At 38.5% G+C, this 57,671-nt stretch carries 43 protein-coding genes, 1 pseudogene, 2 CRISPR repeat arrays and 1 riboswitch (1 of these 47 running past the window's edge); of the genes and pseudogenes, 7 read left to right on the top strand and 37 right to left on the bottom strand.

The annotated features are described in order from the left end of the window. Nucleotides 1–307: 307 nt before the first annotated feature. Genes meaB through HMPREF0874_RS04870 form a run of 3 tightly spaced genes read right to left on the bottom strand, consistent with a single transcriptional unit; the run spans nt 308 to nt 5,910 of the window. A complete protein-coding gene (gene meaB / locus HMPREF0874_RS04880) occupies nt 308–1,561 on the bottom strand; it encodes a methylmalonyl Co-A mutase-associated GTPase MeaB (RefSeq protein WP_004694551.1) in 1,254 nt (417 codons plus the stop codon). Continuing rightward, nucleotides 1,554–3,743: a methylmalonyl-CoA mutase gene (gene scpA, locus HMPREF0874_RS04875; protein ID WP_004694550.1), complete on the bottom strand. Its 2,190-nt coding sequence runs from the start codon at nt 3,741–3,743 to the stop codon at nt 1,554–1,556. Before scpA ends, meaB begins: the two co-directional genes overlap by 8 nt. A 4-nt stretch (nt 3,744–3,747) precedes the next feature. Continuing rightward, nucleotides 3,748–5,910 carry a methylmalonyl-CoA mutase family protein gene (locus HMPREF0874_RS04870; RefSeq protein ID WP_008602042.1) on the bottom strand — a complete coding sequence of 721 codons (2,163 nt, stop codon included), beginning with the start codon at nt 5,908–5,910 and terminating at the stop codon, nt 3,748–3,750. Between the two features lie 289 nt (nt 5,911–6,199). Continuing rightward, nucleotides 6,200–6,376: riboswitch (cobalamin riboswitch) on the bottom strand. A gap of 267 nt (nt 6,377–6,643) precedes the next feature. Here HMPREF0874_RS04870 and rarD point away from each other — a divergent pair. Then, nucleotides 6,644–7,540, top strand: a complete 897-nt coding sequence (rarD, locus tag HMPREF0874_RS04865; protein WP_008602040.1) for an EamA family transporter RarD — start codon at nt 6,644–6,646, stop codon at nt 7,538–7,540. A gap of 93 nt (nt 7,541–7,633) precedes the next feature. On the opposite strand, the gene HMPREF0874_RS04860 is transcribed toward rarD, so the two are convergent. Next, on the bottom strand, nt 7,634–8,533 hold the full coding sequence (locus HMPREF0874_RS04860) for a DUF3829 domain-containing protein (protein WP_008602038.1): 900 nt from the start codon (nt 8,531–8,533) through the stop codon (nt 7,634–7,636). A 280-nt stretch (nt 8,534–8,813) separates the two neighbouring features. Between HMPREF0874_RS04860 and HMPREF0874_RS04855 the strand changes: the two genes are divergently transcribed. Beyond that, nucleotides 8,814–9,191 (top strand): type II toxin-antitoxin system HicB family antitoxin, encoded by a 378-nt coding sequence (locus HMPREF0874_RS04855; RefSeq protein ID WP_008714666.1) that lies wholly within the window; start codon nt 8,814–8,816, stop codon nt 9,189–9,191. A gap of 425 nt (nt 9,192–9,616) precedes the next feature. On the opposite strand, the gene HMPREF0874_RS04845 is transcribed toward HMPREF0874_RS04855, so the two are convergent. Continuing rightward, nucleotides 9,617–10,258 carry a tetratricopeptide repeat protein gene (locus tag HMPREF0874_RS04845; protein ID WP_039965192.1) on the bottom strand — a complete coding sequence of 214 codons (642 nt, stop codon included), beginning with the start codon at nt 10,256–10,258 and terminating at the stop codon, nt 9,617–9,619. Between the two features lie 85 nt (nt 10,259–10,343). Here HMPREF0874_RS04845 and HMPREF0874_RS10025 point away from each other — a divergent pair, with 85 nt between their 5' ends. Then, entirely contained in the window at nt 10,344–10,451 is a 108-nt protein-coding gene (locus HMPREF0874_RS10025) for a type I toxin-antitoxin system Fst family toxin (RefSeq protein ID WP_227037232.1), read from the top strand. Between the two features lie 285 nt (nt 10,452–10,736). Here the strand turns inward: HMPREF0874_RS10025 and HMPREF0874_RS04840 are convergent, their stop codons facing one another. The 11 genes from HMPREF0874_RS04840 to HMPREF0874_RS04790 form a co-directional block, all read right to left on the bottom strand. Continuing rightward, nucleotides 10,737–13,559: an FAD-binding and (Fe-S)-binding domain-containing protein gene (locus tag HMPREF0874_RS04840; RefSeq protein WP_008602033.1), complete on the bottom strand. Its 2,823-nt coding sequence runs from the start codon at nt 13,557–13,559 to the stop codon at nt 10,737–10,739. 498 nt (nt 13,560–14,057) lie between these two features. Further along, nucleotides 14,058–14,852 (bottom strand): sulfite exporter TauE/SafE family protein, encoded by a 795-nt coding sequence (locus tag HMPREF0874_RS04835; RefSeq protein ID WP_008602031.1) that lies wholly within the window; start codon nt 14,850–14,852, stop codon nt 14,058–14,060. A 25-nt stretch (nt 14,853–14,877) separates the two neighbouring features. Then, a complete protein-coding gene (locus HMPREF0874_RS04830) occupies nt 14,878–15,327 on the bottom strand; it encodes a GNAT family N-acetyltransferase (RefSeq protein ID WP_008602029.1) in 450 nt (149 codons plus the stop codon). Nucleotides 15,328–15,379: 52 nt separating this feature from the next. Further along, the gene (locus HMPREF0874_RS04825; protein WP_008602026.1) at nt 15,380–16,924 is read right to left on the bottom strand and encodes a ClC family H(+)/Cl(-) exchange transporter; all 1,545 of its coding nucleotides are present in this window, start codon (nt 16,922–16,924) and stop codon (nt 15,380–15,382) included. Between the two features lie 344 nt (nt 16,925–17,268). Next, nucleotides 17,269–18,420: a lactaldehyde reductase gene (gene fucO / locus HMPREF0874_RS04820; RefSeq protein ID WP_008602024.1), complete on the bottom strand. Its 1,152-nt coding sequence runs from the start codon at nt 18,418–18,420 to the stop codon at nt 17,269–17,271. Between the two features lie 126 nt (nt 18,421–18,546). Further along, nucleotides 18,547–19,695 (bottom strand): glycoside hydrolase family 3 protein, encoded by a 1,149-nt coding sequence (locus HMPREF0874_RS04815; RefSeq protein ID WP_008602023.1) that lies wholly within the window; start codon nt 19,693–19,695, stop codon nt 18,547–18,549. Nucleotides 19,696–19,951: 256 nt separating this feature from the next. Continuing rightward, nucleotides 19,952–20,185, bottom strand: coding sequence for a (2Fe-2S)-binding protein (locus HMPREF0874_RS04810; RefSeq protein ID WP_004694527.1), 234 nt, complete (start codon nt 20,183–20,185; stop codon nt 19,952–19,954). A 352-nt stretch (nt 20,186–20,537) separates the two neighbouring features. Beyond that, complete coding sequence (locus HMPREF0874_RS04805) at nt 20,538–21,170, bottom strand: site-2 protease family protein (protein WP_004694525.1); 633 nt, start codon at nt 21,168–21,170, stop codon at nt 20,538–20,540. A gap of 9 nt (nt 21,171–21,179) precedes the next feature. After that, nucleotides 21,180–21,950 (bottom strand): carboxymuconolactone decarboxylase family protein, encoded by a 771-nt coding sequence (locus tag HMPREF0874_RS04800; protein ID WP_008602020.1) that lies wholly within the window; start codon nt 21,948–21,950, stop codon nt 21,180–21,182. An 89-nt stretch (nt 21,951–22,039) separates the two neighbouring features. Then, nucleotides 22,040–22,438 (bottom strand): hypothetical protein, encoded by a 399-nt coding sequence (locus HMPREF0874_RS04795; protein ID WP_038125650.1) that lies wholly within the window; start codon nt 22,436–22,438, stop codon nt 22,040–22,042. A gap of 154 nt (nt 22,439–22,592) precedes the next feature. Continuing rightward, complete coding sequence (locus HMPREF0874_RS04790) at nt 22,593–23,111, bottom strand: MarR family winged helix-turn-helix transcriptional regulator (protein ID WP_008602017.1); 519 nt, start codon at nt 23,109–23,111, stop codon at nt 22,593–22,595. 256 nt (nt 23,112–23,367) lie between these two features. Between HMPREF0874_RS04790 and HMPREF0874_RS04785 the strand changes: the two genes are divergently transcribed. Next, nucleotides 23,368–23,958: a nitroreductase gene (locus HMPREF0874_RS04785; protein WP_008602015.1), complete on the top strand. Its 591-nt coding sequence runs from the start codon at nt 23,368–23,370 to the stop codon at nt 23,956–23,958. A 92-nt stretch (nt 23,959–24,050) separates the two neighbouring features. Here the strand turns inward: HMPREF0874_RS04785 and HMPREF0874_RS04780 are convergent, their stop codons facing one another. Next, nucleotides 24,051–25,088, bottom strand: coding sequence for a cation-translocating P-type ATPase (locus HMPREF0874_RS04780; RefSeq protein ID WP_008602013.1), 1,038 nt, complete (start codon nt 25,086–25,088; stop codon nt 24,051–24,053). Between the two features lie 313 nt (nt 25,089–25,401). On the opposite strand from HMPREF0874_RS04780, the gene pgtP reads away from it, so the two are divergent. Further along, the gene (pgtP, locus tag HMPREF0874_RS04775; protein WP_004694513.1) at nt 25,402–26,724 is read left to right on the top strand and encodes a phosphoglycerate transporter protein PgtP; all 1,323 of its coding nucleotides are present in this window, start codon (nt 25,402–25,404) and stop codon (nt 26,722–26,724) included. 108 nt (nt 26,725–26,832) lie between these two features. On the opposite strand, the gene HMPREF0874_RS04770 is transcribed toward pgtP, so the two are convergent. From HMPREF0874_RS04770 to HMPREF0874_RS04735, 8 genes are all read right to left on the bottom strand, one after another. After that, nucleotides 26,833–27,606, bottom strand: a complete 774-nt coding sequence (locus HMPREF0874_RS04770; RefSeq protein WP_008602011.1) for a hypothetical protein — start codon at nt 27,604–27,606, stop codon at nt 26,833–26,835. A gap of 498 nt (nt 27,607–28,104) precedes the next feature. After that, nucleotides 28,105–28,458 (bottom strand): Spx/MgsR family RNA polymerase-binding regulatory protein, encoded by a 354-nt coding sequence (locus HMPREF0874_RS04765; protein WP_005384960.1) that lies wholly within the window; start codon nt 28,456–28,458, stop codon nt 28,105–28,107. 86 nt (nt 28,459–28,544) lie between these two features. Then, complete coding sequence (locus tag HMPREF0874_RS04760; RefSeq protein ID WP_008602005.1) at nt 28,545–28,865, bottom strand: HigA family addiction module antitoxin; 321 nt, start codon at nt 28,863–28,865, stop codon at nt 28,545–28,547. A gap of 402 nt (nt 28,866–29,267) precedes the next feature. Next, nucleotides 29,268–29,984, bottom strand: a complete 717-nt coding sequence (locus HMPREF0874_RS04755) for a DUF554 domain-containing protein (protein WP_008602003.1) — start codon at nt 29,982–29,984, stop codon at nt 29,268–29,270. Nucleotides 29,985–30,435: 451 nt separating this feature from the next. Beyond that, the gene (locus HMPREF0874_RS04750; protein ID WP_039965185.1) at nt 30,436–31,041 is read right to left on the bottom strand and encodes a DNA-3-methyladenine glycosylase I; all 606 of its coding nucleotides are present in this window, start codon (nt 31,039–31,041) and stop codon (nt 30,436–30,438) included. Further along, the gene (locus HMPREF0874_RS04745) at nt 31,041–31,484 is read right to left on the bottom strand and encodes a hypothetical protein (protein ID WP_039965184.1); all 444 of its coding nucleotides are present in this window, start codon (nt 31,482–31,484) and stop codon (nt 31,041–31,043) included. The genes HMPREF0874_RS04750 and HMPREF0874_RS04745 overlap by 1 nt, the downstream gene beginning before the upstream one ends. 38 nt (nt 31,485–31,522) lie before the next feature. Continuing rightward, nucleotides 31,523–32,245: a hypothetical protein gene (locus HMPREF0874_RS04740; RefSeq protein ID WP_008601998.1), complete on the bottom strand. Its 723-nt coding sequence runs from the start codon at nt 32,243–32,245 to the stop codon at nt 31,523–31,525. 53 nt (nt 32,246–32,298) lie between these two features. Then, nucleotides 32,299–32,877, bottom strand: coding sequence for a hypothetical protein (locus HMPREF0874_RS04735; RefSeq protein ID WP_008601995.1), 579 nt, complete (start codon nt 32,875–32,877; stop codon nt 32,299–32,301). Nucleotides 32,878–33,134: 257 nt separating this feature from the next. Between HMPREF0874_RS04735 and HMPREF0874_RS04730 the strand changes: the two genes are divergently transcribed. Beyond that, a complete protein-coding gene (locus HMPREF0874_RS04730; protein WP_008601994.1) occupies nt 33,135–34,469 on the top strand; it encodes a hypothetical protein in 1,335 nt (444 codons plus the stop codon). Between the two features lie 205 nt (nt 34,470–34,674). On the opposite strand, the gene HMPREF0874_RS04725 is transcribed toward HMPREF0874_RS04730, so the two are convergent. The 10 genes and pseudogenes from HMPREF0874_RS04725 to HMPREF0874_RS04675 all read right to left on the bottom strand — a co-directional run bounded on the left by HMPREF0874_RS04725 (nt 34,675) and on the right by HMPREF0874_RS04675 (nt 48,820). Continuing rightward, on the bottom strand, nt 34,675–35,211 hold the full coding sequence (locus HMPREF0874_RS04725) for a flavin reductase (RefSeq protein ID WP_008601993.1): 537 nt from the start codon (nt 35,209–35,211) through the stop codon (nt 34,675–34,677). A gap of 459 nt (nt 35,212–35,670) precedes the next feature. After that, nucleotides 35,671–36,930, bottom strand: coding sequence for a hypothetical protein (locus HMPREF0874_RS04720; RefSeq protein ID WP_008601992.1), 1,260 nt, complete (start codon nt 36,928–36,930; stop codon nt 35,671–35,673). A gap of 566 nt (nt 36,931–37,496) precedes the next feature. Further along, a CRISPR array of direct repeats spans nt 37,497–38,192; the repeat unit is 36 nt; unit sequence GTTTTAGAGGTTTACAGAATTACACTACTCTCAAAC. 64 nt (nt 38,193–38,256) lie between these two features. Further along, complete coding sequence (gene csn2 / locus HMPREF0874_RS04715) at nt 38,257–38,904, bottom strand: type II-A CRISPR-associated protein Csn2 (protein ID WP_232197514.1); 648 nt, start codon at nt 38,902–38,904, stop codon at nt 38,257–38,259. A 23-nt stretch (nt 38,905–38,927) separates the two neighbouring features. Beyond that, nucleotides 38,928–39,233, bottom strand: a complete 306-nt coding sequence (gene cas2, locus HMPREF0874_RS04710) for a CRISPR-associated endonuclease Cas2 (RefSeq protein ID WP_008601990.1) — start codon at nt 39,231–39,233, stop codon at nt 38,928–38,930. A 4-nt stretch (nt 39,234–39,237) separates the two neighbouring features. Further along, nucleotides 39,238–40,113, bottom strand: a pseudogene (gene cas1, locus HMPREF0874_RS04705) (type II CRISPR-associated endonuclease Cas1). A 28-nt stretch (nt 40,114–40,141) separates the two neighbouring features. Next, nucleotides 40,142–44,329 carry a type II CRISPR RNA-guided endonuclease Cas9 gene (cas9, locus tag HMPREF0874_RS04700; RefSeq protein ID WP_008601988.1) on the bottom strand — a complete coding sequence of 1,396 codons (4,188 nt, stop codon included), beginning with the start codon at nt 44,327–44,329 and terminating at the stop codon, nt 40,142–40,144. Between the two features lie 419 nt (nt 44,330–44,748). Further along, a complete protein-coding gene (locus HMPREF0874_RS04695) occupies nt 44,749–45,324 on the bottom strand; it encodes a hypothetical protein (RefSeq protein WP_004694483.1) in 576 nt (191 codons plus the stop codon). A 35-nt stretch (nt 45,325–45,359) separates the two neighbouring features. Further along, nucleotides 45,360–46,580 carry a hypothetical protein gene (locus HMPREF0874_RS04690; protein WP_039965183.1) on the bottom strand — a complete coding sequence of 407 codons (1,221 nt, stop codon included), beginning with the start codon at nt 46,578–46,580 and terminating at the stop codon, nt 45,360–45,362. A 1,089-nt stretch (nt 46,581–47,669) separates the two neighbouring features. After that, entirely contained in the window at nt 47,670–48,239 is a 570-nt protein-coding gene (locus HMPREF0874_RS04680) for a hypothetical protein (protein WP_004698206.1), read from the bottom strand. A gap of 8 nt (nt 48,240–48,247) precedes the next feature. Further along, nucleotides 48,248–48,820: a hypothetical protein gene (locus HMPREF0874_RS04675; protein ID WP_004698313.1), complete on the bottom strand. Its 573-nt coding sequence runs from the start codon at nt 48,818–48,820 to the stop codon at nt 48,248–48,250. A gap of 273 nt (nt 48,821–49,093) precedes the next feature. Here HMPREF0874_RS04675 and HMPREF0874_RS04670 point away from each other — a divergent pair, with 273 nt between their 5' ends. Next, nucleotides 49,094–50,512, top strand: coding sequence for a sodium:solute symporter (locus tag HMPREF0874_RS04670; RefSeq protein ID WP_004698119.1), 1,419 nt, complete (start codon nt 49,094–49,096; stop codon nt 50,510–50,512). Between the two features lie 569 nt (nt 50,513–51,081). On the opposite strand, the gene purB is transcribed toward HMPREF0874_RS04670, so the two are convergent. Continuing rightward, a complete protein-coding gene (purB, locus tag HMPREF0874_RS04665) occupies nt 51,082–52,425 on the bottom strand; it encodes an adenylosuccinate lyase (RefSeq protein WP_008601976.1) in 1,344 nt (447 codons plus the stop codon). 1,572 nt (nt 52,426–53,997) lie between these two features. Then, nucleotides 53,998–55,123: a CRISPR direct-repeat array (repeat unit 35 nt; unit sequence GTTTCAATACCGTAAACGGTAAGTACTGTTGCAAC). A 434-nt stretch (nt 55,124–55,557) separates the two neighbouring features. After that, nucleotides 55,558–57,671: the 3' portion of a hypothetical protein gene (locus tag HMPREF0874_RS04660; RefSeq protein WP_008601973.1), read on the bottom strand. The gene runs 142 nt beyond the window's last position; the window shows 2,114 of its 2,256 coding nt (coding positions 143–2,256); the start codon falls outside the window, past its right edge — the gene reads right to left on this strand; the stop codon is at nt 55,558–55,560.

Genomic DNA, 57,671 nt, shown 5'->3' with positions numbered 1-57,671 from the left:
TACACTGATTTTTGCATTTTAAAAAGATGAACTTATATATTAATCATCTTTTATTAGACAATTAATAGCAAATAATTAGTCGCAATTAGTTATTATGACATAGAAAAAGGCATAGTATGCAACTACTATTGGTCCAAATCCAACAGTGAACATTGATACTATGCCTTTTACAAATACATCTGTAGTTATATCGAAATGCATACGATTGCTAGTGGAGTGCGTATTAAGATAAGTTATGCCGGCTTATCTAATATATATTTAGCAATACGATTATATTTAATAATACAATATGTATTTACCGATCTACTTATTGTAAAGACTTATCGAAAACGCCAATAAGTTCTTCAACGGCTTGAGATTCGCTCATTTCACCGTCTAAGACAGCGGCTTCGACTTCGCCCATGCGACCTTGAATGACTACATTGTTAAAGAATAGGTTGTGCAAGTGTTCGTCAATCATATCGCGTACCCAACGGAGGGATTGTTCTTGACGACGTTTTAAGAAGACCCCATTTTCTTTGCCTTGTTCAGTAAACTCTTGGATAACATCCCACAATTCATCGAGGCCATCCTTTGTAACAGCTGAACATGTATAGGCTTGAGTCTTCCATTTTTCCGTAGCTGGACGGATATAATGTAACATCCGATCGTAATCACTACGAGCAATGAGTGCTCGTTTGAGATTATCTCCATCAGCCTTGTTGACCACAATAGCATCAGCAAGTTCCATAACGCCTTTTTTGATGCCTTGCAATTCATCGCCTGCCCCCGTTAAAACGATGAGCATAAAGAAGTCTACCATGGAACGCACGGTAACTTCGCTTTGCCCAACCCCAACGGTTTCAACGAGAATAATATCGTACCCAGCAGCCTCACAAAGTAGCATAGTTTCTCTACTTTTACGAGCCACACCGCCTAGTGTACCACCAGCTGGCGATGGACGAATATAAGCCTCTGGGTGTTTCGTCAACGTTTCCATCCGCGTTTTATCACCCAAGATACTGCCTTTTGTGACTTGGCTCGTAGGGTCTACAGCCAGTACGGCAACCTTGTAACCCGCTTCAATGAGCATGTTACCGAAGGCTTCAATAAACGTACTTTTACCAGCCCCAGGCACACCAGTAATACCGATGCGCAATGCCTTGCCCGTGCGAGGCAATACGGCTTGCAACACCTGTTGAGCTAGTTTGAAATGGTCCTTATTATTACTTTCTACTAATGTGATAGCCCGTGAAAGTATAACGCGGTCCCCCTGCTCGATACCGCGTACATAATCAGCGACAGTTAATTTCTTTCGCCGCTGTACGGGACGTACCGCTGGAGCCAGATGAGCAGAGCTAGATAAGAGGCCGTCATGCATTTCCTTGACGCCTTTCATTACGTGACACGCGTAAGTGTCATCTTTCTTCGCTTCTTCTGGCACCCAGTCGGGACGATAGGTACTACCCTCGGTGCTTGCGTTTTTTACACCTAATTCAGGGGCTTTGCCTTCACCAGTGGTGAAAGTTGCGTCCTGTGTATTGCGCAATTCATCCGGAGTAGGCCGTTTGTTATCAGTCATGAGACTCGTCTTGAACGTGACTAGTCAATGTTTCTAGTAATTTTTTCGCCGCTACTGGCAAAACTGTACCAGGGCCAAAGATAGCCACTGCGCCATGTTCGCGTAGGAATTCATAGTCCTGAGCAGGGATTACGCCGCCGATGGCAACTAAAATATCTCCACGGCCCCGCTTGTTGAGTTCCTCTACAAGTTGAGGCAATAATGTCTTATGCCCCGCCGCAAGAGAACTAAATCCGACAATATGAACGTCATTATCCACCGCATCTTGTGCTGTTTCTTCTGGAGTTTGGAACAAAGGTCCGATATCCACGTCAAAGCCCATATCCGCGAAGGATGTAGCGATAACTTTGGCACCACGGTCATGACCGTCTTGGCCCATCTTCGCAATCATGATACGAGGACGACGACCTTCGAGTTCTTCAAAGTTATCTGCCATTTGGCGTACTTCTTTGATTACATCGTCATCTTCAAATTCGCTGGAGTATACACCGGAAATAGAGCGAATAACCGCTTTATGACGACCGCATACCTTTTCAACAGCAAAGGAAATTTCACCCAAGGATGCACGAGCACGAGCCGCTTCAAGTGCAAGAGCAAGTAAGTTGCCTTCACCCGATTCTGTAGCCTTTGTGATCGCTTCAAGACAGGATTGAACCTTTTCTTCATCCCGGTTAGCACGCAATTGTTCGAGACGACGAATTTGCGCTTCCCGTACAGCTGTGTTATCTACGTCGAGGATATCCAATGGATCTTCTTTATCTAGACGATATTTATTGATACCAATAATCGCTTCACGACCAGAGTCGATACGAGCTTGGCGACGTGCAGCAGCTTCTTCAATACGCATCTTAGGAAGCCCTGTATCGATAGCTTTCGCCATACCGCCAAGGGATTCGATTTCTTGGATATGACCCCAAGCGCGACGAATCAATTCGTCTGTCAACGCTTCTACATAGTAGGAACCGCCCCATGGATCGATAACCTTACATACCTTAGTTTCATCTTGGATGTAAAGCTGAGTATTACGCGCAATACGTGCAGAGAAGTCCGTAGGCAACGCAATGGCTTCGTCAAGCGCATTGGTATGTAGAGATTGCGTATGACCTAACGCAGCACCCATCGCTTCCATACATGTACGAGCCACGTTGTTGAATGGATCTTGTTCTGTAAGAGACCAACCAGATGTTTGGCTATGTGTACGGAGTGCCATGGATTTAGGATTTTCAGAGCCGAAGCTATTGATAATCTTAGCCCACAACATACGAGCCGCACGCATTTTTGCCACTTCCATGAAGTAGTTTTTACCGATTGCCCAGAAGAAGGACAACCGTGGTGCGAACTGGTCAACGTGAAGGCCTGCATTAACACCGGTACGGATATATTCGAGACCATCGGCCAATGTGTAACCTAATTCGATATCTGCAGTAGCGCCCGCTTCTTGCATATGGTAACCAGAAATGGAAATACTGTTGAATTTAGGCATGTACTGGGATGTATACGCAAAGATATCACCGATAATACGCATAGATGTAGCTGGAGGGTAAATATAGGTATTACGTACCATGAACTCTTTCAAGATATCATTTTGGATTGTACCAGCCATAACCTTTTTATCTACGCCTTGTTCTTCACCAGCCAAGATGTAGAACGCCATTACTGGCAATACGGCGCCGTTCATTGTCATGGATACGGACATTTGATCAAGAGGGATACCAGAGAATAGAATTTCCATGTCGAGGATGGAGTCTACCGCAACACCCGCTTTACCAACATCACCTACTACACGAGGATGATCGGAATCATAACCACGGTGAGTAGCAAGGTCAAAGGCGATAGACAAGCCTTTTTGGCCCGCTGCCAAGTTACGACGATAGAACGCATTGGATTCTTCCGCTGTGGAGAAACCAGCGTACTGACGTACTGTCCAAGGACGAGTAACATACATTGTGGAATAAGGTCCACGCAAGAATGGAGGTACACCAGCCATATAGTCAAGGTGTGTCATCCCTTCATAATCCATCTCTGTATAGAGAGGCTTTAGTTGGATTTGCTCCATTGTTGTATTATATAAATCTTCAAAGCTTTTTCCTGTTTCTTTTTGAAGTTCAGCAAGCCATGCATCGCGAGATGTTGCTGTCTGAGATCCCAAGCCAAGAGAGGAGAAGTCTGGATTTTTAAACATGAGCTCACATCCCTTTCTTATCTTGTAACGTATTCAAGATTTCGTAACAATTTGCACGAACAGAAATGAAGTCGTCTACGCCAGCTTCACGGTATACAGGTTCTAAGTCCTTAGGAGGTGCCCCTGCTAAAATAACCGTTACATGCGGCATAGTTTCTTTCAATTCCTTAGCGAGTGGTGGTACCAATTCTGGATAGGTATCATCTGTAGAACAGATAACAACTACATCAGCACCACTTTCACGAGCAGCCTTCGCCGCATCAGCCGTTGTTTCATGGCCATCATTTTTGATAACTTCAAAAGCCCCTACTTCGAAGAAGCCTGTGGAGAAGTCCGCACGAGGTTTATGTTGAGGGATTGGCCCCATGTTAGCCAAGAATACCTTCACATTATCTTTCGTACGTTGTTTATAATTCTCAGTGCGCATGCGAAGTGCTTCAAACTGTTCAGTCCAGCGATGAGCTGCAATGGATTCAATCGTTTCGGAAGCAATATCGCCAGCATCTAAAGCCTTGCGGATTTGACGTATTGTTAATTTTTGTAATGCACCGAGTTCAATAAGGCCAATCAAAGCGCCTGGCTCTGTCGTACCTGCTTCTAGGGTAGCCTGTGCTTTCACAACCGCATCTGGCTCCGCACTCGCCAAGTACTCTTCGATTTGAGCAACCCGTTTTTGACGCAATGTTTCTTGATTTTCTGGTTTTGGATCAAGCAATTCTTCAGTCATATTCGCATACATGTTGTTACCTACAGCCACATCTTTGCGGAATGCAAGGTTTTTGAAGCGTTCATCAAGAACTGCTTTAACTTGAGCTTGTGGATAGCCTTCTTTCAAGGCTGCTATTATACCACCTTTAGCCTCAATAGTTTGGAATTCAGCCCAAATTTTTTCGCATAATTCAGCTGCCAATGTTTCCACATACCAAGAGCCACCTACAGGGTCCACTGGTTGACGCAACTCGAATTCAGTTTGCAACATAACTTGAATATTACGGGCAATACGGCGAGAGAAATCGTCAGCTTTGCGAATTGGTTGGTCAAATGGGGATACTTCAAGGCTATTCAAACCGCCTACAACGCCAGAGAATGCTTGTGTTGTATTGCGCAACAAGTTTACATATGGGTCGTATACAGTTTTTGTGAAAGCCGATGTTCTGCCGTGTACATGAACAGCACGGTCAGCTTCTTCGGCACCGAACGCTTCCATGATGCGCGCCCAAAGCACACGTAATGCACGTAATTTAGCAATTTCCATGAAGAAGTTTGCACCCAAGGAGAATGTAAACATCATGCTGTTAGCAATAGTGTGAATATCGATGTTACGTTGTGCTAATTGACGCACATAGCAAACTGCTGTTGCCAATGCATACGCAACCTCTTGTACATCGTTCGCGCCACCATTAGCGTATACATCACCAGATACGAGTACAGTTTTAAGCTCTGGAGCTTGCTCTTTAGCCCATACAACAGTATGTGCCATTTCATCAAAGGCTGTATCTAAAGACATATGCAATGTACCATCTTTAGCCCAAACACCAATAGGGTCTGCACCAACGAGACCTTTCAAGTCAGAGGTTTGTTTTTTAGATCCTTTCACCGTAGCGGCTAACATACCGAGCAAGATAGCTGCAGAAGCACCTGTTTCAATATATAAAGGATTTTCCTTTAAATTAAAGCGCTCAATCAATTGTCTACAATCATCCATAGTAGACAGAGATGTACCGCCGATACCAACAGCTGCGCCTACTTGCACATCTTGATCATGGCGTGTTGCTTCATCAAGGCGAATATTGTGAATGGTGCCGCCTTTTACAATTTCGTATAAACTTGCATGATTAGCATCCTTAGGAAAGGATTCGTCTACATATTGGGATACGCCCCAAGAGTCTTTAATATAACCACTTGCCTTTGTGCCACGTAGGAACTCACCTGCTCCAGGATATACACCCTTTGGAATTTTTTCTCCATGCAATGCAGGCGTGTAAATTGGTTGTAACGTAATTCCCTCATAGGTTTTAGTGAACATCTTCTTGTGGAAGTCGCCACCTTTTAACGCTTTTTCAACCTCGGCCTGCCATTGTTCATACGTAGGTTTCTTAAACTCATCAAAGGATACAGGTGCTAATAAATCACGTTCAGCATCCTTTGAAGTCTTTTTGTCAGACATATATGTGCCTCCTTTTCAACTCGAAACCATACCGAGAAACAGCGCACCGTACCTGCGAATTGTTAGATATATGAATCACTCGAGCTTTATCTTATTGGACCACATCAACCTCAAAATGTGTCCATCTGTTTAATATCTATAAAACCTGATTCCTATACTCAACATCCACTCTAAGGGCAATAAAAAACGTGCCACCTAAAGTGACACGTAAGGTTTCTTATTGAAAGGTACACTAAAAAATACTGTAGCCAGCATACCCCAATCCCCTTCCTATCGCTCGTAGGTACATAACGGTGATTATCAAATAGGCAGTTCTCCTGGCTCGGGATCATCACCTCGCTTTCGCCTTCCCAGATTACTCCAGTGACATGTATGAAAGCAGGCTCATCCTTACAGTGGCGGGACCGCATCGGCTTATACCGATTTCTCTATTAAGTCTTGCGACACCTATTCTCTATATTCGTTGTTCTAAGTCCAATATAGTGTAACAATATGCACAAAGTCAATGAACATAACATTTAATCATAAGTGCCAAAATCAAAGTTATAACTGAAAATCATATGCAATAACTAAAATGCATAAATTAAAATTCAAGATATCTCTATCATAAGACATCAACCAAAAACTCCCTCAAATTAGCTATAAACACAAGTAAGCTCATAGGGTGTAAACACTATTATCCCCTCAAAGACTGGAAACAGTGATATAATAAGTACTATCACGAGGAGGCATTATGGAGCATACAAGTAAAAAAGGGTTAATCACAGCCCTTAGTTGTTATATAATTTGGGGCTTACTCCCTCTATATTGGGCATTATTAAACCATGTTTCACCGTATAATATACTGGCACAGCGCATTATCTGGTCAGGTGTTTGCATGGCTATCGTTGTATTTGGCTTACACTTTAAACAATTCAAAAAGGACTTTCAATTACTAAAAGAACAACGTTCACAACTATTCCTACTGTTAATTGCGGCAGTCATCATCAGTGTAAACTGGTTCACCTACATTTGGGCCATCGCCAATAATCAAGTTATGAATACGAGCCTTGGCTATTACATCAACCCACTCTTCAATGTAGTATTAGGTGTCATCCTATTTAAAGAGGTTCTATCCATACCGAAAAAGCTGAGTGTCCTCATCGCTACCATCGGCATCGCCTTACTCACCTATCAAGTGGGATCCTTGCCATTAGTGTCGATGATTCTCGCCATTTCCTTCGGCCTCTATGGAGCCGTAAAAAAGAAACTACTCATCTCTCCCTTTACGAGCATCGCCTTTGAGGCCTGGCTATTAACACCGCTAGCCTTACTATATACGACCATGGTCGATAATACCGTGTGGTCCTATTTCGGCACAAACTGGTATACAACCATGTTGCTCATAGCCTGCGGTCTAACTACATCTGTCCCATTGGTTCTATTCTCCTATGGTGCACAGCTATTGCCGCTTAACCTACTAGGCTTCTTGCAATATGTATCCCCTACCATTGCCTTATTGCTAGCCATCTTCTACTTTGGTGAAAGCTTTGGCACACCACAGATGATCGCCTTCGGTTGTATCTGGATAGCCTTAGTATTATTCTCCTTATCGAGCCAAATTACAACACGCATTAGCCTAAAAAAGTAAGGTATATCCTATATATCAACTAAAAAGCTGTATCAAATGATACTCTCATTTGATACAGCTTTCTTTTATATAGACGTATTAATCTAACTTATTTTAATCTAACTCATTCATATTGGTCGTATTCAGATTAGAAATGTAATGGTTATAGGCCTCAATCATACGATTATAGTCATTATCTTGTTTCGAACCCATATAGGTACGGATTGCACCAATCGTAGAGTTTACAGAGGTCTTAACAGAATCATACTTAGGACTAGTAATACCATTTGATACATCACCAATAGATTGCAACTCTTGATTGATAGCATTTACATCTAGTTGTTTTTCACTATCGATCTTTTCTAGGACCGCAGTAAGTCGCAAATGAACCTCTTGTGCTGCAGCGGCATTTTTCTTGCCTGCATCACGCAATTGTTGCAACCGTTGTTGCAAGCGGTCTGTATTAATTTTATGCATAACATTATCAAAGTCAGCATAAATAGGAACAAATTGTTCATATAATTGAACATATTTAGGGCCTAATTGTTGCTCCTTAGCATAGTTGTCTGTGGTATACCCTTTAGATTTATAATATGCATCGAGCTCTTCCGCTACCGGTGTAATTTCGTTCAATTTTGAAAGCAGCTTATCTAAAGGCTCCTTCATTTCATCATACGGAATACCTGCTTGCTTAGCCTCTTCTAATTCTTTTTGTAACTGCTTAAAGTTCGGTGCACTAAATACAGTTAAATGCTGCCCCGCTTTTAACTCATTAAGAGTTGGCGTATTCGCATAATCAAACATGACAGCCATGCGATTGTATCGGCTTACAGCTTTCACATATTGATTAAATAACTGCACCTGATCCTGCTCAGACCGCTGCGCAATTTCCTTGCGGCTCTGTTCAGTACCCTGCCATAGCTCTGACATACTACAACCGCTCAAAAAAAATGGGGATACCAATGTCGCCGCACACAATACAGCCATTGCTACCCTTTTACCGAATAGTTTCATGATGAATCCTCTCCTTCCATCAATACACAACCTAATTTATATATATTAATTATATACTGATATAATTTTTATGAATAGGATTAATATATGAAGGTCATTTATCAATTTTGTCAAGTGACTAATAGAATCAGGGGTGACCAATGATCACCCCTATTTTCCTTTATATACTGCTAGACTATAAATAAGAATGTATAACTCCTAATAATTGTTTTGTACGTATACACGTGTTATCATGAAAGGAGAGAATATGAAGGATAAGGATTTACTATTAGGAGGACCTATGAAGTTTATATACCCTGCTATAATCCATGATGATGCCGATGGTTTCTGGGCCGAATTTCCAGATCTCGAATACACTAGTAGCACCGGCTCAACGCTAACAGAATTAATAACCAATGCACAAGAGGCTATGGAACTCTATATATTAGGCGCTTTAGAAGATGGACAAACTCTACCTACCCCCACATCTATTCGCAGCTTACCATGTACCGACACAACATATCCTACATTAGTTCAAACAGATATTGATTTAGCTAAAAATAGTAAGTCCGTAAAGAAAACCTTAACCATTCCTGCATGGCTTAACGACAGGGCATTGGCTAAAGGAATTAATTTTTCTCAACTTTTACAAGAAGCATTAGTAGAGAAAACAATGTAATTTACATCATCAATTGCTCAGTAAAATTAGAACTATTGTCCATGCAATAGATGCTAAGGTTAGTAATAGTATACAGATCATCCACAAGATTATTACAAAATAGAGCAGTAGCTTGAGTACATATAGTACATCAAACCATATACTATGTTGGTCCTCTAGACGATCCATATAGGCTCTAATACATCGCACCAAATAGGGCGGCTTAACATTAGGATTCAGTTTTTTCCAATAAAACACCAAATAAGGCATAACAATACACCCTACCACCACTATATAGCTAAGGAAAATTGGTGTTTCAATATTGTACCGAGTCATAAACCCTGACCAGTCTACGACCATTAGACTGCCAAGGTATAGAAAAATAAGCCAATATATAAATCCTATCACCTTTATAATAAGGCGAATCATCTGTTTCACATCCATGTCTATAATTCTACCAATGTTTTAAATCGCCTATTATTGTGAAAGCGTTCAAAATGGTCTTGTTCGGCTGCAACAGCTTTTACAGAAGGATCAATTTTTATAGCTTTTTCTAACCAATCAAGGGCCTTAGTATCTTCTCCTTGGTCTGCATAAATGGTAGCAATACCATACACAGACCAGGTGTTACTAGGGTCCTTTTCCAATACCTTTTCAAACCATTGTTTAGAATCGTTTAACTGACCTTGCAACTTATAGACCATGGCCATGTTATAGTAATTAGCCACATTGTTAGAGTCTAAATCATAAGCCTTTTTAGTATCTGTCAAACCTTTAGCCGCATCACCGTTTAATGCTGTTGCAAAGCCACGTACAGAATAGGCTTCTGCATTATTAGCATTATTCTTAATGGACGCTGTAGCTTCCTCTATGGCTTTCGCATACTCACCAGCGGATAAGGCTTGCTTTGCTGTAATTAGATGGTCATCTTGCTTGGTAGTCGCTTGGCTGTTTCCCGCAGCAGATGTAGAGGAACCAGCAGCAGAACTAGTTGCATTTGATTCTGTTTTATTACTATTCGTATTTTGATTCAATCCACATCCCGTAAGGGCTGTTATTAAAAGAAAGAAAAGCACAACCTTCTTCATTAGAAATTCTCCAATCATTAATTATATACAAGACTCCATAGCATGATGATATAATATAAAATACCTCCCGAAAGGAGGTGGTATATTGCAGGAGCTGTTTTATGCACTCTGGGGCACCTTGCTTGCCCCTATTATTGTTGCCTTAGTTGTAACTACCTACAGCTACTGGCTTAACAATAAAAACAAAAAATAAGCAAGAAAAAGGACGAGCTGCCACTCGTCCTTTTTTTTGGTTATATTGCAGGTAATTTCATACACTCTACTACCTACGTTTAGTATACCACATTTCTTAGAAAAATAAAGAATTAGCAATAAATCTCATAAAACTCCTAAAAAACTATTAGTAGTTTTAACATAATTTACGAGCAATATTAAAGCAACATTAATATAAACTACCAGTTACTTTAACCCAACCTACTAGTAACCTCAATGTAAACTACTAACAACGTTAACGTAAATAGCAATAGATATACAAGACTTATTTCTTAGCCTTAGAGCAACGATCCAATAGGAATGCAACACCAATGAATGGGATGCCGCCGTTTTCGCCAAGGCCGATTTCACAGGTAGAGCTGGAACTTACGCCTAGTGTTGCACCGTATTCAGCGATTTCGGCTGCAAGGTCTTTGGTAGCACATTTGTTGAGTTCTGGTGTGAAGAACCCTTTTTGACCGGCAAAGCCATCGCATGCAAAGGATTTAATGTTGAATACATGGTCTGTGCATAAACGAGCTAAATCTTCAATATATTGAGATTTATTCAAGGATTTGATTTTACATTGTTTATGTACGATGACCCTTTCATCACATTTTTCAATGTCGAGATGAGGCACAACGTATTTGCACAAGAATTCAGAAATATCGTTGATTTCTAAGTCTGGCATATGTTTGAAAGCATGATTAAAGCATGCACTATGGTCAATCACGATTGGGTATTTACCATTTTGAGATGCTTTCATCAACGCATCGTGTAAGTCTTTCACAGCACGCTCATGAACGTCATCGTAGTTTTCAAAACTCAAGCCACAGCAGAGGTTTTCGATATGTTCAGGGTAGATAATATCGATATGGGCCTTATTACATAAGCTTTCCACTACTTGTTGCAAGCTACGTTCATCGTCATAACCTTGATTAGGTTTGAAGGCGCGGTTCGCACAGGTACTGAAGTATACAACCTTTTCAAAATTAGTCGGTTTAATGCGGCTTCTCAATCTGTAGCGATTAGCCTTAGGAGTTGTTTTAGGTACATATGGTGTAACACCTGTTACGCCATGTAAGCCTTCAGTAATCTTAGAAATCGCTTTTTGTGTAATGATAGATCCTGCAATGCCTTCAAGACTTACACCAGCACGGCACATTTGAAGTGTTGTGGAGAAGTTATCATAGATTTTCTTAGCTAATTCTGGTGCAGGTGGATCGATGCGACGCATGGATAATGCAATTTGAGCCGTATCGATGCTGAGCGGGCAAAGACCTTTACACATGGAGCACGCAGCACAAGTATCTACACCAAAGTATTCATAACCTTTTTTAAGCTCTGCAGCCAATGTGAAATTGCCTTCGTTTTCAAGGCGTTTCGTTTCGCGCAACAATGCAATACGTTGACGTGGAGTCAATGTTAAATTGCGGCTTGGACAATGTTTTTCACAGAAACCGCATTCCATACAGATTGTGAAAGCATCATCGATAACGCATTGAGCTTTAAGGTTTTTCTTATACACATCTGGATCATCAGTAATGATAACATCAGGATTCAAGATGCGTTCAGGGTCAAAGATGGCTTTGATGCGACGGTTAATTTCGTACGCTTTACGGCCCCATTCCATTTCAATGAACGGTGCCACCATACGGCCTGTACCATGTTCAGCTTTCAAAGAACCACCGAAGCCAGAAACGCGTTCGGACATTTCTTTTACCAAATCGCCAAAGTTCTTAGTATCTTTAGGATCACTAAAATCAGGAGTAATGTTAAAATGAACGTTACCAGATAACGCATGGCCGAAGATTACGCCACCGTCTACGAAATCGTATTTGTGGAATAATTCGGTAAGCATTTCGATGCCCTTCGTGAAATCTTCGATTTGGAAGCATACGTCTTCTGTAATAACAGTGGTGCCTTTTCTACGTTGACCACCAACGATTGGCAAGATACCTTTACGAATTGCCCACCAGGAATCGTATTCTTTAGCATCTTGAGAGTAAAGACTTGGGATAGCCGTTGGAATATCTTTCAATTTGTCTTTAATAAAAGCTAAGTTTTTATCGACAGTTTCTTTAGAGTAGCTTTCAGTTTGGAACAAGATAGCACTTGTACCTTCTGGAACTTCACGAACAAAGTCAGGTACATTATCTAGAGATTGAACGGCCTTAAGGGATTGATAGTCCATCATTTCCGCAGCAACAACCTTGTCACGACCCATATTAGCCAAGGCTACAACAGCAAGAGATGCATCGTTCAATGTTTTAAAGAACATGAGACCGCAACCTTTATACGGTACGTCCTCAACAGTGTTATATACGATTTCAGACACGAAACCTAATGTACCTTCAGAACCGATGAACAAGTGGTTGATGATATCAATAATATCTTCAAAATCAACAAGGGAGTTCAAGCCGTAACCTGTGGTATTTTTGATTTTGTACTTATGGTGAATCAAGTGTGTCAATTCTTCATCGGCCAAAATATCCTTACGCAATTGTAAGATATCCTCTACCATTTGAGGTTTTTCTTTAAGGAATTGATCAATACTCTTTTGGTCAGACGTATCAAGGATGGAGCCATCTAATAATACAACGCGAATGGACCGAATTGTTTTATAAGAGTTTTGCGCCGTACCACAGCACATACCAGAGGAGTTATTATTCAAGATACCACCTACTAATGCTGTAGCAAGCGTTGCAGGATCTGGACCAATTTTACGATTGTACGGTTTCAATAAATCATTCGCATCGGAACCGATAACACCGCATTCACATTTCAAGGCTTTCCCATCATCAATAACTTCCATTTTCTTGAAGCCATCATTACATACGATGAGCACATCTTCACTGGAGCATTGACCAGACAAGGAGGAGCCGGCCGCACGGAATGTAAATGGTGTCCCACATTGTTGACACAAACGAATAAGTCGTCTTACTTCTCGTTCATCTTCAGCTTTAACAACTACCTTTGGTAAATAGCTATAGCAAGACGCATCAACGCCATATGCATAACGACGTAAATGATCGGTGTATACGCGACCTTTACAAATCTCATTTGCCTCCTTGGCAAAACGTTCATAATCTCTAATAAGTGTACTCACTTCTATTTCCTCCTATCCTTTCTTAAGGAATCTATTACTTTTAGTATACGCCGTTCTCATTCTCCTCACTATAATTATGCATAATTTATATCTCTTCTAATAAAAATCGATATGCATTACCCTTTTATTCCCTCAGTTGAAAGTACATCTCATTAGCATTATCATGTACCCATTTTTCCTCATATACAATCAAGAATCCTTATTTATTAAGCATGTATAGATATAGTCAGTAATTATATGCTAAAACCTCTCTAAATAACGATTCGTACTACCTATAATTCTATAGTAAATACATTACTAACATTATGCATAAAAATAGTATGATTTATATATTTTAAATTTTTCATTCTCATTTATAGTTCTCTATGACTTTTAGTTATACCCTTTTATAAAATGCTGAAAATACAGAAAGCCCTCTAATGATAAACGCTTACGAATCACCATTAGAGAGCTTTACTAAATTATGCTTATTAAAGATAGATTAATTATAAAACCATATTATCCCAAAATACCAGATTTAAGAATGAGGCGTACCGCCAATGCAAAGACAGCTATGCTCATGAGGGCGAGGATAGCTTTTGCTTTGAGACGTTTTGCAATACGAGCACCTACTTGAGCACCAAAGATAGCGCCAATACTAGTAGGGATAGCAATACTAAATATGATGTGGCTTTCAATTAAATGTGTAATAACCCCCACCGTTGTTGATACGGCGAGAATAGATTGACTTGTAGCCGTTGCCATATGGGTAGGAAAGCCCATGAGATAAATCAAAGCCGGCACATGGATGAGGCCACCACCGATACCAAAGATACTCGAAATAAAGCCAACAAAAAAGCTAATACTAATACCGATAGGTTTGCTATAGCTCAACTGCTCAAGAGTCAGAGACTCTTCCTTTCGTTCCCCTTTTCTAAAATTTTTAAAACCAATCAATACAGATGCACACAGCATAAAGCATCCAAAGGCAAACATAAATCCCTTACCGGAGAACCATCCAGACATTTGGGCCCCTAAAATAGCGCCTGGGAAGGTAGCTAAACTAAAGACAATAGCAGCGTTAATGTATACCTTTTTTTGTTTCAGATATGCTATAGATCCAGAAATAGCATTACACATAACAGAAAAGAGTGACGTCCCTACAATCATGGACGGAGACCACTCAGGGAACCAATACATAAAAAGAGGCACAAAAACAAGTCCTCCACCGGCACCGATGATGGTACCAATCATAGCTGCTAAAAAGCCAACTATGGTAAAGAATATATAGAATACCACTATATTATCAATCACATTAAGACCTCCCATGCCGTTTGAATTATTGTTTCTCCATATATACAAAAGATAATCCCGTTTCATCCTGTATTTCTCTAACGGCTTTATACCCCATTTTTGTATATAACTTTATATTGATCCAGCTTTTCGTACATGTATATAATACACGCCGGTCTTGACTGCATTGTTCATCTACGAAAACTAATAACTTCCGAGCCAACCCTTGTTGCCGATAGTTTGGATGCACCATCAAGCGACCGACCTCTACCACGCCATCGTCATATTGATAGCGAATACCTCCGATGATTCTTCCCCCATCATCTACTAGTTTATAGGTATGCCATTGGGTGAAAGTAGCGTTAAACTCCTCTTCCGACTCCATCAATGCAGGAACCATTCGACTTCCAATCATCTCCGCTTCGCTTTCAAATGTAAGCAATTGCAAACGGTACAGATCCAATACATCTGACTCAGTAGCTTTCACAATTTTCATAAACTACTCCTAATATATACCACGAATCAACGATTAGCTTTAGATATAATGACTAATTTGATTGGAAAAACTCCTTAGCCGCTTTCAATCGGCCACGCTCACAAGAGACTTGTAATTCATCCCCTGGTTCGAGTTTTACATCGCCTAATGGCACAATGTAGGTACCATTACGGCGAATACTTACGATCAATGTACCATCTGGCAATGCCAAGTCTTGTAGCTGTACATCCGTATAGTTTGCCACCACAGGCACCTTCGTTTGAAAGAAGGTTTGTACAGATTCTAGATTGCTTTGACCACTCATGGCTTGCAACAAGGAATCGTAAATCGGCGGTTCTTTTAAAAGCTCCGCCACAAGATAGGCCACGAGCGTAACGATACCGATAGCATAAATATTAGAGAAACTATCCGTCATTTCAAGAACGAGCAAAATCGCCAAAATTGGGGTCCGCATAGCGGCCGCTAACATACCTCCCATGGCACAGATAACGAACTGTGGTACAAAATCAGGAGAAATAAGTCCTAAGGTTGAAAGTAAGCTTTCACAAAAAGCACCTGTTGCAGCACCAATTACGAGCATGGGCAAAAATATGCCCCCTTGAGCACCACTGCCATAGCAGAAGGTGGTAAGTAAAATCTTGCCTAATACGATGCCACCTAAGAGCAATACGCCATGAGATTGAAAGGCAAGCTGACCCACAAGGTCATTGCCCCCACCCAAGAGGAGCTGCGAATCAAAGCCAATGGCTGCCACTGCCACAAAGGTAAGGGCTAATTTCAAGAATCGAGAACATTTGAGCCAGTCAAAGAACCTCTTGAAAGCAAAAATCATACGGCAAAATAACACACCACATAGCCCCATGATAACACCAACCATGAGTAGTATCGGGAAATATTCAAGAGGAACCCCTGAGGTCACCGTAAAGCCCAGCGCTGGTGTAAGTCCAAAGATACTAACTGTAATATAGTTAGAAATCAAAGTTGCCACGAAGGTTGGTACAACGAGATACGGATAAAAGCTTTTATGTACCTCTTCAAAGACGAACATCGCCCCCGATACGGGCGCACTAAAGGCAGCTGTTAAGCCTGCCCCAGCACCTGCGGATGTCAAAATACGCTGTTCTCGTAGTCCCGAATTCATCCAGTAGGACACAATCTTCCCAGCAGAGCCGCCAATCTGTACGGCTGGCCCTTCACGACCTACGGAAAATCCTGCAAAGCCGGTCAGTACGCCACCAATCATTTTAGATACTAGCGTCCGATAGGGCTTCATATCAAAGAGACCTAACATCTCCCCTTCAATTTGCGGGATACCAGAACCACCAGACAATGGGGCCCATGCGAGCAATCGATCTACAATAAACGCAAAAATGACCATTACCACAAGCCAACCTATGGCCCATTCCATAGTAATACCATCCATCAAATGCCACCTGATATGCTCTGATTCAAGTATCAAATAGCGATATGATGCCCCAAAAAAACCTGCAATCACCCCAACAAGAGCACCCTTTGCAATGAGCTCTGTTAAGAGCACTCGATTCATGGACATATCTGCCAAGGTAGAACTACGCTTATTAAATTTCCATAATTTCATAAAATTCTCCTTAGCATTACTATCTAACACCTATCTAAACATCATATGTAAGCATCTCAGCGATTTAACGAGTTGAACTAAGCACCTAGTCATTGAGTGCCATCTACCAAAATCGCTCAGCTCTCAGTCAAACTATCTATTCATATCCTTAGTATACTTATGTAAACCACCATTTTCAAGGCGCTATTAAAAGGAAAACTAGATAGCTGTTCATTACGTTAAGCTTCTCAAAAAACAAAACTAGACATCTCTGAAGCAAAAGAGATGTCTAGTCTTGTATAGAACGTATTTAGTTATATCGCCTTTACACATTCGGAGGCATTTGAAATATGTAAAGACGCTAATTAAAATATGGATTCATAGATAGCGATGATTTCTTCCTTAGATGCATCTCGTGGGTTGCCAGGTGTACATGCATCATTGAAAGCAGATTCGGCGAGGAATGGAATATCTTCCCGTTTTACACCTGCTTCGCTAAGGGATTTAGGAATGCCTACGTCATCAGCTAATTTTTGGATTACATCGATTGCAGCCTGACGATAGGTGCTTTCATCCATAGTATCTACATTCGGAACACCCATAACGCGCGCGATTTCACGATATTTTTCACCTGTAGCAGGGGCATTGAATTTCAATACCGCTGTTAACAGCATCGCACAAGCCTTGCCATGAGGGATATCGTACACGGCACTTAATGGATGCGCCATAGAGTGAACGATGCCGAGACCTACGTTAGAGAAGCCCATGCCCGCAATGTATTGACCTAAGGACATAGCTTCACGACCAGCGTAATCGCCAGCTACAGCACTGCGCAAGGAACGACCGATGATTTCAATAGCTTTCAAATGAAGCATATCAGTAAGTTCCCACGCACCTTTTGTGATATACCCTTCTACAGCATGTACGAGAGCATCCATGCCTGTTGCCGCACAAAGGCCTGTCGGCATAGACGCAGACATATCAGGATCCACGATGGCAACAATTGGGATGTCATGAGGATCAACACAAACGAATTTGCGGTTCTTTTCAACGTCTGTAATAACGTAGTTGATGGTAACCTCTGCAGCCGTACCAGATGTAGTAGTAACAGCGATGATTGGCAAGCAAGGATTCTTAGTAGGCGCTAAACCTTCAAGACTGCGCACATCGGCGAACTCAGGGTTCGTAATAATAGTAGCAATCGCCTTACTTGTATCGATTGGGCTACCACCACCAACAGCAACAATAACATCGGCGCTAGCTGCTTTACAAGCATCAACGCCAGCCGTTACGTTTTCGATCGTAGGATTTGGTTTAATGCCGTCATAGATTTCATAATCGATGCCTGCCGCATCAAGTAAATCTGTTACCTTAGTAGCCACTTTAAATTCAAATAAATCTGGCGTAGATGTAACAAGGGCTTTTTTGAAATGGCGATTCTTAATTTCGTTCACAATCTCCTGAATCGCCCCTTGTCCAAAATAGGACGTACCGTTCAACATAATTCTGCGAGCCATATACTTCACTCCTCCCGAAAAAATAAACCGATAGAGAATCACTTTACCTATTAATTCTCTATCGGTTTATTAAAATCCTTGATAGCTTGCTATGTATACACTATATATTTTTATAAAGAATGTAGATTACAATCCCCGACTCATTTTCATAAGCAAAATCCGTTTCACCGATTCGTCGAGTCGTTCTTTCGAGATACGACCGTCTTTCACGGCTTTCATAAGGCCGTTATAAGCCTCTTGCATGTGTTCGTATTCGTGACATACGAGCAAGATATCACTGCCGGCGAGGATGGATTGCACTGCCATATCGCCAAAAGTATAGTGATTTGCAAGAGCCCCCATGTCCATATCGTCCGTTACCACAACGCCATTATAGCCTATGTCCTTGCGCAACCAATCCGTAATAATCGCTTTCGATAAACTAGCTGGATGGTCTGGATCGATTTGTGGGTACATCGCATGAGACACCATGATTGTATAGGTATTTGGTTTAGACTGTTTGATGAGGTCTACGAATACCTTTGTGTCCTCTGAAAGCAATGTTTCTTTAGAGGCAGGAACGATACTTGTATCCGCGTGCAAGTCTACATCAGTCTTACCAATGCCCGGAAAGTGCTTATAAGAATACCACAAGCCCGCTTCATCGTAAGCCTTGCCAACGGCGCCTGCATAGCGAACGACCTTGTCAGGGCTCGTACTATAAGAACGACCATAGGTTAATCCTAAGTCCGCCACAGGAGCAAAGTTAATGTTAAAGCCCAAGTCTTTTAGTTCTGCACCAGACTGTTTTGCCAAGGATACAGCTTGCTCAACGGGCATTTTGCCTACCTCCTCAGCGGGAGGAACCTTGATGAGCTTATCATCCATGCGCGCTACTGCACCGCCCTCTTGGTCGATGCCGAGGAACAATGGCATTAAACCGGCGCTTTTACCAGCCTTATTAATATCTGCAATGAGCGTTTTAACTTGATCCTTGGACTCCATATTTCGATCAAACAAAATGATGCCTCCCACGCGGTACTCGTTGAGCATGAATTTAGCATCATCATTCAACGTCTTGCCGTGAATGCCAATCATCAACAATTGCCCCACCTTGTCTGCATCGGACATATTAGCCACTAACTTGTCCACCTTTTGCTCTGGTGAAAGCTCGCTTTGTGCCACGGACTCATAGGTCACAGGCTCTGCCTTTGAAGTAAATGGATTATGTAAACCGCAGCCCGTTGTGAGTGCTAATGCACCAATCATAGTGGCTGCTACGAAACGTCGAAACATGCATACCTCCCTTAAATCTCAAAAAAGTATTATGTATAGTATATCAAAAAATATAAACGAGCCCAACATAATCAATACACGACAAGCAGCAGTATAGTACATGCATCTTACAAAACAAAAAGATTGTTACTCGAGAACCCAACGGGTATATCCATTGAGAGAATCAAATAACAATCTTTATATGTTTCATTTTTGTTGTGTAAACTATGTATCTTACATTTTGGATGTATAAAATGTGTATGTTACATTTCGCAAATTAAATTTTGCCTTGCTCTTTCATTTCCGCTAAGAGCTTTACGATACGAGGCCCACAGCCTTTGCCACCACAAGCGCCCGTGCCAGCACGAGTTGCTTCTTTTACTTGTGGAAATGTATGAGCACCATCTAAAATGGCTTCCTTAATCGTTTTGCGCGTAATACTACGGCATGTGCACACCTTTGTAAGCTTGTCCAGAATCGCCTCTGGCACTTGATTTTCTTCAAAATTCATATGTAATTCCTCATTTATTCACTTGAATATCTATATACTGTATCAATTTAATGTATCGATTTAATATATCGATTTACGTGTCAATTTAGTGTATTGATTTACATATCGATGTAGTGGATCAATTTACTCTATCGATAGTATCTAATAATACACTGTCATATTAATATATCGAAAATTTACGATTTCTGTACTTAGTATATCATACTTAGCAAATTATATCGATACTTTTTAATATAGTGAGGAATGTAAAATAAAATTTGAATAATAGGACTTACCATAAAGTGTTTACTATATAGTATTTTCTACATAGTGTTACCATATAGCTTTTACCATATCAGCCTTAATCTAAATCCTATAAAATAATGCTCACGATACGGTCAAAGAATTGTAAAATCGTTTGTTGTAATGGAATGAAAATCTTATCTGCAATAGGTGTATTAAGCAATAAGATAAGTACAATCAAGCTGACAAAGCTTAACCGTTCCAATGTAAATTGCAAATCCCTAGGCAACAAGCTTGTAATGATGCGACTACCATCAAGTGGTGGTATTGGCATCATATTGAGAATGGCAAAGTTAATATTATATACAACAATCAGTGTCAGTACTAACTCTAATGATTCATTTGTCAACAAGCCGTAGCTTTCAAGAAAACGAAGTGCTAAGTAGCCTAAAAAGGCCATCAGCACATTAGACGCAGGTCCCGCAATAGATACTAAGGTATAATCTGTGCGAGGATCGCGGAAGTTAGACGTATCAACCATTACAGGCTTAGCCCATCCAAACCCACCGATAAGGAATGCTATAGAGCCGATTAAATCAAGATGTGCCACGGGATTCAATGTCAAGCGGCCCATGGAGCGCGGCGTAGAGTCGCCGAGCATATCTGCTACCTTGGCATGAGCAAATTCATGCCCAGCAGCTGCAATGATAAGCGCTGGAATAGACGCTAAAATCATCGTTAAACTAATACCAGAAAATAACATAAAACTCCTTTATTGTTTGGCTTCCCATGCGGTAAAGCCCTCTTGAATGCAACGAAGGGCATTTAAGGTACGGGGATAGCCGATATACGGCACGCATTGGGATGCGATATTAATCAAATATTGTTTGCTGTTTCCTACGTTCAAATTGCCTTCTACATGAGCCTTGAGTTGAGACTCACAGCCTCCTTGAGCCGCCAAGAAACAGAAGGTAATCATTTCACGATGAGCCACGCTAAGGCCTTTACGCGTATAGTAATCGCCGAACATATTGGCAAGCCATTTATTGATGTGACGCGTATCTTCTGGCCCTTCTTGGTAAGAATTGCGCATAGACTCCCCAAAGATTTCCACTTGTTTTTCTACGCCCTTTTCTAGACGAGACTCACTAGTAATAGTGCTGCGAGAGGAATCAACAATAGCCTCTCCTCGATAGTCAAAAATCTTATTGGTCACCTTAAAGAATGGGCGCACACGTCCGATGCCAAGATAGGGCACCGCTTGATAAATGAGCTCTACCACTTCATCAGGAATAAGGCCAAAGTTTAATGCTGCCGGTAGCATTAATGCATATTCATCAACAGCGGAGGCGCCTACTAATGTAGCGAGAATGGCTAAGAAGCGATCCTTTGCCGGTACATTACGGCCTTCTTCGGTGATGACTTCATCAAAGGCAAAATTATCAAACAATATTTCAAACTCTGGATCAATATAACCTGCTGGGGCTGCAATATCAGGGAACATACGCTCCGTATAGGCTTGAGCAAATTCAGATTTAGACATAAAAAACCTCCATAAACAACACTGGTGAAAGCCCAAAAGGAGCTTTCACCAGCAATAGTTATGTAATTATTACGGCACGGGCCATCAGATTATAACGCTGGGAATTCGAAAGTTGTGCCGTATACTTCTTTCCAAGCAGCCATGAACATATTGAACTCATTTGTTCCAGGTTGAATTTGGTAAACTTGACCATCTGGAGCGTAACGATATACAGTATGTAAGCTTGGATTAACAAGATATTTGAACAATGTAGCTTCCCCGTATTGGTTATTATGCATGTTAATTACATTAACACCAAATACGTTGTTACGGCTGCTATCGATACCTTTAAACTCAGATGCTTTATCAAAGAAATACGTTTCTGTACCATTTGCACTATTTGGAACCTCTGGGTAGTTAGCTAACCCATTCCAGTTTGCTGCGTTTGCAACACCACCTACTAATAATGTACCGGCTAATACAAATGCACCTAATAAATTTTTATTCATAATGATCTCCTTTGTGCCACGAGGGCAAATCACGAATCAGTCATACTCTCACATGACTTGAATACAATACGCTATATGTATAGTATATCACATTTTTAATAAAATTTTTAGATTTCCAAGGTTACAGAATATATGCATATGAGGTTGTATCAAATTAGCCCTTCATGTTCTCTGCTGTTTTTGCATTTGCGTTATCGATTGCTTCTAGCAATTTATTAAGCAACATACGCAATTGACGTGTCTCATCTACGTCAAATATAGGACCTGACGATTCAGCCAAGCGGCGTGGTATATGAACCGCTACATCACGTAATGCTTTGCCCGTATCAGTAAGGGTTACCATAACTACGCGTTCATCTTGACGACTGCGTTTACGTTTCAAGAATGCTTTGGCTTCTAATTTCTTTAAAAGCGGTGTTAATGTACCGGAATCAAGGCGCAATACTTGTCCCAATTCCTTAACGGATAAATCACCATATTGCCACAATGCCATCATTACGATGTATTGAGTATATGTCAAATTTAAAGGATCTAAGTGACTACGATATGCATTAACAATTTCCTTTGCCACTACATAGAGTGGAAAGCTCAATTGATTTTCCAATCTTAAATATTCTGAATCAGGAACATCTTCTTTATGTTTGTACCCTTCAAGTACACCAATTTCTGCCATATTCTACCTCCATATGCACACAATTATCTACTAATTAATTGTACACAATTTTACGGTAAACAGTCAACGCAAAAAGCCCACTTTGAACAGATATTTTTAAATTTGTCAATTAATTAATATTTATTTTCTTATTCGTTAAGAATTAGGCACTTCTATAGAATTAATAGGAAGAAATTATACGTCCCCTACTAGGTCCTTCCTCGTAGTATAATAAAAGAAAGTCTATATCAGATTCCATTTGTCACAGGAGGCCCTCATGAATACCTTAGAATGTATTAAAACTCGTCATAGTACGCGAAAGTTTAAAGCGGATCAATTATCTCGAGAGCTCATCGATCAAGTGCTCGACGCAGGTCGCCGTGCTCCATCTGGTGGCAACACACAATTAACACATTTCATGGTTATCACAAACCAAGATATGCTCAACGAATTAGTAACTCTTGTTCAGGAAGAATACGGCAAAATGCCGATTACAGAAAATACTTTACCTTACATGGTGAATATCATTAAGATGTCCGCCGAAGGCAAATTTGTATTCAACTATAATGCACCTGTGCTCATCGTATTAGCTAGTCAAGCAAACTATGCTAATAATTTTGCTGATGTATCTTGTGCTATGCAAAACATGATGCTTGCATGCAACGAACTAGAACTTGGTAGCTGCTGGGTTAACCAAATCCGTCATCTTCAAGATAATGAACGCATCCAAGCCAAAATGCGTGAACTAGGTCTTAGCGAAGACGAAAAAGTCTACGCTAGCCTCGCTATCGGCTATCCAGATCTACCAAATGGTCTTAACCGCCGTGAAATCAAAGCAAAAGGCTATCCTGTAACATATATTGATTAAAGATACTATTAGTTTCTTAGCTATTCCTATAAGATAATTAGGTCAATACAAAAGCGCTATCTATCCCACAACTCTAATTGAGTTTGTAAAATCTACCATGCCCCTTCAAATACGCGTTTGCGTGCTGCTTTTACGAGTACGGAATGATCATCCTCTACTACGTGATTAGATTTGTAAGCCCAGCGCAAGAGGAGTGCGGAGTTCGCTACTACGAGAAGGCTGCCGCCGTTGTGAACGAGAGCGCCCCATACTGGGGATAATGTACCAATCATAGCCAAAATGATAGCTACAAAGTTTAAGATCAAGGAGAAAGAAAGGTTGATTTTAATGGTAGTCATCATGCGTTTAGACAAGGCTACGAGGTGAGGAATTTCTTTAATATTGTCATTTACGAGGACGATATCTGCTGCCTCTACAGCGATATCGCTACCAACACCGCCCATGGCGATACCCACATCGGATTTTTTAAGGGCTGGTGCATCGTTTACACCATCCACAGCAACATATACAATGGATGCACCTCGATTCAAATGCTCATGAACAGCCTCTTTCACAGAGTCAGCAATAGAAATATTAGACAAGGTCATCATTGCTTCATTACCAGCCAAAACGGCTTTATCTTGTAAAGTCGCCTCTAAGCCTTTGCCAGGAACCATACGGAAGGAATATATGGAATCGAAGCTTTCACCATAACGAGTAGCAAAGCCATTCACGATAGCTTTGCCCAATGGATGCTCAGATTTAGTCTCTACCGAAGCAACCAATCGATACAACTCATCAGTAGGCATGGAACCCACAGTCTCAACGGCGGTCACCTCAGGTGTACCATAGGTCAAGGTACCTGTTTTATCAAAGGTCATCGTATCAACCTTCGCCAAGCGTTCCATAATATTACCACGGCGCACGAGGAAACCGTGTTGGCTCGCATTAGAAATAGCCGCCATAATCGCTGCCGGCGTTGCCAATACGAGAGCACAAGGACAGAACACAACGAGGATGGTTACGGCACGAATGATTTCTCCAGTTACCACATAGGTGCCAACCGCGGCCAATAACGCAATCACTACAATCCATGTGGCCCAACGGTCAGCCAAGCTAACGATTTTCGCATTACCTTGTGTCAATAACAAAATATGTACAATTACTCATATACACTCAAAAGTACAGGAAGAATGCGGATTCAATAAGATTATATTATTCATGCATAGCCTCATTACGCAAATGCATGAACAGTTATTCATATGTATATTTGCAAATTGATAATTTTTACATAGAAGATATTTTGATATTTTCAACCTATTCCATACTATTTCACCCTAATTAATGTTATCCATAATTCAGTTTTCTAATAACTATTTATTATAATAAAAAATTAAGTATAGTCGACTACATACCCTACATGGTATTATTACAAATGACATGTTGTAGAAAGGATGTGTAACGATGTCGATTTTCTCTCCTGCTCCTCATATTGAACGTTTACCAGAGGCGCAAATCGATTCCACCTACAAACGTCTTCGACGCGAAGTCTTTGCAGGTACATTTATTGGTTATGCTACATTCTATTTGATCCGTCAAAACTTTAGTTTAGCCGTTCCGTACATGATTGCTGAGTACGGCTACACCAAAGCGGATCTTGGTATAGTTATGACCATCTTATCCGTAGCTTACGGCGTAAGTAAATTTGTTATGGGTAATGCGTCTGACCGCTCTAACCCAAAATACTTCTCCACAGTAGGTCTATTGCTTAGTGCTTTAGTTATGTTATTATTCGGCACCTTACCGGGTGTTATGAGCAGTATTCCTATCATGTGCGTTCTTGCCTTATTAAACGGTTGGTTCCAAGGTATGGGCTACCCTCCATATGCGAAAAACATGGTAACTTGGTTCTCCCGTTCCGAACGCGGTGCTTGGTGGTCCTGGTGGAACGTTTCCCACAACCTAGGTGGCGGCATCATCGCTCCTCTTGCTACGCTTGGCATCTACCTATTCGGTACATGGCATAGTATCTTCTTCTTCCCTGCCCTTATCTCTATCGTGTTAGCGATTATTACCTTTGTATTGCTGAAAGATACGCCTCAATCTTGTGGCTTACCACCTATCGAAGAATACAAACATGAAGTCGTTCATACACATACAGAAAATGAAGAAAAAAGTACTTTCAAAGAAATCTTCTACAAATATATTTTGCATAATAAATACTTATGGTATCTTGCGATTGCAAATATCTTTGTATACTTCATCCGTTACGGCGTAGTTAGCTGGGCTCCGACCTATTTAACCGCTGTGAAAGGCTTCACAAAAGAAGGTTCCCGTTGGGCTTACTTCTTATACGAATGGGCTGGTATTCCAGGCATGCTCGTAAGTGGCTACTTGAGTGACCGCGTATTCCGTGGCCGTCGTGCTCCAGCTACGATTTGCTTTATGTTATTCGTTATCTTGGCGATTCTCGTGTACTGGTTTAACCCTGCAGGCAATATTCTCATCGATAACTTAGCACTCATCGCTATCGGCTTCCTCATCTACGGTCCTGTTATGATGATTGGCCTTCAAGCAGCAGATATGGTGCCACGCGTAGCAACAGGTGGTGCTACTGGCCTTACAGGCCTTCTTGGTTACCTCATCGGTTCTGCCGGTGCTGGTGCTTTCATGGGTCTCATGGTTGACCTCTACGGTTGGGATGGTGGTTTCATTGCCCTCGTTGGTGCATGTATCCTATCCATCGTATTCCTACTCCTCACCCTTGGAGACAAAGGACAACAATAGAATATGTACTGTATAATACGTAATGTATAAATACGTACTGTACAACTCACTGTTGTATATACAAAACTCCCCTAGTAATACTTATGATTACTAGGGGAGTTTAATTATTTATGCGATGCACAAGGAGCCGTTTAATACTTTCAGATTATACACAAGACCAAGTCGCGCCAAGCCATGCAATGCAGCGGCCGTTACAGGATTGATAGATCCTAACACACCAGCACCGATAATGACAACGTGGAACAAAATGGACACGATGAGTAAGCCCAAATGACATTGTTTCGCCTCTTTTGAAAGCCCCGCTGTTGGAGAGTTTTCATCTACGAGAGAACCCATCATGAGTGCCACAAGAACGAGTTCCAAAGAGCACGGGCAAAGGATAACTAGCAATGTAATAGTATGCATAAAGTTCTGCGTCAATGCATAGGAACCCATGGAAAGCAACATAACAGCCACAACAATAACAGATGAATAATTGTTGATGCCCTGACGCAAGGCTACAAGCTGTGTAGGCATGATCGGCAACATATCATCATCCAATGTATAGTGTACGTCGCCCGTAATAAGCTGCTCTAAGAAAAAGCCACCATGTACGATGAGTCCTACATAAGCCGCCGTATGATAATCTCCAATCGCAATAAGCGCCACCATGGCTATCACAATAAGGAAATTAGCATGAATCTCTAAATGATCCAAAATACTTTGCACGCTGTTGATGAGCAATGGCAAGCCACAAATGATGACCGTTACCCACGCCAAATCAATAGCTGGATTCATAGGCTCCGTAAGCGTATCTAATATAATAAATAACAAGCCGAGTGCCAAAATAGCCCCCTGCGTGCGCAGAGACACCTGCGCTGATAAAGACTGTAAAAACTTCATATAGACCTCTCTATAAATAAGATACCGGCCTTACTTAATCCGGAAATAAAATACAAAACAATTTATTAAATAGTAAGGTACACCCATGCAATATGACACTAATCTTGTGTTAATATCGTACTAATATTAACCTAACAGTAATCAACTACCGATCTGAAGTACCTTTTGTTTCTATTCTAAATTTTTATAGTACCCATAGGGGTATATCTATTTTGTAAATATTATACAAAATATATAAGTTATATACAAATTAAAATTTTTGATAAATGAAAAATATCTTAACCGTAAAAGAGGTCCTAGTCGTGAGCTCTAATTTCTTTATTAAAACGTAGAAAGAACAGGTCCCTAAAAACGACTTAGCTCGCTATGGAGCTCATTTTAATAGGCACTAGTTGAAGATCCTAATTTCATATAAAAGGAAAAGACCCTATCTCTAAAAATGACTTAGCTCGCTATGGAGGCTTTTAGAGATAGGGGCTTTGACCCAAGGTTATGAAATTAGAGCTTCAACGCCTCAATCCATTCTGCTTCTTTAAATCCAACGAGTACTTTGTCTTCAAGAACCAAGATAGGACGTTTTACAAGCATGCCATTAGATGCTAATAAAGCTAGTTTTTCTTCTTCGCTAAGGTTTGGCAATTTATCCTTTAATTGTTGTTCACGGTAAATCATACCAGACGTATTAAAGAATGCTTTCAAATCCTTACCAGATTGTGGATACCAAGCAGCAATTTCCTCAGCTGTAGGGTTTTCGGACTTGATGTCACGATCTGTGTACTTGATGTTATGATCATCTAAGAATTTCTTTGCTTTTTTGCATGTTGTGCATTTAGGATATTCAACGAATAACATAGGTTCTCCTTATATCAATATTCAATGTTATAACAACTTACTAGTTTAAGATAATTGTACCAAATACATCGAAAATTATCAATCTCTTATTGACAATCTACGGGTTCTAATGAAGCACAATGTGCAATAGAGGATAATACTTCATCCATCCCCTCACTAAGTTTTGCTGTACGCAAATCAACATCCATCTGTAAACGCAAGAAATATCCTTCCGAAACACCAAAGTATTTCGCTAAACGCAACGATGTATCTGCTGAAATAGACCGTGTACCATTCAATATTTCTTGAATCCGTGAAACAGGCACATGTATATCCTTAGCTAATCGATATGCAGATAGTCCTAATGGATCCATAAACTCTTCCTTTAATATTTCACTAATGGTAGGTGTAGGAATAAACTTTTCCATATTAATTTCCTCTCTATTAATGATAATCTACAAATCCGATAATCATAGAATCTCTCCTTTGATTATACCTGTTTAACAGGTATAATTCAATAACATATACTTGAATAATAACTATACATAAAATTAAAATTATTCTACAAACAATTTTGGTAAAAAGATTCTATAAAACATTATCTAAATCCTACACTCGCGATGACTCTATTGGCCACCTATTTCGGAATGTAATCAATTTACCCTATCGTCATAATTGAATTAAAACTATCATTAATTCCCACTTCAACTAAATTAATTTTAAAAAGTAAAAAGACCTACATCCTCGACCGTATCATGTATAAAATACATATTAAAGGTTGAGAGAATATAGGTCTCTTATAAAAATCTATGTATTATTTATAATACTAGTTATAGCAAAAATGTAAGCCCCATTGCCACGAAGATGGCTGGCAAAAGGTTGGCAATACGTACTTTACCAGGCCAGATGAGGTCAATACCAACGCAGAAAATTAGAATAGATCCAACGTAGGATAGGTTATCGATGGCACTAGGTGTCATCAACGGCGCTGCAATATGTGCCATTGCCGTGATGAGCCATTGCGTAATACCTACAGGAATAAAGGAGAACAGCGCCCCTTTTCCCATAGAGGATACCATAACCATAACGATGATGCCGTCGAGGATGCCTTTTAAAAGTAATGTCTGATAATTTCCAGTAAGACCGTCTTGAATGGAACCAAGCACACCCATAGCACCTACGGTAAACGTCAGAGATGCGGTGATAAAGGCGTGCGTAAACTTTGGATCCCCAGCGTTGCCAGTGCGAGCTTTCACCCAGTCACCAAACACAGTAATCCAATGATTAAGGTCGATAATTTCACCAATAACGGCGCCTACGACCATGCTAATAATCATCAATAGAGGGCCCGTTGTCTGTAGAGATCCATTGACAATGACAAGCATATACTGCATGGCCCCGCTCATACCGAGGAGGAGCACGATAATACCGCTCACAATCATGAGCGTTTGCTTTAAATTTTCTTTCATAAAGCGACCAAACGCGAGGCCACATAGGCTGCCAGCTATGATAAGGCCAACATTAATGGCCGTTCCCAAACCAATCATATATTTCCCTTCTTTAATTGTGAAAGTAACACTATCAATTTACTTCAGTATAACAACTATATCGAAATAAATCAATTTATATGGCATAAAATATATAGTTGAAATTGGATTAATTAAAGTTTTTTTAAGACCATACATATAGCCTGATTAATGCTGCTATAGGTCTCCATAATACGGCATTGCTCCTCTTATAGCATTATATATAGCAAAAAGCCTCTACCCAATAAGGGTAGAGGCTCTGTATAGTTTATAGCGTTGAGAGAGAACTAATGATAGACCCGCTTAGGAGAGAGAGAGTATATGTGTTTATATATAAAGCGGGCCGACATGAGATGAGTCGCTATCGCCTCATCGACTTTAGTGTACACCCAATTCCACATAACAACAAATTCAATTATGTAAACACAAGTATGCATAAAAACTATTGTTAACTAATATATATTTATTGCCCTTACGCTTCATCGTCTACAGGTAACCGTACGATATCTGCTGTTTTATTAATCTCCTCAAAGCAAGGGCAGTCTTTACCGTGATCATTGATAAGGCCACTAGCTTGTAGATGCGAATAAATTGTAACAGGACCTACAAACTTAAAGCCCCTCTTCTTTAAATCTTTGCTTATCCGCGTAGATAGACCATTCTTTGTAGGAAAATGACCTTCGGGATGGTTTTCATAAATAATCGTTTTATGATTGGTAAATCCCCAAATATAGTTGCAGAACGAACCAAATTCAGATTGAATACGTTTAAAAGCAGCAGCATTACTTATCATAGTTTCAATTTTAGAGCGAGACTTAATCATACCCTCTGTATTCATGATACGTTCGACATCGCTTTCACCATAAGCAGCCACCGTATCAATATCAAAATGATCAAAACATTCTCGAATGATGTCTCGTTTAATTAAAACCGTAAGCCAGCTGAGGCCACATTGAAAGCTTTCGAGACAAAGATGTTCAAACTGAAGTTGATCATCATGAATTGGTCGGCCCCACTCATAATCGTGGTATTCATGATATAAAGGCGTCGTCGGCCATTCACAAGTAATCTTTTTCATTATACACCTCCATGTGCCCATACAAGGACGTCATACATGAGCGCTACCACTAGGCCCATTACGAGATGACCACCCACATAAAATGGCACTAGATAATAAATGAATAAAAGCAAGGAATGCAAGGCTTTGCGAAGCCATACAATCGGCGTAGATGTGTCGCCCCCTACCTTACTATCAAGCCAATTATGGACGGTGTAAATAGGCGTTCCTAAACGGCGAATCCAGTCTGGAACACGTACCCCAGGATTCAAACCAGGGCAATAGAAGATCACCAAGGGCAACGCCACCACATCAATGACGAGCAATAGGGTTAGCATAAAAGCAAACCAATCTAATTCGCCTTCCCACGTGAAGGGTTGTGCCATGAAACGGGCACCCCACAAATAGGCTTTGTATACGATATACGGTTCTAATAGCCATAATAAGGGCTTCACTACATGCATAATAAACACACTCTCTAAATTTATAAACAGTATTTTAATTATAGCATATTTCCTCTTCTTAACAACGTTTTTTGATACTTACCCACTAATCCATAGTATTTCATCAATTTTGGAAATCTACAGGCAGGATGATAATAATCAAGAACAAGAATATTTGTATTATTTAAGTTTATATATGGATCATCTCCTACCCATACTAAATTTTCACCAAATATGTCGCTTAAATATCTAAATGTTCCACCACAAATGATAACTGTAGGCTGAATAAAACCAATCTCATCTCTTAACTCAAATTTATCAAACTCAACATATTCCTTTAATACAGCATGATTAGATGTCTTTTGCCCCCCACTTTTACGTAAATTTACAATAGCAATCTTATCTAAATAGGACACTCCTGTCTTTTTTTGCTCATCTTCATTTGGTAAATGATGTAACGTCTCTACATCTGTATGTATAATACCTTGAGCCCACAAAGAAATTGTCATCCATGTATTAATTTTACTAACACCTTCTAAGTCGCTACGAATCCATTCGCACAAATCCCACGAATCGTTAGAGCCATTACCATTATAAGCTTCTTTTAAAATAAACAAAGGTCTGCAATTCGAATAAAACCATGTACTTGGGTTAATAATACCATCTCTTATAAATCCATCTGCATCATGGTTAATATCATGAGAGGCATCCTTTAATTTCCATACTAAAAATAATTTATCTATCTCTGCATTATAAAAATCAACCTTAGCATTTACCCCCATACATAATCCCCTCTATAAATACCCCTATCAATAATCTTATCTAAAAATGGAACTTAATTATCACTAATAATAATTTTCGTCACCTTGCTGCCATTGTGCTCGAAAAATATACCTACAATATTGTCACTGTTATAGCGTAGATATCCATAGAACCATCGATTATTAAAGTCTATAAAATCAGGACGGCCATAGATGTCCATCACTTTTTTCAAGGAATCGCCAACAGCAATGCCACGGGCAGTCACGGCATCACGATTACTGACAGTCATATACCATACGATAGGACGACTATCTTGCATCAAAGAATGTCCAAATTTGATGCCCCCATAAGTGAGCTCATCACGTTTCTCACTCGTCGGCTGACCTAGACTAGCTTTTACCGCATCAAAGGACGTACCTAGCGAAACGCCAGCAATTCTCATATCTTCATCAGGCAAAGGGGCTCCAATAGCTTGCCCTGGCCGATAATGACGATATTGCTCCGCTTTGGGCCAAGTTGGTGAAAGCTTAGCATTACTCGTTTCCAACCGATCCATAGCTTTACTTAACCAACTAGCATCGGCAACTAGACTCACATTGCCAGCTAATAATAAAGCCACACCTAAACTAATTGCAATAAATTTTGTTTTCATGTTTCTCTCCTAACCTCTCAAACTACAAATAACCTATAGACCTAATATTAACATAATCACACTGAAATCAGAACCTAACGCTACAATACCTATAAAAAAAGCACTCATGCCCCATAGGGAGTAGTAGCATGTAAACAAAACACGTTTCCATGTCACTTAAAAATATATTCATTTAGTTATATAATTATACTTAATAACATAACCTACGGATTACTACAATACCAATAAATACAGAAATGTAAGCGGGAGATACCACCATGACTAAACTACCACTATTAGCGTGTACTTTCATCATGAGCACTATATTATCACCAATAGGAGCCATCGATGTTAATATTCCTGGTGCAGATTCGAAGATTCCAAAGGATGCCTACGTAAACTACCAAACCACAAACCCTGATATTGAAAAGGATGTAGCAAACTATGTGAAAACATTAAAGTTAACGGACAAGGCTAACGGTATTAATAAAAACGAAATTAAGTATACTAAAGCAGCCTCTATATATCGCGGTCAACATTACCATAATACGGTCATTTCCGTTCATGATCAATACAACCAAATTCGCCTTTCATTCCCCGTAGCAGGCATAAAAAGTGATTATCATATAGGACGTTACCAAAATCCAAGTCGAACCATTGAGGACTATCGAGTGTTAACCAATAATGGAAGTCTCAATTTAGAAATTGACTACGCAGATTTTAAAGACTACGACTGGCGTAACACCAAAACAGCTTATGAAAAGCTAACAGACAAAGACGTCCGTAATTTCTTGCAAGACAATGCAAAACGAAAGTCCTCAAAACAGATTTCTGATATAAAGGGTACTGTATTTTCATATCCTACTGTTACCTACAGCACTTGGGATAGCATGAAGATGCCACACTTTGAAAACGGTAAAAAAGCAACGCTCACCATCGACACGATTAATTTTAAATTTAAGGGCTATAACATGCGTCATCCCTTATATCACGCAGGGTTTGTCTATTATGATAACAACCCCGTTCTGAACAAGGTTCCTACAGATAAATTATTGGCTAATTATGTGCTTCCCTCTGTACAAAACCTAAATGAATTAAATCAATATTCACGCATAGAAAGCTTAAACGGTGTACAATACCGCGTACCAAAAGACGCCATATACGAAGGTGAAAGTAAGGGCTCTGAACACCAAGATATTAGATACTACAAAAAAGGAGATATAACATTCTTTGTTTCTACTGACAATGTTCCTAGAAACCCATATGCGCACGAACTTGTTATAAACGGTCATTACAATTTTAAAACTGATTTAAATACGTTCTGGGATATTTACCGTTACCATCCATCAGCATCAGACTATATCAATTACTCAGTTGTATGGAACAATAACATCCCTGGTCTATCCATACACAGCTATGAACCTAATAAGGATGATCACATCCTAACCTTTAACTCCTATGATGGGACCTATAGCTTTACCTATATCATCTTTTATCCAAGTTTTTTACATGCTAAAGAGGTTCAAAAATTACGAAATATGATTGAGTTCTTTGACTCTACCAATAATCCTAGTTTTAAAATGCAAGAACACGTTCTATTTCCAGAAGCATAGACGATTTATATCAACACCATTATAAAATAGCTTTCATAAGCATTATATTATACAAATATATAAATTAACTAACAAAAGTCGAGCAACTAAACGATAGAAGCTCGACTTTTTTAGTACTAGAAAACTAAAATATACTTAGTTAAGATACAGCATTCACGGTATCCCAAAGAATTGTATGTATGTCTTCATTTGTTATGTGGACAGACTAGCCCTCTATGGCATCAACTACTTCGCCAATGTACATATAATGTGGTTCCCAACGATCATGCCCAGCTTGTGTATATACAGCAGGATTAGATGCGTAATAATCTTTTACCTTTTCTGCCAAATGGGCTTCATCGAATTGGTGTTCATATAGCTTTTTACATACAAATGTTAACTCTGCTTCTTTGAAAGTCACCCCATCGCCTGCCGCAACTGGCGTTAGTCCAGAATTTGCCACCTTATTTTCGTCGCGGCCAGAATGAGAACCTAAATAACCAAGAGCCTTGCGATAACTTTCAGGGAAAAAGCTAACTGTAAAGGTATCATATTTCGCCATAAACTCTTGAGTATAACGTGCTGGATGAATGTACACTGTCACCGTGGATATATCGCCACCATTAGGGCCCCATATGTTGCCCATACTGCCCCAACTAACCGTACATGTATTAAAATCATCAAGCATTCCAGCCGTAACAAGAGCCCAACGATTCTCAAACATGGTAAAAGCTTTATAATCCTTTGTTTCAAATGCTTTCATAAGAACCTCCAGTTTATCTCAATTTGACGATATAAATCTTTACCCCTATAATATAGGTAGATAGTCAGACGAGTCATACCGTCAGGCTCATCTCTGAAAACAAAAAAGCTTGAGAAATGGCCTTTCAGTTATCGAATCATCTAAGATAACGAAGGGCTATTTGTCTTTTATGAGACAAATAAGCGCTATTAAAGCTCCAAAAGCAATAACCACAGTTATCACCTGTAATAAGAGCATGATTATTTCATAATCACTCATAGGCTTATCCCTCCCTTCGATGACGAAGAGAGGCCCAACCTCGTCTAACTATCCTATGCTTATTATATAGCGAACTAATATGCGATACAATAAGCATTATATTATACAAATATATGAATACAGTAATAAAAGCCGAGCTAATTCTATGAATTAAAAGCTGGCGGTAATCGCTTACACCATAAAACTTTAAAACTACATTTCTTATTGAGTTAATATATTAATCCATTCCATATACCACGGTATAAATACTGGGCTCTCTTCAAGTTTCTCCTTATAAGACCCTTCTTCTCGCCATTGTGGCTCTTTTCGTAATCTTGCCGCATCATCAAAGCCCACATATTCGATCATATCTCTCAATTGTTTATGTGTATAAGATGTTTTACTTTCATCATAATTAATGCGATAACTGTAAACGTATACAGAATCTCTCACAACATGACGGAGATAGGATTCACTATTAGGCTTATAGGAATCAACCAAAGAGCCTGCAATTCCATTGTTCCATACTACTGCATACTGTGTAGGTGTGTCTAAATCATTATATTTATGTAAAAAATATAATGTTGGGATCTTAATAATCGTTACATCTGGCTTTTCTTTCTTGATTAAGCTACGTATTACCCGCATTTTAAATCCTGTATCCTCATAGGTTCTTACATCATATGTCTCGTCTTCCACAGTTTCACTGATGAGCTTAGCCGTTTTAGGAATACGATAGTTAAAATTACCCCAATGCTCAACATTAGTATAAGCATCTAATCCAGATAATGATTCGATAGATGGAATAATATAATTACTCATCACCACTTCAGGCGCTTTATCTTGATATGGATCCTCTGTATTTACCCAACCGCCATAGGTAATGCCATAAGATGTATTTGTATCATTTGGTGTAAATTCCGTATACATTACATGGGCATTATTTGACATGAGCTTCCAAGATGTGTTCCGTAATCCTGGATACATATATTTTCCTTTACTTTCAGAATATTTATTAAGCTCTTTAGCATGCGGTGGACCGACAACTAAAAACGCACTGAGGCTTCGAACAGCAAACAAGGGCCCTTGTTTTCCGGATGGAGACTCTACAACATCACCGCGTAAGCTAACATTTGGTACGGATAATCTGATATTCTTATCCCCTTCATGAAGCAACACAACTGTAGACTGCGAATAATCTGCAAGCTCCGAAGCCTTAACAAAACCAGACCGTTCTCGATATAACTTATCCAGTTTCGATGCCGGATTTACAGACTTCGATTCTACAAATTGAATATATGACTCTACCTCTTGCTCCGCCACCTTATTAATATGTCGATAATCTTCATACGCATTAGCAGGAATACTCACATCCGCCCCAGGCATAGGTGGCTGTCCGGCTGGCACTTCGATCTGTACAGCACTTACATTTATGGTGAAAGCAGTTGCTAGTGCCATCATAATTACACTTTTACGTAACATAGTACCCTCTCTCAATTTTTATAAAATAAATAAGCACAGACTTATTAGCATAAGTATACTATGCAAATAAGTCTGTGCCTATGATTAATAATTTTATAATTTAGTATATAAGATTTACCTATATTGATATTTATAAGGTTTATCTCAATTTGACGATATAAATCTTTATCCCTATAATATAGGTAGATAGTCAGACGAGTAGTGCCGTCAGGCTCATCTCTAAATCAGTAAAACATTAGGAAATGGCCTTTCAGTTATCTAGTTACACTAGGCAACGGAGGGCTATTTGCTTCTTGTAAGGCAAATAAGTGCTATTAAAGCCCCAAAAGCAATAACAATAGCCATTACTTGTAACAAAAGCATGATTATTTCATAATCGCTCATAGACTTATCCCTCCCTTCGAAAACGAAGAGAGTCCCAACCTCGTCTAACTATCCTAAATCTATTATAGAGCGAACTAATATACGATACAATAAGCATCATATTATATAAATATATAAATTAACAAATAAAGCCGAGCTACTAAAACAAGGTAGCTCGGCTTTTTATATCGTTTCACAAATTTATAATCTACTAAATTCTAATTACATTACTCTCAAACCAACTCTTTAAAGAAGGATCTAATTTGCTCGTTTTAAAGGTTTACAGAATTACACTACTCTCAAACTGCATCCAACAAATGACTTTACTGATTTGCGTTTTAGAGGTTTACAGAATTACACTACTCTCAAACAGGAATTCCGTGAATGGATGGGCGAAGATGGTTTTAGAGGTTTACAGAATTACACTACTCTCAAACTCAGAACGTGTTTCTACATCAGAAAATGTTGTTTTAGAGGTTTACAGAATTACACTACTCTCAAACCATATCTTCAATAGACATATTTTTACGGATGTTTTAGAGGTTTACAGAATTACACTACTCTCAAACACTCCGATTGTCGCACCCGCTCCCAGTATTGTTTTAGAGGTTTACAGAATTACACTACTCTCAAACTACAGTAACAATGATGCGAACTCCTGCAGCGTTTTAGAGGTTTACAGAATTACACTACTCTCAAACAATCCACTTGATGACAGTCTTAAAAATATTGTTTTAGAGGTTTACAGAATTACACTACTCTCAAACTGGTGCTCGTAGGTGCGAACTCTCCGAGCAGTTTTAGAGGTTTACAGAATTACACTACTCTCAAACACCTACTGCTTAATTAATTACAAAGCGCCCGTTTTAGAGGTTTACAGAATTACACTACTCTCAAACCCCAAATTAAATTTGAGGCTCAAGAATAACTCGAGCTACCACTAGGTGTAATTCTGTATCCTCTTCAAATAACACAGAAATCATTATCTAAAATATACCCATTTATAAGGCTTTTATCAAGTTTTTCTTTGTTAAGAGATCCAGTTGTTAGACAAACCAGTCGTAATTGCCGACTTAGCATATTTTGATAAAATGCATTAAGTTCATCGTCATTTAAAACTAGATCTAAATTCACCATAATATACAGCATAGGAGATAATAATGTATCCACCACTTCTATATAGGACATTAAATCCATAACATCTCCTTTACGATTAAACTCAAAATTAAAACTCCCTAATTTAATAAGTTCAGCAGTCCCAATTTCAAGTTTATGTTGGATTGATAAAGGATATCCAAATTCTAAAGAATAGTAAAAGGCATGAAGTCGATTTACAATATCCGCTACCTCTTCAGTCATCAATAAAGCGTCTTTAGATAGTTGATTTTGTAATTTAGTTAATAAAGTTTTACTATTTACATCTACATATAATGGATTAAGTATCATATGGCTATACTTATCTATACTAAAAGCTTTATTATTATCATTTAAGATCCAAGGCCCTTCACCACCATCACACTGTATATCGAGCTCTGTAACCATATGTCGAAAAGCTTTACAATCTTCAAAAGATATAACGGTTACCTTATCATGAAATATCTCAAAGTCCAATATAGAATCTTAATACATTAATTTCATATCACGAGCACCCTCTCTGTTGAATCTATAACTTCACTTTGCTTATCTCCAACTACAATTTCCATTCTTGAAAACTGCTTTTCTGTTACAGTTAACATAAATAAGCTACCGCTAGGTGGCTTATTTTTACGCACATGTTCCATAATAAGATTAGCGCTAGTTGTATTAAGAACTAACTTTGAATATACAGACTCTTGTAACATCAGAAAGCCAGATACAATTAAGTACTTTCTAAAATTCCTATATTCTTTTCGATCTTCCGAAGTTAACGTCGGTAAGTCGAACATTACTAGTATTCTCATAAATCTATAGCTCATATTCTATAAACCTAATCTGATTAGCATTTTGAGTACACAATGCATCAAACACACTTTTACAATAAATACGAATCGCTACACTAAATGTTTGAACGGTATCATTAATCTTTACATCTTCAGATAGCAATTCTATAAGAGCAAGCTTCACATTACGGTCAAATTCTGTAGGTCTTAACTTGATAACTACTGCATCAACAAATCCACGCAATGGTTCCATTAGATCAGATCCTAAATTATACGGATTAAATTGATTACAGTGATTTAACCCTAATTGTGTAATATATCCTAAAGATAAAATCTCTCGATTTACTGCAGAAAGCAATATCGCATATCCATAATTAAGGGCTGCATTAATAGGATTATCTTGTTCTCGAGAAAATGATTTTCCAAACAAAGCATTAAAATATACCTTTGCAGCATGACCTTCACGTTGCGTTTCATCGTTTAAAGTCAACTCATCCAGATATTGATATAGTAAATCTGCCTCAGCTAAATTCTGATGCTATAATAAGTCTGCTTGATTCATAATTTTATGCCGTACAATTTCAGTCCAAATATAAGCCTGTACATCTTTAGACCAATTAGCTTGCTCCCGACAACGTTTACTACTATTATGACTACCATGTAATGGAAGAACCTCACTCGCTGGATTTCGTTTCTCATCACAAAATACAATAGCCACCTTCTTTTTAATCAACTCATTTAAGAGTACGGCGGTGAGGCTCACCGCCGTAGATTCAATAATCAACATATAGATTTCATCAATATATACTTTAGTCGTTTCAAAGTCCTTACGAATAATCATGTAATTCATTTTAAAATCTAACTTAGAACGACTACCTATGACTACCGTACGCCAACTCATAATAACCCCTAATACTAACTCCCACGTTTTAAACTATAGTTATTTCATGAGAATATAGACCCGTAATAGATTCATTTACAATTTTAAATTCATCTAATGACGAAATCTTAAAATTAACAACTTTACGAGATGCGCTAACATTTATAGTACTTAAAGATAGTTTTTTATTCATATTAGTAAAAATATTAAGCAGCTCAGCTAATGCCTTACATCGTTCTTCTAAAGAAAGTTTTATAAATTGTTTTCTTCCTATATTATTAACATCTGTTAACTTATTACCTCTCATCTTCAAATAAATAAGCTCGTTAAACTTAGATACCAAATAATCGAATAATTTTTGCGTATACTCTAAAGTTATATTTTCAACCTGATTATTTATTGGATTTCTAGATTTGACCGATGACGCTTTAAGCGCAATATTTTTATTTTCTGATATTATAGCTGTAAATTTCTCAACCAATTTTATATAAAACTGAATCTCTAAAGGAACTATAAGTTGAATTGCGTTATCAATACAAAAACGATCATTTGATCGGCCACCTAAATAATAGTTAAATCCATCAATTTTTAATAACTGATCATTATATACTTTTTTATAAATTATTCGTAGATTATTAGCCTTTGGTAAAACCGTTTTTATATATTCTAAAAGAGCTTGCTTCGTTAAAGTCTTAGTAGCTATAAATATAGGTATTGGTATAAATGCCTTGATACTGTTATTCTTTTTATCACTATACTCAATAATCGTATAGTATGCATTCTTTATATCTGAATAGCCTCCATATTTCATATTCTGTGACATAATTGGATCATTAGCTTTTATTGGTAAATATATATCAGCCTTAACTTTACTCGCCTTAGTCAAATTAATATCAGACAATTGTCCCTTTTGTTCATAAACACGCTTCGTAACTCGAACATCGTTGCTGTCCATCATTTTCTTAACAGTATCCATGCTTGTTTTTACAGCCCAAGCTTTACCATCTTTAGCATTAGTACATTTGACGTCATAGTTGAACATCTTCGCCAGATTATATGTACGATTAGCTCCATTCTTTTTAAAGAATGCACGGAAGTTACGAGTAAATCTTTCATGATATACATTACCAACAACAATATTTAAATAAGCATCTTTAGCATGATGGTGATGATTCAATGAGCGAACTTTGATAAAGTCATTATCATGACGGAAGTCTGTTACATTTTCAGCCTTTACAAAGACTACATCAACACCTGGGTAAAGACGACGGAGTAATGTTGTGGCTGCCTTAACTGATTGATTAGTTTCAACTAATTGACGAGCAATAAAACCACTTAAATCATCAGCTGTAAGCGGTGTAATGCGAGTAAGGCGCTCATATTTCCGTTCACTAATAAGACCTTGTTGCTTTAAGAATATCCAGAACGCCTTTTGTGCCTTTTGAATTTCTTTACTAATTGGATATGTATCTGATTTCTGAGCATTTGCAGTTCGTTTACATAACACTAAGTTATCAAAACTATCATCCTTGGTAAGGCTACGAGGATAAATATGATCAATATCATAGTTATCTGTATTTAACTGACTTAAATCTATAACTTCACCAGTATAAGCACAGCGTCCCATTTGAGTGTAGTATAAATAAAGCTTTTTACTTCTTAAAGCCGCATCATCATATTTAGCTAGTCCTGATTTTAGCCCTCCAAACTCTTCGTTCGTAAGTCCACTTAATAATGCATCATCTTTTTTTATTGCTGCATATAAATCTGATAATCGTTTTTGGCGAGAATCTTTTTTCTTTTTCTCCGCTTTATTTGACCGTGTTACTTCTACAAAGATACGAGCCGGTAAAGTTTTTTTAATATGTACAATTTCATCAACGATGCGCAATGCTTGCCATACCGCACGTTTAACAGCAGGTGAAAGCGCTAAATCATCGATAATATCATGAGGGTTCACGATTTGACCTTCTATTAATTTAGCATTTATTTCTTGAATACGTTCCATAAAAGAGAATTTATCGCCTAATAGTTCCATCAAGTTATAGCTGAAATTACGCATCAATATAATAATAGTTTCAGGCGTACCATCACCAGCTTTATCGCAGCCCTCGATAACATTCAGTAACTTTCTGGAAAGACGTCCCCAATCTCGATATCTTAATTTTGACAATTTTTTGATAGCTTCATCATCAAGGCGCGAAGAAAATTTATTACGCAATGTTTCTCGTAACATTTTCTTACTTTCACCAAAGATAGTAATATCCGTAATAATCTCTTCGGCCATAGACAAATCAAAATTATTACCAAGAATACGAACCATATCACGATAAGAGGCTAAATCATTTTTAATTTCTCCATCAAGACCTGTAATCTCAGGTTTATGCTTCTCAGGGATATAATTATTATCCTTTAAGAATTGCTCTATACGATTTTTAGTCATCTTCTTATGGTCTTGCTTAAATACAGCCTCAATAAGATGTTCTTTTACTGCTTTCTCTAATGGCTTACCATCAATACGTACATTATTTAGTTCGTTAAGCAACATAAACTCACTATACAAAAGTGATGATTTGGGCAGCACATCCTCGCCCAAAAGGTAAGTGCATTTATTAGTAAGGTTTTTGATAAAAGCTGCTGCTGATTTTTCCCGATCAATTTTATCATCAAAATTCCACGGAGTTACTCGTCCAGATGCTTTCCGAACCGCCCAAGCAAAACCACCGTTATCTACATTATGATGAGTATTTAAAGGCCCTACGTAATACGGAATGCGAAACTCAAGCATTTTAATAAGTTTCTCTGCTACAGAAAAACCATCCGCCACTTCATTTAAAAATGGGAATTTAGGACCACATTTAGCAAGAATTACTTTAAGTTCTTCTAAATGTAATTGATACGGAATTACGCCATTATCTTTAATCCGTTGTAGTGGCAATAAGGTTTGTAATTCAATTTCACTAAGAATATACTCTTTATCCTTAGAATCTGGTAATCCCTCTACTACCTTTTTAGTGTACTTATAAAAATCTTCACGGTTACAACTCGTTTCCTCAGTACGACCTTGTTTAATATAATGCACATAGTTGTGTAGACCTTTTTCATCAACTTTGAACATGGTATTGTAAATGCTTCTATCCGACTTTAGTAAAGATTTCAATATAGCTAAATCATCTTTATGCTTCTTGAAAGCTTTTACCTTAGATTCAGAAATAGTAAGGCCAGGTTCTTTAATAGACATGAGGATAATAGCATCATATACAGATTTACAATCATCAATAATATGAATCTCGTCCCCCCAAACTTTAGCTAGGTCATCACGTCTCTCATCATATGTATCCCCTATAATTTGTAACTTTTTAAGATCTTCATCTAAATCCTCTACAGAGCCGAATAAGTCAGTAAGGCTCGCAGATAAACCTAACACCAAATTAGCAAATGATTTAAGTCTTTTTTTATCCTCCTTGACCTGTTCTTTTTGAGTTTTACCAGAAGTATCCACTTCATCAGTAATTATATATGTATCAACAAGACGTTCTATGGCCTTTGCTTTGTCAGATTTTGTTTTACCTAGCTCCATAAGGATTTGACCGATAGAACCAATTGCAGCACTAGAATCAAAACAATTGAACGTAATATTTTCTAAGGCTTGTTTAAGAACATCATCAAGTGTAGAGGCGTTAGAATCAAATGTTGCACCTTCATAGAGGAAGTTACCACGGTACTTTAAAATATGGTGTACTGCTAAAAAGAGCTTGCGAATGTCGTCAGTACCAGATTTCATCAATGCTACGCGCAAGTGATAAATAGTAGGATACTCTTTATAATAATCTTGATCAGTATAGTTTTTATCGATAAACAAAATATGTTTAGAACTATGACCGGTCGTTTTATCCTCATAGTGGTACTTACTTTCACGAAGGCGCATAAAGAATGTAGGATCCACCTGTGCCATAGCATCAGCAAACAATTCTTCTAATAGTTTTAAGCGTAATTTACGACGTTCCAAACGACGACGCATGGACCGGAATCCACGACGTGCTACAGCGGATTCTCCCTCATCAAACAAACGACTTCCCCACATTTTATGAGATCGAAATTTCAGCAACTCATAGGCCTTATTGGTTACTGCCCAGCCCACTGAGCTTGTACCAATATCTAACCCCACAAAATAATCTTTAATTGGATATCCTTTCAAATGACTTGAAATAAGTTGGTTCGATGCTTGCGTTTCCATAAGTCCTCTCCTTTGGAAATTAATAATTGACATTCATCAAATGCTTAACTATACTATAAGTAATCCAACTAGTTTTGGAGGTTTACAGAATTACATTACGAGTTCAAATACAAATTAATTTACAATGCCTTCGGGCTGCCCGACGTAGGGCACCTACTCTCAATTCTTCGGAATTGAGTTTTTTATTGCCAAAATTTACTATTTAAACGTGATATATAATCTATAAGTCGCCAAACACCGTATAATTAACTTCATTTTAGCATAAAACAATAAATTAATTCATATGTTTTTCATAAATCTTATAATTATACTCATAATCGAATACATAAAAGTTAATAAATAGTTATGTTTATAAGTAAAGCCGAGCTACTCAAAATTTAACGTAGCTCGGCTTTTTCGTCTCTTTTATTCTAATATAATTATCTATAAATCATAATTTTACTTACTTTATCGCCTTTTTGTTCAAATTGTATGCCATGCATCATATCCGTACGATAGCGATATTTCCCATAAAACCATCGATTATTAGAGTCTACTAAATCAGGTCTACCGTATACATTAAGGACTTTTCGCATGGAGTCGCCTACGGCAATGCCTCTATGTGTTGTGGCATCACGATTCTCGATCATCATATAGGTAACAACTGACTCTACACCATCCATTTTAAAACTCCCAAAGGTAACACCACCATAGGTGAGTCCTCTACTAGTTTCTTTAGTAGGCTGCCCCAAACTTGCTTTCACACTATCAAAGGTATTACCTAATGAAACACCAAGAACCATCATATCCTCGTCTGGTAAGTTAGCACCTACAAGTTGTCCTCCCGCATAATGAGTATACTGCTCAGCTTTCGGCCAATCGTAAGACTGTTTCGCTGCATTTGTTTCAAGGCGATCCCACGTTTTGCTCAACCAACTTGCATCTGTCACATAACTATAACCACTTACCAATTGCAGGCCGATAACAAGCCCCGTAATCATGTATTTTCTTTTCATGTTCTCTCTCCTGAACGATCTTATAAACAACTGAATTACATTTTATTTTTACTTTGCATACGGATTACTTTATTCCGCAGTGTCTCAACATTTGCAAAATCAGAATATTCTACCGTATTACGCAGCTGAATATGAGAATATGGCGTAGCCCCATCAATATAAACTAAGCTCATTATATATACATTCTTGTCATCACGTAAGAATCGATGCATTAAAGACGTTTTTCCTGGTTGATAGTTATCTACTAAAAGACTAGGAACGCCATTATTCCAAACAGATGCTGATTGAATAGGTGCATCACCTATGATTTGACTTTCTGGCTTTATTTCCGAAATCTCGTCAATAAATGAATAGATATATTTATCATCTACTTTTACAGGTTTCTTAGCTACAATAAGTCGGATACCTGATCCACGATAGTCTCTCATTTCGGCAGAGTCCTTTAACGATTTCTGTGCTATTAGTTTGAGCCCTTTAGGAATACGATATGTGAAATTATCCCATTGAATACTTTCACTATAATGATCCATGTCATCTAACGATCGAATCGACGGAATTACATAATTACTCATAACGTGCTCGAGCTTGCCGGTAACAGGCTGATTTTTGTAGCTAAGACCTACCATATATTCTTGATTCGGTTGATTAAATAAACCAACTACAGCAACCATAGCAGGCGTATTCTCACCGAAAGACTCAGTTTCAATAGCCCATTTACCATGTGTGATACCCGGATATGTAAACTCCCCTTTTCGCTCTGATTTTAATTTGCCTAATGCATCATCATAATTCTGTTTTGTACCAATCGCAAAAAATATGGAATTCTCTCTTACAATAGATAAACGTTCACCATCACTGCGTTTTGGGTAATACTTACTTGCTAATAGTAGTCCAGGAACAGATGCCCGAATGTTATTACGCTCATCATGCAACAACACAACTGCAGACTCATTAACAAGTAAGTCCATCAACTTCTCCGAATCGCTTGCTATCTGATTGACTTCATCTCGTGTTAGTCCCCAGTCAGTTACATACATGTCCATGCGTTTTTTAGATTCAGAATGTAATTTTATAACATCACTAGCTCCTACATTGCTCAAGCTACCGGCCCGATAGTTTTCATAGGCATTGGCAGGGATATTCGCATCTGCCCCTGGTATAGGTGGCTGTCCTGCTGGCACTTCTATCTGTACAGCGCTTACATTCATGGTGAAAGCAGCTAGTACAGCCATGATAATCAAACTTTTACGTAACATAAAACCCTCTCTTTTTTCTCTCACATTACAACATAAATAAGCACAACCTTATTAGCATAAGTATACTATGTAAACAAGGCTGTGCCTATTATTAATAATTTTATAATTTAGTATATGTATGATATATCTATAATTGGTATATATAAGGTTTATCTCCATTTGACGATATATCCCTTTATCCCTATAATATAAGTAGATAGTCAGACGAGTAGTGACGTCAGGCTCATCTCACAAACAAATAACATGTAGAAATGGCCTTTTCGTTTTATCTAATTTCCGAAGAAACGAAGGGCTATTTTGCTATTTCTAGACAAATAAGCGCCACAAGTGCTCCAAAGGATATCATGACTGATAAAATCCCAAGGATAATCATAATGATTTTATAACCACTCATAAGCAACCCTCCCTTCAAAAACGAAGAGAGGCCCAACCTCGCCTAACTATCCTAAGTCTATTATAGAACGAACTAATATGCGATACAATAAGCATTATATTATATAAATATACGAATAAACTAATAAAAGCCAAGTTATTCCTAACTATGAATAGCTTGGCTTTTACATTATGTAAATAAGTTAAAAATATATCAGAAATCTAATATGCGTATTTAGGAGCTTTCAAAAGCTAATGAAATATCAGTCCAATAATAATCAGAATCGGAGCCAGGTAAGAAACACAAAAATAACAATAGCTAAAACAATAATAGTGCCATACATTAATATCCCTAGCTTTATAACAAAATCTATACTATAAAAGATAAATGTCCCCACTAAAGATTGGTCTTTCAAAGAAAAGTACCAAGCTTTCACTCTATAATAAATTTTTGGTTTATCAAACGCTGGATATAGTTTCTCATGCCACAAAATAAGCCACGGTAAAACCCAAATATTCCCAAAGGTTAATATCAATACTGGCAAATAATCCCTTAATGGATATGCTTCTAATACATATCGATCATAGAGCAATGTATAGAAAGCCCAAATAGAGATTCCCCAAATAAGTAAAAGCACAAGCTTTATTAGGAGTCCAAAAACAAGTTTTATCTATGTTTATTCACTGTTTTAACCACTCTAGTGCCATACATAAATATTACAACTCATCATCATAAGATAGTCCAAAGATCTTTTTATAGATCAAATTAGGCAATTTATATTTTTCATCACCAAATTCAGCAGGTAGAATCATAGCTTTTAGATTTTCTGCATATATACGTTGTTGGCGAATTTGTCCATTATTGTAATAGGTACCGCCATCATTAACGGTCCCTGTAATTCCTGAACTTCCTTGCTTTGCACGCCAAATAGAGATATATGGGGTCTTATCACCTTGTTTTAAACTTCTATCATGATCATTAATCAAATGGCGCAAAGAACGATCCATTTGGTAATCGTATTGTACTGAAAGTCCTTGAATCATATTCGCAGCAGGCATGGAAACATAAATGACGGCTTCAATACGACGATGGCCATTCGGCGCCGTTACAGACTTAACAGATGAAAGATCCAAATATTTTCCATCTCCTCTTCCAGAGTCAGCACTCGAATCGATGTGTTCAAATCGTTCTGCGTTTAATAAGTCAGCTTGTGATACGGCTTGGATTTGCATTGGCAATACGAGGCAGCTTAGTAACCATAGTGAAAGTAAATATATGCGTTTCATCATCCACCTCATTGGGCCACAATATCATCAAAATGCTGCTGATATACAGATACAAACATAGCATCCGCTATATCATATATAATAGTATTATTACGGTTAAGTGGGACCTTACGCGTATCGTTTACATAATGCATTGGCTTTGTCGCCCCATCAAATGTATATCTCGCTACATCTACCCCTGTCATAGCTAAACCAGACTTACTTTCACTAGCCTCAATCAAAGCCAGCATAGACGGGCTCGGATTCATGATACGAGACGAATGAATAAGTGTCGCTAACGAATAGTTAGTATCATAATCCACGGTGAGCTGTCTCTCATTGATGATAGATTGATAAGACGTATCCATCACAATATAGTAAGTCCCGCGCAAGGAATACTGTGGCGGTGCATAGCGTAGGGCCTCAATCGAATAAGTGTTTAAATAGATATACAAGCCACCACTCTCTATGGGCCCATTAATCGACTGAGAATAAACAAGCTTAAACTGTGGCGACGTTTTCAATTCCTGATAAGTAATTGCCTCTGTAGGCATGGTGAAAGCCAGCAACACAAGAGCTAGCATCAAAATACGTTGAATCATAAAAACCTCTCTCAAAAAATGAATCTTGTCTCTCAATAAAATAAGCACAGTCTTATTAACATAAGTATACTATGCAAACAAGGCTGTGCCTATGATTAATAATTTTATATTTTAGTTCCTAATATATATACATTCTCCAACGTTCCAAGAAACTCCTCTTTGTATTTTCCCCAGTTTTTATGGATAATTAAACTATACTTGATATATGCACCGCAAGTAGTAAGGGTGATTTAGTATGAATCTCTAGATAGTGTAAATTTTTGGAGGTGTCATATGGATTCTCTGACTATTATTTGGGTTATTGTTTGCGCCTATTTATTACTGAATTTATTAGTCGGCGTGTATTGTCATATTCGTGTAAAAGATAGTACTGACTATCTACTCGCAGGTCGTCGTATTGGGGTTCTTATGACGGCAGGCACATTAGCGGCTACAGAAATCGGTGGTGGGAGCACCGTAGGTGTAGCAGCGAAAGCGTATGGTTCGTGGGGCTTATCTGCAGGTTGGTACGTCGTATCTGCAGGGATTGGTGTTATTCTCGTTGCTTTCATCGCACCGCTTTTACGGCGTGCCATGGCAACAACTGTACCGGAGATCATCGGCCGTCGCTTCGGCGCGTCCAGTCATCTCATTACTTCCATTCTGTCCATGCTGGCAACAATTACACTAGCAGGCGTACAGATTACAGCAACTGCAACCATTATTAGCGTTCTCACCGGACTTTCAACAGAGCTCGCCATCCTCATCTGCGGTGCGGTACTCGTAATTTACACCATGTCCGGCGGTATGTGGAGCGTAACGATGACAGACGTTATCCATTTCTTCGTTCTCGTTGGGGGCTTCTCCCTCGCGGTGCCGTTTGTGTTGCACAATGTAGGTGGCTGGGAATCGGTAGTGACAAAATTGCCACCTGAACAGCTAGGCTTTACAAAGGTGGGTTGGAAAACCATCATCGGCCTTGTCATCATGTACTTCATGACATTCTCCACAGGGCAAGAGTCAGTTCAACGGTACTTTGCAGCGAAAAATGAAAGAACGGCCGTTCTCGGTTCTATCATTTGCGGGATTATTATGGCTCTATTCGCCTTTGTTCCTGCCGTATTAGGCCTTGTAGCATTAGCTGAATTCCCCGGAATTGAAGCCAACAATGCAGTGGCAACGGTAGCACTTAACCTCATGCCTCCAGTAATGGCGGGCTTCGTTATGGCCGCTGTCGTATCGGCCACACTTTCATCAGGCGCAGGCGACCTATTAGGCGCCGCAACTGTATTTACCAAGGATATTGTGGAACATCATTTTGGTAAAAGCCTCACCGATGATCAGCTCACTAGATATAGCCGTCTATGTGTGCTATTCCTCGGTATCATCGCTATCATAATCTCCCTCGTAAGCAAAGCCATCATTCCGATGCTCGTATTTGCTTTCACAATGAGATCCGCTGGCCCATTCGCCGCATTCCTACTTGGCCTTACTTGGAAAAATGCAACAGCTGGCGCTGGCATTTGGTCCATCGTGCTCGGCTCCATCGCAGGCGTGTACTGGGAATTCGTTGGCAACCCATATGGCATTATGTCCATCATCTTCGGTTCCATCGTCAGCCTCATCGTCTTTGTGGCTGTGGTATTTATTGAAAGATCCATGGGTAAACCACCGGCTCCACCGGCTATACCTGATGATGTAAAAGAAGTATAATCAATTTATTATAATCTGTAACTTAATAATAGACTTAAAAGTGCTATAAAATTACAATTATAAAACCAAAAACTCCTATCGGTGAAAGCCAATAGGAGTTTTTCTTATTTTACAACGACATCATCAAACTATGTGCCATATACATGTTCATCATAATTTGACGATATATCATAACCTTATTATAATATAAGAAGATAGTCAGACGAGTAACTACATCAAACTCATCTCGGAATTGAAAAAAGATTAGGAAATGGCCTTTCAGTTATCTAGTTACACTAGGCAACGGAGGGCTATTTGTCTTTTGTGAGACAAATAAGCGCTATTAATGCCTCAAAGGCAATAACAACCGTTATTACCTGTAATAAGAGCATGATTATTTCATAATCACTCATAGGCTTATCCCTCCCTTCGATGACGAAGAGAGGCCCAACCTCATCTAACTATCCTAGCTCTATTATAGAACGAACTAATATACGATACAATAAGGAACGAATAATAGAAATATACAGATAAATATATAAGGAAAGCCCATCTTAGGACGGGCTTTTTAGTATTCATAGGATAGTGATTTATTTATATTTTTGTAGTACTCGATCTGCAAATTGAACGGCTAGACCAAGGTAGTTATGAGGGTCCAACATATAGTCGATTTCTACTTCTGTAAAGGCTTCCGTAACCTCTGGTTCAGCCATCAAGGCATCTTTCATTTGTGCTTCTTCTTCATAGGCTTTCATACATGTACGGTAAACAATAGAATGTGCTGTCATACGGCCCAAACGAGGTGCCAAATGCATCATGATACATTCGCTCATCATCAAGCCACGTAGTTTGTATAGATTTTGCTCCATATGTTTTGGATATACAATAAGATTTTCTAATACGTCTTTAGATTTTTCTAAAGCAGCAGCCAATAATTCACAGGCTCTTGGGATAGATTCCCATTCTGTTAATAAACATCCCCAATCGCGTTCATTTTCACAAATCATGGCTTCTGCAATACCAGGAGCAATGGTACGCACACTACGACAAACAGCGATAATGTTTTCTAATACTTGAGGATTACGTTTATGTGGCATAGTAGAGGAACCAACTTTACCCATGAAGAACGGTTCTTCTAACTCAAGAATTTCTGTACGTTGTAAGCTTAAAATCTCATGAGCGATGCGGCCTAATGTACCGGCACATAAAGCTAATGTACTAGCAAACTCTGCTTGGCTATCTCGAGCAACATGCCAGGAGATGGTCGGTTGACCGAGCCCCAAAATTTCCATCATGCGTTGTTGTGTTTCTAAGCCTTTTTCTGGTTGTGATGCTAATGTACCAACCGCACCAGACATTTGACCCACAAATACACGTTTTTCAATCTCTTCTAACCGTTGAATATCGCGCCCTAGTTCATCTGCCCATACAGCTACTTTATAACCTAATGTAATCGGCAACGCATGAATAACATGAGTACGACCACACATAATGGTATCTTTATATTTTTTTACAAGATTAAGTACATGTTGTTGGCACACTTTCATATCTCGTAAGATAATTTGGTATGCCTCTTTCTCTTGCAAGATAAGACCTGTATCGACAATATCTTGGCTTGTGGCTCCCCAATGGACATATTCGCCTGCATTATCTGGTAGGATTTCTTTGAAAGCTTTCAACAATGGAACAATAGTAATAGAGGATTTATAAAACTCGCCAATCTCATCAATATTAAGAGCCTTAGCATCAGCATACTTAACGATATCTTCAACTTGAGTTTTAGGAATCACACCGAGCTCACCTTGCGCCTGTGCAAGAGCTGCCTCGGTATCTAACCATTTCTGTACAAGATTTAGATCGCTAAATACATGTCTCATTTCATCAGTACTAAATAATGCACCAAACACTTTACTATCGATTACTGTGCTTGCCATAATATGCGCCTCCTATTCTCCAACTATATCATCGAATTACACACCATACACATTCACATATGCGGTTTGCCAAGAGTATACCTAATGCAAATTATGTTGCTTGAATCACTATACTTTATTATACATCTTATCATTAAATTTAATTATCAGTACTCAAAAATAAATCCGTTTAAAAATACTAATCTAATACAATTGTACATATTCATCTTAATTTGATGATATACCTTTATCTCTATCATATTAAAAGATAGTCAGACGAGTCGTAACGTCAGGCGCATCTCGAAATCGAAAAAAGATTAAGAAATAGCCTTCCGTTATCTAGTTAAACTAGGCAACGGAAGGCTATTTGCTTTTTGTAAGGCAAATAAAGGATACTAGGGGTCCCAAAGCAATGACAATAATCAGTTATAAATAGTGAGTGAAACCTCGTTACCACCAAAGAAAATAAATTCACCATGACCAATAGAAAATGGCAAATGATATTTATCCTTTGAAAGCTCCCCAATCCCATACACACTAAATAATAAATATAGTTACTTAATATATTATATATTATAAATATCACTTATTTTATTTCAATAATCCACCCTTCATTCCAAGAGAGAAAGTAACAAAACCTTAAGTATTTATAATACAAGACAATTAAACCCCTAGATTATACATAAGGCACTACCTACAATAATAAGGTAGTGCCTTTCTGTCCCCTAAAAGGGATTATTTAATTTAACGCCTTAGTGAAGCAAGAAGTTACCTTGTCAGAAATGTCGAACTGTTTCCGTCCCCTCATGGGGATTATTTAATTTAACTGGTTAGTCGTAATGAGTGCGGATAATTTCTTCCGTATCTATAAGTTTCCGTCCCCATCAGGAGATCATTTAATTTAACGCTACATTCTTATGGGTATGTTAGTTTACCATACCGTAAAAAGGTTTCCGTCCCCATCAGGGGATCATTTAATTTAACCAACTGCAATGGAAAAAGCTGAACATACATGTATTGGACAATGGGGTTTCCGTCCCCTAATGGGGATTATTTATTTTAACCCTATCTTTGGAACAACAGATATTTGCTGGTTCCAAAATACAAAAAACGGCGAAGATTGTAAATCCACCCCAAAAGGCACTTTAGCGAGCTAAAATAATGCCGTTTAACCGCACCACTATCGAAACGGCGCAGTTTTTGTTTTCCAAAGGTTAAAACTACCTATATTATATCATAAACAAAAGAAATAGAACCATTAGCTCTAATACAATAGATCTATAAAGATATTATACTAACACTAATGATTCTATTAATATACCGTACATACCACAAACAGTTAGAGCTTTTGCAACTTTAAAAATGTTTAGACCTTGAAAACCCAGACCGTATGGTTTCAATACCGTAAACGGTAAGTACTGTTGCAACGATAGCACTAACATTCCTCATTTGAGTGGTCAAACTGTGCAAGGTTTCAATACCGTAAACAGTAAGACTATTACCTCATCACCTCTGTTTTACCTTCACTTCGTTCAGGTACTTGAGATGTGCGGCCCTCATCGTCGCTCTGCTCCTCTGCTGTCTCGCACCCTTCTGCGCATACCGTAAACGGTAAGTACTGTTGCAACTGAAGAAGAATCCGAAGAAGATGAAGATTCTGAAGAGTTTCAATACCGTAAACGGTAAGTACTGTTGCAGCTATTATTATTTATATCATGATGAGGAGGAAGAATCATGAAAAGTTTCAATACCGTAAACGGTAAGTACTGTTGCAACGCGTAACCCTAAAGCTTATGCAGAGTGGCGAGAAAAGTTTCAATACCGTAAACGGTAAGTACTGTTGCAACATTTGTAACTCCAAACCCTAACCCAGCATTCAACCGTTAGTTTCAATACCGTAAACGGTAAGTACTGTTGCAACTTGAGTCAACATATATTAATTTCCTACCCGTTTTTTTAATGTTTCAATACCGTAAACGGTAAGTACTGTTGCAACACAAACAAGAAAGGGAAACAAGGCGATGGATTATATGGTTTCAATACCGTAAACGGTAAGTACTGTTGCAACCGAAGAAATAGTACAAAAAGCAATCAGATCACATACTGTTTCAATACCGTAAACGGTAAGTACTGTTGCAACCATAAACCAAACAATCGACAACGGAAATATTTTTGAACGTTTCAATACCGTAAACGGTAAGTACTGTTGCAACTTAAGAAGAACGTTGAAGAAGCTAATGGCGCTCCTCAAGTTTCAATACCGTAAACGGTAAGTACTGTTGCAACTATAGATCGGGATTATGCTAAAAAGAATCAAAGTGAGTTTCAATACCGTAAACGGTAAGTACTGTTGCAACAAACGTACTCAGTTATTATTAACACCGCTAGGCGGTAGAGTTTCAATACCGTAAACGGTAAGTACTGTTGCAACGTTAAAAAATCTTACACCACATGAGGTAAAAATATTTAAAGTTTCAATACCGTAAACGGTAAGTACTGTTGCAACTCAACTATTGCAACTCTTATTAAAGAAAATGAGTAAGTTTCAATACCGTAAACGGTAAGTACTGTTGCAACACTCCATTGAAGCTGCCAAAACTTGGATGCGTGAGTTTCAATACCGTAAACGGTAAGTACTGTTGCAACTATACATTAATTTTATCTGGGTTTATATTCATACCCCAGTTTCAATACCGTAAACGGTAAGTACTGTTGCAACAGCATGCCTCAGAAGGCCAGTATTCATGGGGCTTAAAAATAGGTTTTAGCAAACCTCACACCATAAACGGTCAGATTAGACTCCCATGGGATTAAAAATGCCGATGAGCATAGGTAAATACTGGTGGTAAATGATTTTTCTAAGGTTATAGTAATTATAAGGTTTTTCATATTTTGCGTCAATATTTAATTCATTTTCTTTTCATTATATTTTAAGGAAATACTATTAATAAAATTTTGATAGTTAATTTTTTTCAATAAATAGTTTAAACAAAAGAACCCTCCTAACGTTTTGTTAGGCGAGTTCTTTTATTCTTTAAGGCATAAAGATCATAACTATATAGTTATGTTTTAGGCTCATAACCTTAATCTATAAATAAAATTTTGTATGGAAATCTTTATAAAAATAGGTATATAAATTTTTCTATATAGTCTCTACTTATACATATAAAATACATACTTATCTAATGTTTTTTTGTATTCTTCTATCGTTTTATAGGTCACGGTACTATCTTTAATCCAATCTTCAAATTTCAGATCTGGTCCACTATAACCAAAGTCTTTGTAGGTCTTCCATATGCCACCATGTTGTTCTTCGTATTGTTCCCAACGTGCTTCGCCAAAAGAAGCCATGGAAAGGGCTTTGTGATAGTGTTCTTTTGCTATTTCTATATTTCCTAACGATTCATTAACTTGAGCTATTAAATAGCAGTCGAAGAAAGGCCATGTATATCCATTAGGTGCGTTCTCCATAGGTTCTTTCTTATTAGGAAGAGCCATATCAAATTCTTTTTTATATTTCTCGGCTCGTTGGATATCTCCAAAGTGAACAGCTAGTTTAATCATATAGTTAGCACATAGCTCATAGTCATTTATGCTATAGAAAATAGGTATATAGTCCTGTTGTTCCCATTGATTTGCTATTTCATTCCAAAATTCTTTATCAATATCATTTAAGTAGAACGTCCACAACGCTTTCAGCCATAAATAGAAATCTCTGTTAGAATAATTTTCACAATATTTACCATTTTCACCGTATAACAGTATATTCTTTTGTACTTTGTAGTCTGAATCTATCCCCAATATTGGTGGATATAGTTCTTTAATATACCGTTCATAGCCAGGTTGATTATTGGTTTCTACATAATAATGTAGCAAAGCATAGCGTAAATCTTCTATATTAAAAGCATGTTCTGGATCGTCTAAATTCTCAAAAATAGAATCTATATGTTCTTTATACAAAACTGGGTCTTGCTGTTGCATAATCATTAAATCTTGTAGTATTGCCTCTATTCTTTCATCGCCTAAACAAGCATAGGCTAGTGCTCGATACCACTGAGATATGCGAGATACTTTCACCAAATACTCAACTTGCCAAGTATCTGTCGCAGAAATTTGTACCTTTGCAAGTTGCACATCTAACTTGTCTACAATCGGTAAAATATCGGCATACATGTGTCTATTAAAAGCATGTCGACATGCATCAATCATACAATAAAATGTACAGCACAGGCGAACGTCTAGAGTTAGTACAGTTGCTAAGTCTTGCTGCTTATAAATGTCTCGTCCATCTATCTTTTTTTCACATATTTCCTCAAAAATAGACTGCACTGCCTCATCATAGGTGAGTATAAAGTTAAGATAGTCCTTACGCTGCTCATTTTGAGGAGATAACTGAACTAACAGTTTCTCTCGTGTGAGGTCTTTTACAAGGTTATCAAGTAAAGGTCCTACAAGATATTGTTTCTCATAGCCGATTACCCCATCGTCATAGGATGGAAACTCATCATTATAAACGTTAAGAATCTGTAAATAATCATGTATAGCATAGGCATCTAATATTTTATCTACCCAAATATTACATTCATCATAAATGGATATGCTAAAACATCTATTGTTAATCATAAAGCACTTATGTAAACTACAACACATCTCACAGACAAATGGATCCTCTGTTAAAGCAGCTAACTGTTCACTCTCTGTATCACCTTCCATTGCTTGTACCATGTAAGCACCAAAGGCATCAGCGATTAATAGGAACTCTGTATTAATTATCGTAGGTTCGTCCATGGTATGGGTATTGGAAATTGAGGAAACCGACAATGGAGATGGTACTGCTTCACGCTCGAGATCTTCCAAAATCTGTTGAACTGTTGTGACAGATAAGGGGGTATCAATATGAAATGCACCATCTAAATAACCAAAAAAAGTATCTGGTTCAAAGAAGGCCTTTAAAAAATATCTAAGCATATGATCGAATATATACTGAGCCTCCTCTTTAGAAGATTGATGTGTTGGGAATAGCATATCCCTACCTCGATAGCTTTTATACATAGGATAAATAGTATAATATCCATCACGAGGTTCAGATAATAATGGTTCCCCATTATAGGTACCATGACTAATAAACTCTGGCAAACAATTGATAATTTCTGTTCGCAACTCCTCTATAGGCTTTCCCCAGTCATTGCAAAGTGCTTTTACAAAAGCACGAATACGTTTACACTCTAAATCATAACTTTTTCGAGCTACCTCCACATCCTCTTGTT

Source organism: Veillonella sp. 6_1_27 (assembly GCF_000163735.1).
GTDB classification, from domain to species: domain Bacteria; phylum Bacillota; class Negativicutes; order Veillonellales; family Veillonellaceae; genus Veillonella; species Veillonella parvula_A.
This window is presented reverse-complemented; position numbering and strand designations above follow the sequence as displayed.

Excerpts from the sequence above, each read along its gene's own strand:
- meaB (WP_004694551.1), bottom strand. The coding sequence starts at position 1,561 with ATGACTGATAACAAACGGCCTACTCCGGATGAATTGCGCAATACACAG.
- scpA (WP_004694550.1), bottom strand. The coding sequence starts at position 3,743 with ATGTTTAAAAATCCAGACTTCTCCTCTCTTGGCTTGGGATCTCAGACA.
- HMPREF0874_RS04870 (WP_008602042.1), bottom strand. The coding sequence starts at position 5,910 with ATGTCTGACAAAAAGACTTCAAAGGATGCTGAACGTGATTTATTAGCA.
- rarD (WP_008602040.1), top strand. The coding sequence starts at position 6,644 with ATGGAGCATACAAGTAAAAAAGGGTTAATCACAGCCCTTAGTTGTTAT.
- HMPREF0874_RS04860 (WP_008602038.1), bottom strand. The coding sequence starts at position 8,533 with ATGAAACTATTCGGTAAAAGGGTAGCAATGGCTGTATTGTGTGCGGCG.
- HMPREF0874_RS04855 (WP_008714666.1), top strand. The coding sequence starts at position 8,814 with ATGAAGTTTATATACCCTGCTATAATCCATGATGATGCCGATGGTTTC.
- HMPREF0874_RS04845 (WP_039965192.1), bottom strand. The coding sequence starts at position 10,258 with ATGAAGAAGGTTGTGCTTTTCTTTCTTTTAATAACAGCCCTTACGGGA.
- HMPREF0874_RS04830 (WP_008602029.1), bottom strand. The coding sequence starts at position 15,327 with ATGAAAATTGTGAAAGCTACTGAGTCAGATGTATTGGATCTGTACCGT.
- HMPREF0874_RS04825 (WP_008602026.1), bottom strand. The coding sequence starts at position 16,924 with ATGAAATTATGGAAATTTAATAAGCGTAGTTCTACCTTGGCAGATATG.
- fucO (WP_008602024.1), bottom strand. The coding sequence starts at position 18,420 with ATGGCTCGCAGAATTATGTTGAACGGTACGTCCTATTTTGGACAAGGG.
- HMPREF0874_RS04815 (WP_008602023.1), bottom strand. The coding sequence starts at position 19,695 with ATGTTTCGACGTTTCGTAGCAGCCACTATGATTGGTGCATTAGCACTC.
- HMPREF0874_RS04810 (WP_004694527.1), bottom strand. The coding sequence starts at position 20,185 with ATGAATTTTGAAGAAAATCAAGTGCCAGAGGCGATTCTGGACAAGCTT.
- HMPREF0874_RS04805 (WP_004694525.1), bottom strand. The coding sequence starts at position 21,170 with ATGTTATTTTCTGGTATTAGTTTAACGATGATTTTAGCGTCTATTCCA.
- HMPREF0874_RS04800 (WP_008602020.1), bottom strand. The coding sequence starts at position 21,950 with ATGTCTAAATCTGAATTTGCTCAAGCCTATACGGAGCGTATGTTCCCT.
- HMPREF0874_RS04795 (WP_038125650.1), bottom strand. The coding sequence starts at position 22,438 with ATGAATAAAAATTTATTAGGTGCATTTGTATTAGCCGGTACATTATTA.
- HMPREF0874_RS04790 (WP_008602017.1), bottom strand. The coding sequence starts at position 23,111 with ATGGCAGAAATTGGTGTACTTGAAGGGTACAAACATAAAGAAGATGTT.
- HMPREF0874_RS04785 (WP_008602015.1), top strand. The coding sequence starts at position 23,368 with ATGAATACCTTAGAATGTATTAAAACTCGTCATAGTACGCGAAAGTTT.
- pgtP (WP_004694513.1), top strand. The coding sequence starts at position 25,402 with ATGTCGATTTTCTCTCCTGCTCCTCATATTGAACGTTTACCAGAGGCG.
- HMPREF0874_RS04770 (WP_008602011.1), bottom strand. The coding sequence starts at position 27,606 with ATGAAGTTTTTACAGTCTTTATCAGCGCAGGTGTCTCTGCGCACGCAG.
- HMPREF0874_RS04765 (WP_005384960.1), bottom strand. The coding sequence starts at position 28,458 with ATGTTATTCGTTGAATATCCTAAATGCACAACATGCAAAAAAGCAAAG.
- HMPREF0874_RS04760 (WP_008602005.1), bottom strand. The coding sequence starts at position 28,865 with ATGGAAAAGTTTATTCCTACACCTACCATTAGTGAAATATTAAAGGAA.
- HMPREF0874_RS04755 (WP_008602003.1), bottom strand. The coding sequence starts at position 29,984 with ATGATTGGTTTGGGAACGGCCATTAATGTTGGCCTTATCATAGCTGGC.
- HMPREF0874_RS04750 (WP_039965185.1), bottom strand. The coding sequence starts at position 31,041 with ATGAAAAAGATTACTTGTGAATGGCCGACGACGCCTTTATATCATGAA.
- HMPREF0874_RS04745 (WP_039965184.1), bottom strand. The coding sequence starts at position 31,484 with ATGCATGTAGTGAAGCCCTTATTATGGCTATTAGAACCGTATATCGTA.
- HMPREF0874_RS04740 (WP_008601998.1), bottom strand. The coding sequence starts at position 32,245 with ATGGGGGTAAATGCTAAGGTTGATTTTTATAATGCAGAGATAGATAAA.
- HMPREF0874_RS04735 (WP_008601995.1), bottom strand. The coding sequence starts at position 32,877 with ATGAAAACAAAATTTATTGCAATTAGTTTAGGTGTGGCTTTATTATTA.
- HMPREF0874_RS04730 (WP_008601994.1), top strand. The coding sequence starts at position 33,135 with ATGACTAAACTACCACTATTAGCGTGTACTTTCATCATGAGCACTATA.
- HMPREF0874_RS04725 (WP_008601993.1), bottom strand. The coding sequence starts at position 35,211 with ATGAAAGCATTTGAAACAAAGGATTATAAAGCTTTTACCATGTTTGAG.
- HMPREF0874_RS04720 (WP_008601992.1), bottom strand. The coding sequence starts at position 36,930 with ATGTTACGTAAAAGTGTAATTATGATGGCACTAGCAACTGCTTTCACC.
- cas2 (WP_008601990.1), bottom strand. The coding sequence starts at position 39,233 with ATGAGAATACTAGTAATGTTCGACTTACCGACGTTAACTTCGGAAGAT.
- cas9 (WP_008601988.1), bottom strand. The coding sequence starts at position 44,329 with ATGGAAACGCAAGCATCGAACCAACTTATTTCAAGTCATTTGAAAGGA.
- HMPREF0874_RS04695 (WP_004694483.1), bottom strand. The coding sequence starts at position 45,324 with ATGAAAAGAAAATACATGATTACGGGGCTTGTTATCGGCCTGCAATTG.
- HMPREF0874_RS04690 (WP_039965183.1), bottom strand. The coding sequence starts at position 46,580 with ATGTTACGTAAAAGTTTGATTATCATGGCTGTACTAGCTGCTTTCACC.
- HMPREF0874_RS04680 (WP_004698206.1), bottom strand. The coding sequence starts at position 48,239 with ATGAAACGCATATATTTACTTTCACTATGGTTACTAAGCTGCCTCGTA.
- HMPREF0874_RS04675 (WP_004698313.1), bottom strand. The coding sequence starts at position 48,820 with ATGATTCAACGTATTTTGATGCTAGCTCTTGTGTTGCTGGCTTTCACC.
- HMPREF0874_RS04670 (WP_004698119.1), top strand. The coding sequence starts at position 49,094 with ATGGATTCTCTGACTATTATTTGGGTTATTGTTTGCGCCTATTTATTA.
- purB (WP_008601976.1), bottom strand. The coding sequence starts at position 52,425 with ATGGCAAGCACAGTAATCGATAGTAAAGTGTTTGGTGCATTATTTAGT.